Source organism: Micromonospora sp. 050-3 (genome assembly GCF_046549335.1).
Lineage (GTDB): Bacteria > Actinomycetota > Actinomycetes > Mycobacteriales > Micromonosporaceae > Micromonospora > Micromonospora trifolii.
Genome location: NZ_JAJPVX010000003.1, coordinates 509,229 through 564,868, shown reverse-complemented (window position 1 = coordinate 564,868; position 55,640 = coordinate 509,229). Strand labels below are relative to the sequence as shown.

At 71.8% G+C, this 55,640-nt stretch carries 57 protein-coding genes and 1 pseudogene (2 of these 58 cut by a window edge); 29 read left to right on the top strand and 29 right to left on the bottom strand.

Annotation, left to right across the window (positions count from 1 at the left end):
* The 3 genes from ACLJOK_RS30715 to ACLJOK_RS30705 form a co-directional block, all read right to left on the bottom strand.
* A protein-coding gene (locus ACLJOK_RS30715; protein WP_410821991.1) for a DUF4097 family beta strand repeat-containing protein crosses the window boundary here: on the bottom strand, positions 1-762 show its 5' portion. 63 nt of this gene lie to the left of the window's left edge; the window shows 762 of its 825 coding nt (coding positions 1-762); it begins with the start codon at positions 760-762; its stop codon lies beyond the left edge, outside the window.
* Positions 763-886: 124 nt separating this feature from the next.
* On the bottom strand, positions 887-1,825 hold the full coding sequence (locus ACLJOK_RS30710; protein WP_410821990.1) for a lysophospholipid acyltransferase family protein: 939 nt from the start codon (positions 1,823-1,825) through the stop codon (positions 887-889).
* Positions 1,822-2,595: a GNAT family N-acetyltransferase gene (locus ACLJOK_RS30705; protein WP_410821989.1), complete on the bottom strand. Its 774-nt coding sequence runs from the start codon at positions 2,593-2,595 to the stop codon at positions 1,822-1,824. Before ACLJOK_RS30705 ends, ACLJOK_RS30710 begins: the two co-directional genes overlap by 4 nt.
* Positions 2,596-2,754: 159 nt before the next feature.
* On the opposite strand from ACLJOK_RS30705, the gene ACLJOK_RS30700 reads away from it, so the two are divergent.
* The 7 genes from ACLJOK_RS30700 (at position 2,755) to ACLJOK_RS30670 (ending at position 13,048) form a co-directional block, all read left to right on the top strand.
* Entirely contained in the window at positions 2,755-3,402 is a 648-nt protein-coding gene (locus ACLJOK_RS30700; RefSeq protein ID WP_410821988.1) for a hypothetical protein, read from the top strand.
* A gap of 142 nt (positions 3,403-3,544) precedes the next feature.
* Positions 3,545-4,480 carry an ABC transporter ATP-binding protein gene (locus ACLJOK_RS30695; protein ID WP_410821987.1) on the top strand — a complete coding sequence of 312 codons (936 nt, stop codon included), beginning with the start codon at positions 3,545-3,547 and terminating at the stop codon, positions 4,478-4,480.
* On the top strand, positions 4,477-5,289 hold the full coding sequence (locus ACLJOK_RS30690) for an ABC transporter permease (protein ID WP_410821986.1): 813 nt from the start codon (positions 4,477-4,479) through the stop codon (positions 5,287-5,289). Before ACLJOK_RS30695 ends, ACLJOK_RS30690 begins: the two co-directional genes overlap by 4 nt.
* Before the next feature lie 287 nt (positions 5,290-5,576).
* Positions 5,577-9,332: a multifunctional oxoglutarate decarboxylase/oxoglutarate dehydrogenase thiamine pyrophosphate-binding subunit/dihydrolipoyllysine-residue succinyltransferase subunit gene (locus ACLJOK_RS30685; RefSeq protein ID WP_410821985.1), complete on the top strand. Its 3,756-nt coding sequence runs from the start codon at positions 5,577-5,579 to the stop codon at positions 9,330-9,332.
* A 120-nt stretch (positions 9,333-9,452) separates the two neighbouring features.
* Positions 9,453-9,638 carry a DUF6104 family protein gene (locus ACLJOK_RS30680; RefSeq protein WP_334503408.1) on the top strand — a complete coding sequence of 62 codons (186 nt, stop codon included), beginning with the start codon at positions 9,453-9,455 and terminating at the stop codon, positions 9,636-9,638.
* A gap of 219 nt (positions 9,639-9,857) precedes the next feature.
* The gene (pta, locus tag ACLJOK_RS30675; protein WP_410821984.1) at positions 9,858-11,936 is read left to right on the top strand and encodes a phosphate acetyltransferase; all 2,079 of its coding nucleotides are present in this window, start codon (positions 9,858-9,860) and stop codon (positions 11,934-11,936) included.
* The gene (locus ACLJOK_RS30670) at positions 11,933-13,048 is read left to right on the top strand and encodes an acetate/propionate family kinase (protein ID WP_410821983.1); all 1,116 of its coding nucleotides are present in this window, start codon (positions 11,933-11,935) and stop codon (positions 13,046-13,048) included. The genes pta and ACLJOK_RS30670 overlap by 4 nt, the downstream gene beginning before the upstream one ends.
* A gap of 88 nt (positions 13,049-13,136) precedes the next feature.
* Here ACLJOK_RS30670 and ACLJOK_RS30665 read toward each other — a convergent pair whose 3' ends face one another.
* Positions 13,137-13,310, bottom strand: coding sequence for a hypothetical protein (locus ACLJOK_RS30665; RefSeq protein ID WP_238677859.1), 174 nt, complete (start codon positions 13,308-13,310; stop codon positions 13,137-13,139).
* Between the two features lie 157 nt (positions 13,311-13,467).
* Between ACLJOK_RS30665 and ACLJOK_RS30660 the strand changes: the two genes are divergently transcribed.
* Positions 13,468-14,364 carry an alpha/beta hydrolase family protein gene (locus tag ACLJOK_RS30660; protein WP_410821982.1) on the top strand — a complete coding sequence of 299 codons (897 nt, stop codon included), beginning with the start codon at positions 13,468-13,470 and terminating at the stop codon, positions 14,362-14,364.
* Here ACLJOK_RS30660 and ACLJOK_RS30655 read toward each other — a convergent pair.
* Positions 14,340-14,759, bottom strand: coding sequence for a MerR family transcriptional regulator (locus tag ACLJOK_RS30655; protein ID WP_410821981.1), 420 nt, complete (start codon positions 14,757-14,759; stop codon positions 14,340-14,342). The two genes, ACLJOK_RS30660 and ACLJOK_RS30655, sit on opposite strands and share 25 nt — an antisense overlap.
* 91 nt (positions 14,760-14,850) lie before the next feature.
* Between ACLJOK_RS30655 and ACLJOK_RS30650 the strand changes: the two genes are divergently transcribed.
* Positions 14,851-15,900, top strand: coding sequence for an aldo/keto reductase (locus ACLJOK_RS30650; protein ID WP_410821980.1), 1,050 nt, complete (start codon positions 14,851-14,853; stop codon positions 15,898-15,900).
* 88 nt (positions 15,901-15,988) lie between these two features.
* Positions 15,989-16,954: an alpha/beta hydrolase family protein gene (locus ACLJOK_RS30645; protein ID WP_410821979.1), complete on the top strand. Its 966-nt coding sequence runs from the start codon at positions 15,989-15,991 to the stop codon at positions 16,952-16,954.
* A 137-nt stretch (positions 16,955-17,091) separates the two neighbouring features.
* On the opposite strand, the gene ACLJOK_RS30640 is transcribed toward ACLJOK_RS30645, so the two are convergent.
* From ACLJOK_RS30640 to ACLJOK_RS30630, 3 genes are all read right to left on the bottom strand, one after another.
* On the bottom strand, positions 17,092-18,054 hold the full coding sequence (locus ACLJOK_RS30640; protein ID WP_238677856.1) for a zinc-binding dehydrogenase: 963 nt from the start codon (positions 18,052-18,054) through the stop codon (positions 17,092-17,094).
* 43 nt (positions 18,055-18,097) lie between these two features.
* A complete protein-coding gene (locus ACLJOK_RS30635) occupies positions 18,098-19,276 on the bottom strand; it encodes an NADP-dependent malic enzyme (RefSeq protein ID WP_410821978.1) in 1,179 nt (392 codons plus the stop codon).
* 145 nt (positions 19,277-19,421) lie between these two features.
* Entirely contained in the window at positions 19,422-19,772 is a 351-nt protein-coding gene (locus ACLJOK_RS30630) for a S24/S26 family peptidase (RefSeq protein ID WP_410821977.1), read from the bottom strand.
* 84 nt (positions 19,773-19,856) lie between these two features.
* Here ACLJOK_RS30630 and sodN point away from each other — a divergent pair, with 84 nt between their 5' ends.
* The 3 genes from sodN to ACLJOK_RS30615 are packed head-to-tail and all read left to right on the top strand — an operon-like array spanning position 19,857 to position 21,219.
* The gene (gene sodN / locus ACLJOK_RS30625; RefSeq protein WP_030336684.1) at positions 19,857-20,261 is read left to right on the top strand and encodes a superoxide dismutase, Ni; all 405 of its coding nucleotides are present in this window, start codon (positions 19,857-19,859) and stop codon (positions 20,259-20,261) included.
* Positions 20,258-20,779, top strand: a complete 522-nt coding sequence (locus ACLJOK_RS30620; RefSeq protein WP_410821976.1) for a GNAT family N-acetyltransferase — start codon at positions 20,258-20,260, stop codon at positions 20,777-20,779. Before sodN ends, ACLJOK_RS30620 begins: the two co-directional genes overlap by 4 nt.
* 32 nt (positions 20,780-20,811) lie before the next feature.
* Positions 20,812-21,219, top strand: coding sequence for an ATP-binding protein (locus ACLJOK_RS30615; RefSeq protein WP_410821975.1), 408 nt, complete (start codon positions 20,812-20,814; stop codon positions 21,217-21,219).
* Positions 21,220-21,241: 22 nt separating this feature from the next.
* Here ACLJOK_RS30615 and ACLJOK_RS30610 read toward each other — a convergent pair whose 3' ends face one another.
* On the bottom strand, positions 21,242-21,631 hold the full coding sequence (locus tag ACLJOK_RS30610; RefSeq protein WP_410821974.1) for a hypothetical protein: 390 nt from the start codon (positions 21,629-21,631) through the stop codon (positions 21,242-21,244).
* A gap of 43 nt (positions 21,632-21,674) precedes the next feature.
* Here ACLJOK_RS30610 and ACLJOK_RS30605 point away from each other — a divergent pair, with 43 nt between their 5' ends.
* Positions 21,675-22,625: a diacylglycerol/lipid kinase family protein gene (locus tag ACLJOK_RS30605; RefSeq protein ID WP_410821973.1), complete on the top strand. Its 951-nt coding sequence runs from the start codon at positions 21,675-21,677 to the stop codon at positions 22,623-22,625.
* A 448-nt stretch (positions 22,626-23,073) separates the two neighbouring features.
* Positions 23,074-23,331, top strand: coding sequence for a WhiB family transcriptional regulator (locus tag ACLJOK_RS30600; protein ID WP_088950012.1), 258 nt, complete (start codon positions 23,074-23,076; stop codon positions 23,329-23,331).
* 87 nt (positions 23,332-23,418) lie between these two features.
* On the opposite strand, the gene ACLJOK_RS30595 is transcribed toward ACLJOK_RS30600, so the two are convergent.
* From ACLJOK_RS30595 to ACLJOK_RS30575, 5 genes are all read right to left on the bottom strand, one after another.
* Positions 23,419-24,222, bottom strand: coding sequence for a sirohydrochlorin chelatase (locus ACLJOK_RS30595; RefSeq protein WP_410821972.1), 804 nt, complete (start codon positions 24,220-24,222; stop codon positions 23,419-23,421).
* The gene (locus ACLJOK_RS30590; RefSeq protein WP_410821971.1) at positions 24,204-24,965 is read right to left on the bottom strand and encodes a phosphoadenylyl-sulfate reductase; all 762 of its coding nucleotides are present in this window, start codon (positions 24,963-24,965) and stop codon (positions 24,204-24,206) included. Before ACLJOK_RS30590 ends, ACLJOK_RS30595 begins: the two co-directional genes overlap by 19 nt.
* Positions 24,962-25,123 carry a hypothetical protein gene (locus tag ACLJOK_RS30585; RefSeq protein ID WP_165435836.1) on the bottom strand — a complete coding sequence of 54 codons (162 nt, stop codon included), beginning with the start codon at positions 25,121-25,123 and terminating at the stop codon, positions 24,962-24,964. The genes ACLJOK_RS30590 and ACLJOK_RS30585 overlap by 4 nt, the downstream gene beginning before the upstream one ends.
* Positions 25,120-26,832, bottom strand: a complete 1,713-nt coding sequence (locus ACLJOK_RS30580; RefSeq protein ID WP_410821970.1) for a nitrite/sulfite reductase — start codon at positions 26,830-26,832, stop codon at positions 25,120-25,122. The genes ACLJOK_RS30585 and ACLJOK_RS30580 overlap by 4 nt, the downstream gene beginning before the upstream one ends.
* 293 nt (positions 26,833-27,125) lie before the next feature.
* Positions 27,126-28,037 (bottom strand): ArsR/SmtB family transcription factor, encoded by a 912-nt coding sequence (locus tag ACLJOK_RS30575; RefSeq protein ID WP_410821969.1) that lies wholly within the window; start codon positions 28,035-28,037, stop codon positions 27,126-27,128.
* A gap of 62 nt (positions 28,038-28,099) precedes the next feature.
* On the opposite strand from ACLJOK_RS30575, the gene ACLJOK_RS30570 reads away from it, so the two are divergent.
* Positions 28,100-29,125, top strand: coding sequence for an aldo/keto reductase family protein (locus tag ACLJOK_RS30570; RefSeq protein WP_410821968.1), 1,026 nt, complete (start codon positions 28,100-28,102; stop codon positions 29,123-29,125).
* A gap of 81 nt (positions 29,126-29,206) precedes the next feature.
* Positions 29,207-30,670 carry a glycosyltransferase family 39 protein gene (locus ACLJOK_RS30565; RefSeq protein WP_410822221.1) on the top strand — a complete coding sequence of 488 codons (1,464 nt, stop codon included), beginning with the start codon at positions 29,207-29,209 and terminating at the stop codon, positions 30,668-30,670.
* A gap of 28 nt (positions 30,671-30,698) precedes the next feature.
* Here the strand turns inward: ACLJOK_RS30565 and ACLJOK_RS30560 are convergent, their stop codons facing one another.
* Together ACLJOK_RS30560 and ACLJOK_RS30555 are read right to left on the bottom strand one after the other, a co-directional pair.
* Entirely contained in the window at positions 30,699-32,291 is a 1,593-nt protein-coding gene (locus ACLJOK_RS30560) for a histidine kinase N-terminal domain-containing protein (RefSeq protein ID WP_410821967.1), read from the bottom strand.
* Between the two features lie 25 nt (positions 32,292-32,316).
* Entirely contained in the window at positions 32,317-33,348 is a 1,032-nt protein-coding gene (locus ACLJOK_RS30555) for an SIS domain-containing protein (RefSeq protein WP_410821966.1), read from the bottom strand.
* 189 nt (positions 33,349-33,537) lie between these two features.
* Between ACLJOK_RS30555 and ACLJOK_RS30550 the strand changes: the two genes are divergently transcribed.
* A complete protein-coding gene (locus ACLJOK_RS30550; RefSeq protein WP_410821965.1) occupies positions 33,538-35,379 on the top strand; it encodes a tetratricopeptide repeat protein in 1,842 nt (613 codons plus the stop codon).
* Positions 35,380-35,410: 31 nt separating this feature from the next.
* Here ACLJOK_RS30550 and ACLJOK_RS30545 read toward each other — a convergent pair whose 3' ends face one another.
* Positions 35,411-36,997: an MDR family MFS transporter gene (locus ACLJOK_RS30545; protein ID WP_410821964.1), complete on the bottom strand. Its 1,587-nt coding sequence runs from the start codon at positions 36,995-36,997 to the stop codon at positions 35,411-35,413.
* 111 nt (positions 36,998-37,108) lie between these two features.
* Between ACLJOK_RS30545 and ACLJOK_RS30540 the strand changes: the two are divergent.
* Positions 37,109-37,829 (top strand): annotated as a pseudogene (locus ACLJOK_RS30540) (TetR/AcrR family transcriptional regulator).
* Here the strand turns inward: ACLJOK_RS30540 and ACLJOK_RS30535 are convergent.
* On the bottom strand, positions 37,730-38,239 hold the full coding sequence (locus ACLJOK_RS30535; RefSeq protein ID WP_410821963.1) for a GNAT family N-acetyltransferase: 510 nt from the start codon (positions 38,237-38,239) through the stop codon (positions 37,730-37,732). The pseudogene ACLJOK_RS30540 and the gene ACLJOK_RS30535 sit on opposite strands and share 100 nt — an antisense overlap.
* Positions 38,236-38,457, bottom strand: coding sequence for a biotin/lipoyl-binding carrier protein (locus ACLJOK_RS30530; protein ID WP_181518367.1), 222 nt, complete (start codon positions 38,455-38,457; stop codon positions 38,236-38,238). Before ACLJOK_RS30530 ends, ACLJOK_RS30535 begins: the two co-directional genes overlap by 4 nt.
* Positions 38,458-38,537: 80 nt before the next feature.
* On the opposite strand from ACLJOK_RS30530, the gene ACLJOK_RS30525 reads away from it, so the two are divergent.
* Positions 38,538-38,753: a 50S ribosomal protein bL37 gene (locus ACLJOK_RS30525; protein ID WP_410821962.1), complete on the top strand. Its 216-nt coding sequence runs from the start codon at positions 38,538-38,540 to the stop codon at positions 38,751-38,753.
* Positions 38,754-38,886: 133 nt separating this feature from the next.
* Here ACLJOK_RS30525 and rsrA read toward each other — a convergent pair whose 3' ends face one another.
* The 5 genes from rsrA to ACLJOK_RS30500 form a co-directional block, all read right to left on the bottom strand.
* On the bottom strand, positions 38,887-39,174 hold the full coding sequence (gene rsrA / locus ACLJOK_RS30520) for a mycothiol system anti-sigma-R factor (RefSeq protein WP_030490399.1): 288 nt from the start codon (positions 39,172-39,174) through the stop codon (positions 38,887-38,889).
* 1 nt (position 39,175) lies between these two features.
* The gene (locus tag ACLJOK_RS30515) at positions 39,176-40,000 is read right to left on the bottom strand and encodes a sigma-70 family RNA polymerase sigma factor (protein ID WP_410821961.1); all 825 of its coding nucleotides are present in this window, start codon (positions 39,998-40,000) and stop codon (positions 39,176-39,178) included.
* A 236-nt stretch (positions 40,001-40,236) separates the two neighbouring features.
* A complete protein-coding gene (locus ACLJOK_RS30510) occupies positions 40,237-40,854 on the bottom strand; it encodes an alpha/beta family hydrolase (RefSeq protein WP_410821960.1) in 618 nt (205 codons plus the stop codon).
* A gap of 51 nt (positions 40,855-40,905) precedes the next feature.
* Positions 40,906-41,298, bottom strand: coding sequence for a WhiB family transcriptional regulator (locus tag ACLJOK_RS30505; protein ID WP_410821959.1), 393 nt, complete (start codon positions 41,296-41,298; stop codon positions 40,906-40,908).
* A gap of 195 nt (positions 41,299-41,493) precedes the next feature.
* A complete protein-coding gene (locus tag ACLJOK_RS30500) occupies positions 41,494-42,204 on the bottom strand; it encodes an SOS response-associated peptidase (protein ID WP_410821958.1) in 711 nt (236 codons plus the stop codon).
* A 103-nt stretch (positions 42,205-42,307) separates the two neighbouring features.
* Here ACLJOK_RS30500 and aroA point away from each other — a divergent pair, with 103 nt between their 5' ends.
* From aroA to ACLJOK_RS30480, 4 genes are all read left to right on the top strand, one after another.
* Positions 42,308-43,609, top strand: a complete 1,302-nt coding sequence (gene aroA, locus ACLJOK_RS30495; protein WP_410821957.1) for a 3-phosphoshikimate 1-carboxyvinyltransferase — start codon at positions 42,308-42,310, stop codon at positions 43,607-43,609.
* 223 nt (positions 43,610-43,832) lie between these two features.
* Complete coding sequence (rsgA, locus tag ACLJOK_RS30490; RefSeq protein WP_372471421.1) at positions 43,833-44,741, top strand: ribosome small subunit-dependent GTPase A; 909 nt, start codon at positions 43,833-43,835, stop codon at positions 44,739-44,741.
* Positions 44,742-44,769: 28 nt separating this feature from the next.
* Positions 44,770-45,588, top strand: a complete 819-nt coding sequence (gene hisN / locus ACLJOK_RS30485) for a histidinol-phosphatase (protein ID WP_410821956.1) — start codon at positions 44,770-44,772, stop codon at positions 45,586-45,588.
* Positions 45,589-45,614: 26 nt separating this feature from the next.
* The gene (locus ACLJOK_RS30480; protein WP_410821955.1) at positions 45,615-46,502 is read left to right on the top strand and encodes a hypothetical protein; all 888 of its coding nucleotides are present in this window, start codon (positions 45,615-45,617) and stop codon (positions 46,500-46,502) included.
* A gap of 45 nt (positions 46,503-46,547) precedes the next feature.
* Here ACLJOK_RS30480 and ACLJOK_RS30475 read toward each other — a convergent pair whose 3' ends face one another.
* Positions 46,548-47,747 (bottom strand): glycosyltransferase, encoded by a 1,200-nt coding sequence (locus ACLJOK_RS30475; protein WP_410821954.1) that lies wholly within the window; start codon positions 47,745-47,747, stop codon positions 46,548-46,550.
* Between the two features lie 224 nt (positions 47,748-47,971).
* On the opposite strand from ACLJOK_RS30475, the gene ACLJOK_RS30470 reads away from it, so the two are divergent.
* From ACLJOK_RS30470 to ACLJOK_RS30460, 3 genes are all read left to right on the top strand, one after another.
* On the top strand, positions 47,972-48,970 hold the full coding sequence (locus ACLJOK_RS30470; protein ID WP_410821953.1) for an SDR family oxidoreductase: 999 nt from the start codon (positions 47,972-47,974) through the stop codon (positions 48,968-48,970).
* The gene (locus tag ACLJOK_RS30465) at positions 48,970-49,761 is read left to right on the top strand and encodes an ATP-binding protein (protein ID WP_410821952.1); all 792 of its coding nucleotides are present in this window, start codon (positions 48,970-48,972) and stop codon (positions 49,759-49,761) included. The genes ACLJOK_RS30470 and ACLJOK_RS30465 overlap by 1 nt, the downstream gene beginning before the upstream one ends.
* A gap of 88 nt (positions 49,762-49,849) precedes the next feature.
* On the top strand, positions 49,850-50,422 hold the full coding sequence (locus ACLJOK_RS30460) for a DUF5709 domain-containing protein (RefSeq protein ID WP_238677830.1): 573 nt from the start codon (positions 49,850-49,852) through the stop codon (positions 50,420-50,422).
* 7 nt (positions 50,423-50,429) lie between these two features.
* On the opposite strand, the gene ACLJOK_RS30455 is transcribed toward ACLJOK_RS30460, so the two are convergent.
* Positions 50,430-51,083, bottom strand: coding sequence for a response regulator (locus ACLJOK_RS30455; protein WP_196924633.1), 654 nt, complete (start codon positions 51,081-51,083; stop codon positions 50,430-50,432).
* Positions 51,084-51,097: 14 nt separating this feature from the next.
* Positions 51,098-52,231, bottom strand: coding sequence for a MacS family sensor histidine kinase (gene macS / locus ACLJOK_RS30450; protein WP_410821951.1), 1,134 nt, complete (start codon positions 52,229-52,231; stop codon positions 51,098-51,100).
* A 118-nt stretch (positions 52,232-52,349) separates the two neighbouring features.
* Between macS and ACLJOK_RS30445 the strand changes: the two genes are divergently transcribed.
* Positions 52,350-52,805 (top strand): ATP-binding protein, encoded by a 456-nt coding sequence (locus tag ACLJOK_RS30445; RefSeq protein WP_410821950.1) that lies wholly within the window; start codon positions 52,350-52,352, stop codon positions 52,803-52,805.
* A 123-nt stretch (positions 52,806-52,928) separates the two neighbouring features.
* On the opposite strand, the gene ACLJOK_RS30440 is transcribed toward ACLJOK_RS30445, so the two are convergent.
* Positions 52,929-53,867 (bottom strand): ribose-phosphate diphosphokinase, encoded by a 939-nt coding sequence (locus tag ACLJOK_RS30440; protein ID WP_410821949.1) that lies wholly within the window; start codon positions 53,865-53,867, stop codon positions 52,929-52,931.
* A gap of 101 nt (positions 53,868-53,968) precedes the next feature.
* Here ACLJOK_RS30440 and glpK point away from each other — a divergent pair, with 101 nt between their 5' ends.
* Complete coding sequence (glpK, locus tag ACLJOK_RS30435) at positions 53,969-55,453, top strand: glycerol kinase GlpK (RefSeq protein ID WP_410821948.1); 1,485 nt, start codon at positions 53,969-53,971, stop codon at positions 55,451-55,453.
* A 15-nt stretch (positions 55,454-55,468) separates the two neighbouring features.
* Here glpK and ACLJOK_RS30430 read toward each other — a convergent pair whose 3' ends face one another.
* A protein-coding gene (locus ACLJOK_RS30430; protein ID WP_410821947.1) for a phosphoribosylaminoimidazolesuccinocarboxamide synthase crosses the window boundary here: on the bottom strand, positions 55,469-55,640 show its final stretch. Its footprint extends 662 nt past the window's final position; the window shows 172 of its 834 coding nt (coding positions 663-834); its start codon lies off the right edge, out of view — the gene reads right to left on this strand; it ends in the stop codon at positions 55,469-55,471.

The window sequence follows — 55,640 nt, the reverse complement described above, 5'->3', positions numbered from 1 at the left end:
CGCGGAAGCCCAGAGCTTACCTTCGCCATCGCCGAGCACCCCCTCGCTGCTGCGCAGTGGGAACGTCGAGCTGCGAAGCTGCGGAAAGCCGCTGGTGATCCGGCCGGAGGCGGTGTTCAGCTGGACGGAGAGGTCGCTGTCCGCGCGGACCCGGACGGTGATGCTGCCCGAGATGGTGGTCAACCGGATCTCGCTGCGCCGGGGGTTGTCCAGGTCGCAGGTGATGGCGCCCGAGATGGTCTGTGCCCGTACCCGGTCGGCGGCGCTGTCGGCGAGGATCACCTCGCCGGAGACCGTCTCCAGTGTGAGGTCGCCGCGGACGCCGAGCGCCTCCACCGGGCCCGAGGTCAGCTTCGCGAAGGTGCTGCCGCGCAGCCCCATCAGGGTGATCTGGCCGGCGACGACGTTGACTGTGGTCTGCCGGCGCAGGCCGGAGGCGACCAGCGAGCCCGCGACCAGGCCCAGGTCGGCGAGGACGTCGGCGGGCACGGCGATGGAGACGTCCACCCGGGGATAGCGGTGGATCATCCGGAACCAGCGCAGGACGTCCGACCAGCCCCGACCGCGCTCCTGGCGGATGCTGAGCCGACCGTCGGTGTGGTCGATCAGGACCGGCCGACGGCCGACCTGGGTCACGTCGATCCGGGTCGGCCCGTCGGTGGCGACCACGTTGAGCCGCCCACTGATCAGTCGAACGTCCAGCCGGGCGACCGGAGCGTCCACTGTGAGCCGTTGCGGGCTCTCGACCGTCCATCCGGCCATGGCGTCCCCCTCTCGACGACGCGCGGGACGCACGTCGAACAGGAGGAGAATGTAACGCGATACATCGCGACACCACAAGACAGGTCGCGAGTTGGTCGCCGGCTCGGCGTCCGGCGTGCGCCCCTCAGGCCGCCAGGTCCAGCTCCCGATCGACGAGCGGAGCCGGCACGGGAACGGCCGGGGCCACCGTCGGCACCGGCCGCAGCCGGGCCCGCGCCACGGCACCCGCCGTCGGCACCAGGTGTACGGCCGACTCGGCGGCCCGGGCCAGCAACCGCCGATCGGCGTCACGGGCCGGGTGCAGCGCAGCGGCGATCGTCACCGAGACCACCAGTTCCCGCGCCGCGACCACCCGTGCCACCGAGCGCAACAGGGTGTCCGCACCGAGGAAGGCGGCTGCCGTGGTGGTCGACCCGGTGGCCGCACAGCCATAGGTGAGCCGCAGCGGAACCACCGGGCTGCCCGTGTCGATGGCCGCCTGGAACGTCGCGGGCCGGAACCCACCGCCGGGGCGGCAGTCGGTGGCACCGTTCCCGGCACACCACGTCGTACCCTCCGGGAAGACCGCCACCGACCGCCCGGCGCGCAGCGCGTCGGCGACCCGGGCGACGGTCCTCGGCAGCGCCAGCGGCCGGGCGCGGTCCACGAAGACAGTGCCCGCCGCAGCGGCCAGCAGACCGACCACCGGCCAGGAACGGATCTCCCGTTTCGCCACCATCCGGGTGGGGGCGACCGCCAGCACGGCGAGGATGTCCAGCCAGGAGACATGGTTCGCGACCAGCAGCGCGCGCCGCCGGGGCAACCGACCCCGGATCACGAGGCGGACGCCGAAGGCACGTGCGGTGGCCCGCGCCCAGCCGCTGACCAGACCCTGCCGCTCCCGAGTGGGAAGCAGTGGCAGCAGCAGCACCACCGGGATACCGGCGAGCAGCATGCCGAGCGCGGCGACCAGCCGGAGCACCCGGCGGGCCACCGGCACAGTGGGCACCTCGCCGGCCGCCGGCAGGCAGTCGTCGTCGCAGCCCGAGGAGGGCCGCCACAGGTCACGCGGCACGGCGGTCACCGCTGCTCCCCGCCGAGGAAGTGCCGCAGGTAGCGCGGGTTCATCCGATCCAGGGAGAAGAGGACGTAGAAGTCCGCGCACCCGAAGTCGCTGTCGTACGACGGCTCGCCGCAGATCCACGCGCCGAGCCGGAGGTAGCCACGCAGCAGCGGCGGAACCGCTACCCGCCCGGCCGGGGCAGCGGCGAGCGGGCCGGCGGCAGCCCCCTCGGTGAACCAGGGCCGCAACGGGCGGACCCGCAGCGGCGGCGGCGACAGGTGCCGGGCCCGGGCCTGGGTCCACACCTCGGCGACAGTCCGCCCACCGTCAGCCACCGGCACCGACGCGCAGCCGCCGAGCCAGCGGGAGCCGCGCAGGTGCAGGTAACGGATGATGCCGGCCCACATCAGGTTGATCACCGCGCCGGAGCGGTGGTCCGGGTGCACGCAGGACCTACCCGCCTCGACCAGGTCGTCGCGGAGCGGGTCGAGCGGGCTCAGGTCGAACTCGTCCTCGGCGTAGCGCCGGGTGGTGCGCCCCGGCGGCAGCAGCCGGTACGTGCCGACCACCTCGCCGGTGCTGTCCTCGCGGACGATCAGGTGGTCGCAGTACGCGTCGAAGGGGTCCACGTCCAACCCGGCCTCGCCGGGAAGGAGGGTGGCGCCGAGCTCGGTGGCGAACACCTCGTGGCGCAGGCGTTGCGCGGCCGCGACCTGGGTGGGGTCGTCGGCGATCAGCAGGGTGTATCCGCTGGTCTTCAGGGGTGCGCCAGCGGCATGCAGAACGGCCATGGGATCTGTGTAGGTGCCCGGGTTGCCATTCACGGGGCGCACCGGTGTCGATCGGATGAACGCCGGCAGGCGAGACCGCTAGCGGCGCCCGGCGCGGACCGTGCGAGGCTGCCCGGGCAGGCCGGCGAAGGCGCCGACCCGCACCACCGGAGGTCGACGATGCGCATCGAAACCCGCTACAACGGGCCCGCCGGTTCCGGCAACGGCGGCTGGAGCGCGGGGGTCTTCGCCGCCGAGGCGGGCGGCAGCGGACCGGTCGAGGTGACGCTGCGCCGGCCACCACCGCTGGCGACCGAGCTGACACTGGTCGACGGAAAGGTCCGGGACCCGGCCGGCGAGCTGGTGGCCGAGGTGCGTCCGGCCGGGGTGATCGATGCCGTCGTACCCCCGGTGGACCTGGCGACGGCGGTGGCCGCCGCGGCCCGCTACCCCGGCCTGGTCGAGCATCCGTTCCCCAGCTGTTACGTCTGCGGGCCGCAGCGGGCCGACGGGCTGCGGATCTTCCCCGGCCGTCTGCCGGACGGCCGGACCGCGGCGCCGTTCCGCGCGCCAGCTCAGGTCAGTGCGGCCACGGTCTGGGCTGCGCTGGACTGCCCCGGTGGTTGGGCGGTGCTCGCGCCGGGCCGCCCGTACCTGCTGGGCCGGATCGCCGCCGTGGTCGCGGCGCTGCCCGGGCCGGGCGACGAGTGCGTGGTGACCGGGGCGTTGCTGCGCGTCGATGGGCGCAAGGCGCTCGTGCACACCAGCCTGTACGGCCCGGACGGGTCGTTGCTCGGCGCGGCGCGGGCAACCTGGATCGCCCGCTGAGCCCGGGCCGTAGTCCGCAGGGATGAGTCGCGTCCACCCCGCGACGGAGGCAAACGTACCGACCGCGCCTGATTGACCTTGTTGCCACGGGCCGTCACGCTGTGCCACGGCGTACCTCGACGCCACACACGGGAGGAGAACGATGACTGACGGGCAGCGAAGCCCCACCAGCGACGGTCAGATCGTGGTGTCCGGTCTGACGAAGCAGTACAAGAACGTCCGGGCGGTGAACAACCTGTCCTTCACAGTGGCGCCGGGACGGGTGACCGGCTTCCTCGGCCCGAACGGCGCAGGCAAGACCACCACGCTACGCATGCTGCTGAATCTGGTCACGCCGACCGCCGGCACGGCCACCATCAGCGGCCAGCGGTACGCCGACCTCGCCACCCCGCTGCGGCAGGTCGGCGCGGTGCTGGAGGCGTCCAGCGCGCACAAGGGCCGCACCGGCATCAACCACCTGCGGGTCATCTGCGCTGCGGCCGGGCTGCCCAAGCAGCGGGCCGACGAGGCGTTGGCCCTGGTCGGGCTGACCCCGGCGGCGAAGCGCAAGTTCAAGGGTTACTCGCTGGGCATGAAGCAGCGGCTCGGCATCGCCGCCGCGATGCTCGGTGACCCCCGCGTGCTGATCCTCGACGAGCCGGCCAACGGGCTGGACCCGGAGGGCATCCGGTGGATGCGTGGGTTCCTCAAGAACCTCGCCCACGAGGGTCGTACGGTGCTGGTCTCCAGCCACCTGCTGTCGGAGATGCAGCTGCTCGCCGACGACGTGGTGATCATCGCGGCCGGGCAGTTGGTCCGGCAGGGTCCGGTCGACCAGGTGCTCGGGTCGATGGCCCAGAGCGCCCGGGTCCGGGTCCGCACCCCGCAGGCCGAGGTGTTGGCCGCCGCCCTCAAGGCGCAGTCGGCGACCATCGAGACCGATGAGCAGGGTGTGCTGCTGGTCGGCGGGGTGGACGCCCCGACGATCGGCCGGTCCGCCCTCGCGGCAGGCGTCGAGCTGCACGAACTGACCACCGAACGGCCCGATCTGGAACGGGTCTTCCTGGAGCTGACGGCCGGAAAGGCGGGCATCCGATGAACCTGGTCCGATCCGAGCTACTCAAGATCCGTACCACCAGCACCTGGTGGTGGCTGGCCCTCGGCGCGCTCCTCTCGATCGCCCTGGCCTTCGCGATCAACGCGTGGTTGCTCGTCACGACGCTCGGCGGCGACGCCGAGGAGATCGGCGTCAGCGCCGAGCAGGCGACAGCGCCGGCGCAGGCGGCGAACCTCTACACCTCGGGCCAGTACCTCGGTCTGATGTTCGTGATGCTTATCGGCATCCTGATGGTCACCAACGAGTTCTTCCACCAGACCGCGACCACGACGTTCCTGACGACTCCCCGGCGAACGTCGGTCATCGTCAGCAAGCTCGTCGCCGCCAGCCTGCTCGGCTTCATGTTCTGGCTGGCGACCACGCTCATCGACCTGGCCGCCGGCGCGATCTTCCTGTCCGCGAACGACTACGGCACTCAGCTCGGTGAGTGGCCGGTGCAGCGGGCGCTGCTGTTCAACCTGCTGGCCTACGCCATCTGGACGATCCTCGGGGTGGGCATCGGCACGCTGATCACCAACCAGCTCGGCGCGGTGATCACGGCGGCGGTGCTCTATCTGATCGGCACCCAGGTGGTGGGTCTGCTGTTCCTGCTCCTGTCGAACGTGCTCGACAGCCAGGCGGTGCTCAAGTGGCAGGTGGTCTGGCCCGCTGTGGCGTCCCAGGTCATGATCACGGAGGGCACCTCGGAGTTCACCCCGTCCTGGTGGGTCGGAGCCCTGGTGCTGATCGGCTACGCGCTGGTCAGCGGAATCGCCGGAATCCTGCTCACCCGGCGGCGCGACATCGCCTGATGGCGTCTGCGACCCCGGGGCGGCAACGACACGCTGGCCGCTCCGGGGTCGGGCGTCACCCGCGCCGACCGGCCGCGCGAGGGCCGGGTGTTAGCAGTTCGACACGGTGCGCGCAGGCGTTGCTGAACTTCTGGCATCTTCTGTGAAACCGGCCACGGGACCGAGGCGGAAATGCCTGCGGGATCGGTACGGCGTAGCCTGGAACCCGTCCAGTCCGTGCTTCTAATCGGGCGCGACGGACCCACCGCGTGCCACACAAACCCGCGTGAAAGAGGCGATTACCGGCCGTGTCGACCCAGCAGACTTCGCAGGAGAACCCACTGGCGGGTTTCGGCCCGAATGAGTGGATCGTCGAGGAGATGTACCAGCGCTACCTCGCCGACCCATCGAGCGTTGATTCGGCCTGGCACGACTTCTTCGCCGACTACCGACCGGCACCGGGTGCGGGCACCCCGCGCGGCGCCGACTCGTCGAACAAGCCGGCCGCCGCCCCGGAGCCGGACGGCCAGCCGGAGGCAGCCGCCACTGTGGCCCAGCCCAGCGCCCCGGCCAAGCCGGCGACCGCGAGCAAGCCGGCCGCCGCCCAGCCGGCGCCGGCCAAGCCCGCCGCCCCGGCAACGCCGAAGGCCGCGCCGGAGAAGGCCACCCCGGCCAAGCCGGCCGCCAAGGCCGCCGCGCCGAGCGCCGACGGCCCGCAGACCACCCCGTTGCGGGGCGTCGCGGCGAAGATCGTCCAGAACATGGACGCCTCGCTGAGCGTGCCCACAGCGACCAGCGTGCGCGCGGTCCCGGCCAAGCTGCTGGTGGACAACCGCATCGTGATCAACAACCACCTCGCCCGTGGGCGGGGCGGCAAGGTCAGCTTCACCCACCTGGTCGGCTACGCCATGGTGCGCGCGCTGGTCCAGCACCCCGAGATGAACAACTCCTTCGCCGAGGCCAACGGCAAGCCGGCGGTTGTCCGCCCGGCGCACGTCAACCTCGGCATCGCTATCGACCTGGCCAAGCCGGACGGCAGCCGCAACCTTGTGGTCCCCTCCATCAAGGGCTGCGAGCAGATGGACTTCCGGCAGTTCTGGCAGGCGTACGAGGACGTGGTCCGACGGGCGCGGCGCAACGAGCTGACCATGGAGGACTATTCCGGCACCACGATCTCGCTGACCAACCCGGGCGGCATCGGCACCGTGCACTCGATGCCGCGGCTCATGCAGGGGCAGAGCGCGATCATCGGTGTCGGCGCGATGGAGTACCCGGCCCCCTACCAGGGGATGTCCGAGGCCACCCTGGCCGAGCTGGCGGTCAGCAAGATCATCACGCTGACCAGCACGTACGACCACCGGATCATCCAGGGCGCGCAGTCCGGCGAGTTCCTCAAGGTGATGCACGAGCTGATCCTGGGCGAGCACGGCTTCTACGACCAGATCTTCACCGCGCTGCGCATTCCGTACGAGCCGGTGCGCTGGATGCGCGACGTCGCTGTCAACTCCGAGGGTCAGATCAACAAGACCGCCCGGGTGCACGAGCTGATCCACGCGTACCGGGTGCGCGGTCACCTGATGGCCGACACCGACCCGCTGGAATTCAAGATCCGCAAGCACCCCGACCTGGACGTCCTCCAGCACGGGCTCACCCTGTGGGACCTGGACCGCGAGTTCCCGGTCAACGGCTTCGCCGGCCGGCAGCGGATGAAGCTGCGCGAGATCCTCGGCGTGCTGCGCGACTCGTACTGCCGCCGGGTCGGCATCGAGTACATGCACATCCAGGACCCGGAGGAGCGGCGCTGGGTCCAGGAACGGATCGAGCGCAAGTACGAGAAGCCGTCCGCCGACGAGCAGAAGCACGTGCTCAACCGACTGAACGCCGCCGAGGCGTTCGAGACCTTCCTTCAGACCAAGTACGTCGGCCAGAAGCGCTTCTCGCTGGAGGGCGGCGAGTCGCTGATCCCGCTGCTCGGTGAGGTGCTGGAATCCTCCGCCGAGAACGGGCTGGACGAGGTCGTCATCGGCATGGCCCACCGGGGTCGGCTCAACGTGCTGGCCAACATCGTCGGCAAGCCGTACGAGAAAATCTTCTCGGAGTTCGAGGGTCACCTGGACCCGCGCTCGACGCAGGGCTCCGGCGACGTGAAGTACCACCTGGGTCAGAACGGCAAGTTCACCACCCCCGACGGCGAGCACGCGGTCAAGGTGTCGGTGGTGGCCAACCCGTCGCACCTGGAGGCCGTCGACCCGGTGCTGGAGGGGATCGTCCGGGCCAAGCAGGACCGGATCGACCTCAAGCTGGAGGGCTACACAGTGCTGCCGCTGGCGGTGCACGGTGACGCCGCCTTCGCCGGGCAGGGCGTGGTCGCCGAGACGCTCAACCTGTCCCAGCTGCGCGGCTACCGCACCGGCGGCACCGTGCACGTGGTGGTGAACAACCAGGTCGGCTTCACCACCGCCCCGGAATACAGCCGGTCCAGCCTCTACAGCACCGACGTGGCCCGGATGATCCAGGCGCCGATCTTCCACGTCAACGGCGACGACCCGGAGGCAGTGGTCCGGGTGGCCCGGCTGGCGTTCGAATACCGGCAGACGTTCAACAAGGACGTCGTGATCGACATGGTCTGCTACCGCCGGCGCGGGCACAACGAGGGCGACGACCCGTCGATGTCCAACCCTCAGATGTACAAGATCATTGACTCGAAGCGCTCGGTCCGCAAGCTCTACACCGAGGAGCTGATCGGTCGCGGTGACATCACCGTGGAGGACGCGGAGGAGCTGCTTCGCGACTACCAGGCGCAGCTGGAGAAGGTCTTCAAGGCCACCCGGGACGCCGCCTCGGCACCGCGCCAGCTCAACCGGCCGCGCCGCGAGGAGGAGCCGGAGCCCCAGGTCGACACCGCCACCGACGCGTCGGTGGTCAAGGCCGTCGGCGAGGCGCACATCAACCTGCCGGAGGGCTTCACCCCGCACAAGCGGATCCAGCAGCTGCTGGACCGACGCGCCAAGATGTCCGTCGAGGGCAACATCGACTGGGGCTTCGGCGAGATCATCGCGCTCGGGGCGCTGCTGCACGACGGGGTCACCGTCCGGCTCGCCGGGCAGGACTCTCGTCGCGGCACGTTCGTCCAGCGGCACGCCTCGGTGGTCGACTCCCGTACCGGCGACGACTACCTGCCGCTGAAGTCGCTCACCGGCGACGGCGACCGCTCCCGGTTCTTCGTGCACGACTCGCTGCTCAGCGAGTACGCGGCGATGGGCTTCGAGTACGGCTACTCGGTGGAGAACATCAACGCCCTCGTCGCCTGGGAGGCCCAGTTCGGCGACTTCGTCAACGGCGCCCAGTCGGTGATCGACGAGTTCATCTCGTCCGGTGAGGTGAAGTGGGGCCAGCGCTCCGCCATCACCCTGCTGCTGCCGCACGGCCACGAGGGCCAGGGCCCGGACCACACCTCCGGCCGGCCGGAGCGGTTCCTGCAGATGTGCGCCGAGGACAACATGCGGGTGTCCATTCCAACGACCCCGGCGAACTACTTCCACCTGCTGCGCCGCCAGGCCCTGTCGCCCAAGCGCAAGCCGCTGGTGGTGTTCACGCCGAAGTCGCTGCTGCGGCACAAGCTCTGCGTCTCGTCGGTGGAGGACTTCACCACCGGCACCTTCCAGCCGGTGCTGCGCGACACGGCCGCCCCGGCGCCGGAGGCGGTGAAGCGGGTGCTGCTCTGCTCCGGCAAGGTCTACTACGACCTGTTCCAGGCCCGGCAGGAACGCGGCGTCACCGACACCGCGATCCTCCGACTGGAGCAGCTGTACCCGCTGCCGGTGGAGGAGATCCGGGCCGCCCTCGCGCAGTTCCCGAACGCGGAGGACTTCGCCTGGGTGCAGGAGGAGCCGGCCAACCAGGGTGGCTGGTCGTTCGTCGCGCTCAACCTGCTGGAGCACCTCACTGACGTTCGGCTGCGGCGGATCTCCCGCCCGGCCGCGGCCGCCCCGGCGGTCGGCTCGGCCAAGACCCACGAGGTCGAGCAGAACGCGCTGATCGAGGCGGCTCTCCCCCGCCCGTGACCTGATCTGAGCACGGAAGCCGGGGCAGGGCCGTTTCACAGCGGTCCTGCCCCGGCTCTCGTAGGCCCACCCACCCACCACCCGCCCGGCCCGAGCCGGGCCGAGCACAAGGACGTACCCGTGTACTTCACCGACCGTGGCATCGAAGAGCTGGTCGAGCGCCGGGGCGAGGATCAGGTGACCCTGGAGTGGCTCGGCGAGCGCCTGCGCGACTTCGTCGACCTCAACCCCGACTTCGAAACCCCCATCGAGCGCCTGGCAACCTACCTGGCGCGCCTAGACGACCCCGACGACGACGACGCCTAGTCCGTCGGACGGGAGCGACACCCATACCTACCCCTCGCGTCCTTTGCTCTGCTTCAACGGACGCAATGCTGAGCGTCCGATATCCGGACACCTGCTGGTGCGTGGGTTGAAGCAGAGCAAAGGACGACCCAACCACCCCGCCAACCGGCCGACGAGACGCACCACCCCAAGGTTCCCTTTCCAGCCCGCGAGGGGTTGCCACTCCGACGATCTTCTAGGGTGGGGGCTGTGGCTCGCAGCGTGTATCTGACCAGCGTCGGTTCGGGCGGGGGCAAGTCGACGATTGCCCTCGGGTTGGCGGAGTTGCTGTCTCGCCAGGTCGGGCAGATCGGCGTGTTCCGGCCGTTGGTGGCCGACACCGGCCAGGACCCGATCCTCGCCCTGCTGAGCGAGCGGTACCGGGTCGAGGTGCCGCTGACCGAGCTGGCCGGGGCGAGCTACGCCGAGGCTGCGGCGCTGGTCGCCGACGGCCGACGGGAGCAGCTCATCTCCGCCATCGTCGAGCGCTACCGGGCGGTGGAACGGCAGTGCCCGGCGGTGGTCGTGGTGGGCAGTGACTTCGACGAGCCGGGCGACCCGGCCCACCCTCGGGAGCTGGCCTTCAACGCCCGGCTGGCCACCGAGTTCGGCAGCGTGGTGGTGCCGGTGGTGGACGGCTTCGGGCAGGAGCCGGCGGCCGTCGCGTCGGCGATGCGGGGGGCGTACCACGACCTGGCCGACCTGGGCGCGACAGTGCTCGCGGTGATCGCCAACCGGGTGACCGAGCCGATGACGCTGCCCGAGCTGCCGGTCCCCGCGTACGCCATTCCGGAGGTGCCGACAGTGTCGGCACCGACGGTCGCCGAGGTGGCGGCGGCGCTCGGCGCCACCCTGCTGGCCGGGGACGACGCCGCGCTCGGCCGCGACGTGCTGGATTTCGTGGTCGGCGCGGCACATGTGCCGACCCTGCTGGGCCACCTCACCGAGGGCGCCCTGGTGATCACCCCCGGGGATCGGGCCGACCTGCTCGTCGCCGCGAGCGCCGCGCACGTGGCCGGGCAGGTGTCGGTGGCCGGGCTGGTGCTCACCCTCGGCGAGCAGCCCGACCCGCGGGTGATGCGACTGGTGGAGGGGCTCAACACCGGGTTGGCGGTGCTCTCCGTACGCAGCGACAGCTACGACACTGTGGCCGCGTCCAGTCGCATCGAGGGCCGGCCCAGCGCGACCAATCCCCGCAAGGTGGAGGCAGCGCTCGGCGCCTTCGAGCGCTGTGTGGACACCGACGACCTTGCCCGTCGGCTGCGGGTCAGCCGGTCGGCGCGGGTCACCCCACTGATGTTCGAGAACGAGCTGATCGACCGGGCCCGCTCGAAGCCCCGGCACCTGGTGTTGCCGGAGGGCACCGACGAGCGGATCCTGCGCGCGGCGGAGATCCTGCTGCGCCGCGGGGTGGCCGAGCTGACGGTGCTCGGCCGGCCGGACGACATCGCCCGGCGCACCCGGGAGTTGGGCATCGACCTCGGCGACGCGCAGGTGGTCGACCCGGGCACCAGCGGGTGGCGCGACGACTTCGCCGCCGAGTACGCCAAGCTGCGCGCCCACCGAGGCGTCACCGCCGAGTTGGCGCACGACATCGTGGCGCAGCCCAACTACTTCGGCACATTGATGGTGGCCACCGGCCGCGCCGACGGCATGGTCTCCGGCGCCACGCACACCACCGCCGCGACCATCCGGCCGGCATTCGAGATCATCCGTACGCTGCCGGACGTCTCGGTGGCCTCCAGCGTCTTCTTCATGCTGCTCGCCGACCGGGTGCTGGTCTACGGCGACTGCGCGGTCAACCGCGACCCGGACGCGGCCCAGCTCGCCGACATCGCGATCTCGTCGGCCGACACCGCCGCCCGGTTCGGCATCGAACCCCGGGTGGCAATGCTGTCGTACTCCACCGGCAGCTCCGGCGCGGGCGCCGACGTGGAGAAGGTCGCCGCTGCCACCGGGCTGGTCCGGGAACGCCGGCCCGACCTTCTGGTCGAGGGACCCATCCAGTACGACGCGGCGATCGACCCGGCGGTGGCGGCCACGAAGCTGCCCGACAGCCCCGTCGCCGGACACGCAACGGTCTTCATCTTCCCGGACCTGAACACGGGCAACAACACGTACAAGGCGGTGCAGCGCTCGGCCGGGGCGGTCGCCGTCGGCCCGGTCATGCAGGGCCTGCGGCGGCCGGTGAACGACCTGTCGCGGGGCGCCACGGTGCCGGACATCGTCAACACGGTGGCGATCACCGCCATCCAGGCGGCAACCGAGGAGGCGTCGTGAGTCGGGTACTGGTGCTCAACTGCGGGTCGTCGTCGGTGAAGTGGCGCCGCTACGACGACGACCGGGCACTCGACCACGGCACCGTCGAGCGGATCGGTGAGCCCGGCGGCGGCCCGGCGGACCACGCCGAGGCGGTCCGGCAGATCCTGGACGGGCTGGACCTGACCGGGCTGGCGGCGGTCGGACACCGGGTGGTGCACGGTGGCCGGACCTTCAGCGCGCCGGTGCTGGTCGACGACGCGGTGCTGGCCGCGATCAAGGATCTGGTGCCGCTCGCCCCACTGCACAACCCGGCCAACCTTGCCGGCATCGAGGTGGCCCGCGCGGCGCTGCCGGACGTCCCGCAGGTCGCCGTCTTCGACACCGCGTTCCACCACACCCTGCCGGAGGCCGCCGCGACGTACGCGATCGACCGGGAGACCGCCGAGCGGTACGACATCCGCCGGTACGGCTTCCACGGCACCTCACACGCGTACGTGTCCCGGCGCACCGCCGAGCTGCTGGGCCGCCCGTACGAGCAGGTCAACACGATCACCCTGCACCTGGGCAACGGGGCCAGCGCCTGCGCGGTGGCGAACGGTCGCAGCGTCGCCACCTCGATGGGCATGTCCCCGTTGCAGGGGCTGGTGATGGGCACCCGCAGCGGCGACGTGGACCCGACAGTGATCTTCCACCTGCGCAGGGAGGGCGGGCTGTCGGTGGACGACATCGACGACCTGCTCAACCACCGCAGCGGCCTGCTCGGGCTGAGCGGCGTCAACGACATGCGCGAGGTGCTCGAACGCCGGGCCGCCGGTGACCGGGCGGCGGCGCTCGCCTTCGACGTGTACTGCCGGCGCATCACCGAGTACGTCGGGGCGTACTACGCGCTGCTCGGTCGGGTCGACGCGATCGCCTTCACCGCCGGGGTCGGCGAGCACGCCGCGCCGGTGCGGGCTGCCGCGCTGGCCGGCCTGGGCCGGCTCGGCATCACAGTGGACGACGCCCGCAACGACGGCGAGGGCGACCGGTTGATCTCGCCCGACGGCGCCGAGGTGAGCGTCTGCGTCATCCGCACCGACGAGGAGCGGGAAATCGCCCGGCAGACCCGGGACGTGATCGGAGCGGCCTGACGCCACTGAGGCGCGCACCCCCGGGAGGCCCGAGGGTGCGCGCGAGTCGATAGAGCCCGTTCAGCGAGACGCCAGCCAGACGTCTCGGTCAGCCGGTCGCCAGCCAGGCGACGAGTGCCACCAGCACCACGACGACCACCGCCGCACCGATGATGAGCGGCAGTCGGGACGGGGCCTCCGTCGGCGCCGCAGCCTCCGGCGTCTGGTTGAAGGCGCGGAACGCCTCGGTGTTGCCGCTGGGGTCCGTGTAGTTCTCAGGCATGTCGGTGACCCTAGCGAAGCTGGTCACGCGGCACCGTCCCCGGCCCGCGGCGTCCCAGGGGTGGACCCGGCCGGCGGAGGTGACCCGACCGGGTGGCGGGTGCACCCGAGCCGGACGGCGGGGCCGCTACGCCCGCCCGGGCACCTACCGTGGAACGATGGGGGCGGGCCGGCTGATGGCCGCATTGGTGACAGCGCTGCTGGCCGGTTGTGCGCCGGCCACGGCCGTGGCCGGCGGGGCCACCGGGCCGGTGTCGGCGCGTCGGGCGCCCGAGGGGTCGTACGCCGTCGGCGTGCGTACGCTCACCCTCGATCCGCGCTCGGCGCGCCCCCTGCCGGTGACGATCTGGTACCCGGCGTCGACCGATCAGGTGGCGGCCGGGCGGTTCCCGGTGGTGATCTACAGCCACGGGCTGGGCAGCCGACCTGAGCTGCACGCCGGCCTGACAACCCGCTGGGCTGCGGCCGGTTTCGTGGTGGCCGCACCCGCGTACCCGCATACCCGGCAGGGTGCCGCGCACTTCACCCGGGCCGACGTACGCCACCAGCCGGCCGACGCCTGGCGACTGATCCGGTATCTGGGCGATCTCGACCGCAGTCGGGTCGATCCCCTCGCCGGGCACCTCGACCTGACCTCGGTCGCCGCCGCCGGGCACTCGGCGGGCGGCTTCACCACCTCCGGCATGTTCAGCGAGGGCCACCCGGCCCGGCTACGCGCCGGGATCGTGATCGCCGGCGGTGGGCTGCCGGGCAGCTTCGCCGGGCCCACCGCGCCGGTGCTCTTCGTGCACGGCACGGCCGACCCGGTGGTGCCGGTGACTGTCGGCCGGGCCGCGTACGCGCGCACCCCCGGGCCGGCCGCGTTCCTCAGCCTGCTCGGCCAGGACCACGGCGCGTACCTCACGCCGGGCCACCCGGGCTTCGCCCCGGTCCTCGCCACCACCACCGACTTCCTGCGCTGGACCCTCTACGGCGACCGGGCCGCCGGCGACCGCCTCCCCGCCGACGCCCACTCCCCCGCCCTGACCCGTTACGAGTCCCGCCCGGCCCACTGACCCGGCCGGCGTCGGTCCTGGTCGAGCAGATCCTCGTACACCCCGACCTTGAAGGTGATCAGGTCCAGGCTCTGGGTGAGCCTGCCGATCTGGGTGGTGACGCGCCCGTGGTGCTCGCGCAGGAGCGCGAGTCTTTCCTCCTCGTTGCCGGCGCCTTCCCGGACGAGGTCGGTGTACCGGCGGAGCGCGGGCAGCGGCATGCCGGAAGCGCGAAGAATGATGCAGACCGTCAGCCAGTCCACGTCGTCCTGGGTGTAGCTGCGACGCCCGGCAGGCCCACGGCGTACCGGGCTGATGAAGAGGCCCTCCTGCTCGTAGAAGCGGAGGGTGTGCACGCTCAAGCCGGTGCGTTCGGCGACCTGTCCGATGCTCAGACTCGCGGTGACCTCAGCCATGCCGAGCAGGGTAACGAGGAGTTGACCTAGAGCCGACTCGAGCTCCTAGGGTGCGCGGTGATCGCCATTGACCCAGCCAAGGAGCATCGACATGCGCTATCGCACCCTCGGCGGCACCGGCATCGAGGTGAGCACCCACTGCCTCGGGACCATGATGTTCGGTGCCGTCGGCAACCCCGACCACGACGACTGTGTCCGCATCATTCACACCGCCCTCGACCAGGGCATCAACGTCGTCGACACCGCCGACATGTACGGCCGGGGTGAGTCCGAGGAGATCGTGGGCAAGGCCCTGCGCGGGCGCCGGGACGACGTCGTGCTGGCCACCAAGGTGCACTTTCCGATGGGCGAGGGCCCCAACCACTGTGGCAACTCGCGGCGGTGGATCCTCAAGGCCGTCGAGGGGAGCCTCCGGCGGTTGAACACCGACTGGATCGACCTCTACCAGATCCACCGTCCTGACCCCTCGACCGACATCGAGGAGACGCTCTCGGTGCTCACCGACCTCGTCCGCGACGGGAAGATCCGCGCCTTCGGCTGCTCGACGTTCCCGGCCGAGGAGATCGTCGAGGCGCACCAGGTGTCCGAGCGGCGCGGCCTCGGACGCCTGCGCACCGAGCAGCCGCCGTACTCGATCCTGGCCCGCGGGGTCGAGGCGTCAACCCTTCCGGTCTGCCAGCGCTACGGCATGGGGGTGCTGGTCTGGAGCCCGCTCGCCTTCGGGTTCCTCAGCGGCAGATACCGCAGGGACCAGCCCATCGACCTGTCGACCGGGCGTGCCGTACTCCGGCCGGCGCAGTTCGACCCCACGATCGCCGAGAACGCCGCCAAGCTCGACATCGTGGAACAGCTCGTCGACCTCGCGGGGAGCATCGGCTGCACGCTTCCGCAGCTCGCCATCGCCTTCACAGTCGCCCATCCGGCGGTCACCTCGGCAATCATCGGACCGCGAACCATGCCGCAACTGGAGGACCTGCTCAAGGGCGCCACGCTCACCCTGGACGACGCGACCCTCGACCGGATCGACGAGATCGTTCCGCCCGGAACGAACCGGTACAACCCCAACGCCGCCTTCCCTCCGCGCGCACTGACCGACACCGCACGACGGCGACGCCAGCTAGCCGAACGTGCCGCGGCCTGATGCCGGCCGCGCAGCGCTGGGTGAGTCGACGGGCACACCGCGTCGAAGTCCACCGGGCACGTCTGCGGGGCAAGGCACAATCGGATTCATGCCACGTCGCGTCACCCCCGCCCTGCTGGCCAGCGCCGTCCTCATGGCCGGTCTGGTCGGCTGCTCGGCGGACTCCAGGAAGACCGAGGGCCAGCAGCAGGCGGTCGAACCACCGCCCGCCGCCACACCAACACCACAGGTCCCCGCCGGCAAGGCCCCGCAGCGCGCCTTCGCGGTCGGCGTACGCCAGCTCAAGCTGAACCGGGACGGCCGCGCGCTGCCGACGACGCTCTGGTACCCGGCGGCCGGGCAGTCCGGCGGCGCGGCCAAACGGTCGGCGACGGCGGCGGAGGGCCGGTTCCCGGTGGTGATGTTCAGTCACGGCCTGGGTGGGCGACCGGACGACTACGCCACGCTGCTGACCCGCTGGGCGGCGGCGGGTTTCGTGGTTGCCGCACCGACGTTCCCACACACCTCCCGAGGCGCGGACAACAACGTCCTCGACGTGCTCAACCAGCCCGCCGATGTGTCGTACGCGTTGGACCAGGTGCTGGCGATGGACGGCAAGGCCGGCGACGCGTTGCGCGGCCGGTTGGACGGCGAGCGGGTGGCAGCGGCCGGGCACTCGGCGGGCGGCGTGACCACCATCGGCCTCTTCACCGCGAGCCGGGACGAACGGCTGGACGCGGGTGTGGTGTTCGCCGGCACGGCGCTCGGGGTGGGCACCGCGTTCGCCGGTGCGGCCGCACCGCAGTTGTTCGTGCACGGCGAGTTGGACGAGGTGGTCGAGTACGCGGCGGGCAGGGCCGCGTACGACAAGGTGCCCTGGCCGAAGGCGATGCTGAGCCTGCCCAAGGGCGACCACGGCCGGGCGCTGCTCAGTGACGGCGCGACGCTGCGGGTCGTCTCGGACACGTCTGTCGAGTTCCTGCGCTGGTCGCTCTACGGCGACGCCGACGCAAAGAAGCGCATCCCCACCGACGCGACGCGCGGCGACATCGCCACCTTCGACGACCACCTCTGACGCCCGCCCCGGCCGCTCAAGATCGCGCAGTAACCAGGAGATAGTGGCCTCCCACGACGCGGAGGCCACTATTTCCATGATGTTGCGCGATCTTGCGGCGGGGCCGGGCCTGGCGCGGCGGCGCGGTGCGGTGCGCGTCAGGCGGTGTGGTCGATGACGACCTTGCCGAAGGCGTCCCCGGAGTGCAGTCGGGCGAAGGCGTCCTCGACCCGGCTGAACGGGATGACGCTGTCCACCACCGGGCGCACCTCGTTGTCGGAGCAGAACGCCAGCAGCTCGTACAACTCGCCGGGCGTGCCCATCGAGGTGCCCAGGATCTCCAGCTGCATGGCGAAGACCCGGCGCAGGTTGACCGACGGCTCGTGCCCGGCGGTCGCGCCGGAGACCACGATCCGGGCCATCGGCGCGGCCGACTTCAGCGAGTGGTCGAAGGTGGCGGCGCCGACCGTCTCGATCACCACGTCCACCCGTTCCGGCAGCCGGGTGCCGGGCTCCACAGCGATGGCGCCGAGGGCCGAGATCCGGTCCCGCTTGGCGGCGTCGCGGCTGGTCGCGTACACCCGCTTGCCCATCGCGACGGCAAGCGCGACGGCCGCGGTGGCCACGCCACCGCCCGCGCCCTGGACCAGCACACTGTCGGCGTCCGCGACGCGGCCCTTGGTGGTCAGCATCCGCCACGCGGTCAGCCAGGCCGTGGGCAGGCACGCCGCGTCGGTCGCCGCCATGCCGTCGGGCAGCGGGATCAAGTTCGATCGGGGTACGACCACCCGCTCGGCGAGCGTCCCGGCAAAGTGCTCGGAGAGGATGGAAACCCCGCGCGGGTCACCCGGCGTGACGACCACCGGGTACACGACCACCTGGCGCCCCTCCGGGTCCAGCCCGACCGCGTCGCAGCCGAGGATCATCGGCAGCTGGGCCTCGGTGAGACCCACCCCGCGCAGCGACCAGAGGTCGTGGTGGTTGAGCGAGGTGGCCCGCAACTGCACGGTCACCCAGTCGTCGGCCGGAGGGGTCGGCTCGGGCCGCTCGCCGACGGTGAGTGCGGCGAGCGGATCGGCGTCGTCGAAACGGGAGGCAAAGGCAGCACGCATGATCGGCACGGTAACAAGCTGAGCGCTCGTTAAGAAGCCGTGCGCGGGCCCGCTAGCGGCGGGCGACGCCGTCGCGGCGGGCGACTTCGGCGACCGCCTCGGCCACGGCCGGCGCGACGCGCGGGTCGAGCGGGGACGGAACGATCGCGTCGGCGGTCAGGGACTCCGCCACCACACCGGCGATGGCATCCGCGGCGGCGACCTTCATCGCCTCGGTGATCCGGGTGGCGCCGGCATCCAGCGCGCCACGGAACACGCCGGGAAAGGCCAGCACGTTGTTGATCTGGTTGGGGTAGTCGCTGCGCCCGGTGGCGACCACCGCGACGTGCCGGGCGGCCACCTCGGGGTGCACCTCGGGGGTCGGGTTCGCCAGCGCGAACACGATCCCGCCGGGCGCCATCCCGGCCACCGCGGCCTCGGGGATCTGCCCGCCGGAGACCCCGACCAGCACGTCCGCGTCGCGCAGCGCCTCGGTGATGTCGCCCTGGCGGCCGTCGGCGTTGGTGCTCGCCGCCAGCTCGGCCTTGGTGCCGGTCAGCTCGGTGCGGTGCCGGCCGATGATCCCCTTGGAGTCACAGACCACCACCTGGTCGGCGTTGACACCCCCGGCGATCAGCATCTTCGTCACGGCCACACCGGCCGCGCCCGCGCCGCTCACCGCCACCCGCAGGTCACCGAGCTTGCGGTCGAGCAACATCGCGGCGTTGCGCAGCGCGGCCAGCACCACGATGGCAGTGCCGTGCTGGTCGTCGTGGAAGACCGGGATGTCCAGCGCCTCGTCGAGCCGACGCTCGATCTCGAAGCAACGCGGCGCGCTGATGTCCTCCAGATTGATCCCGCCGAAGGAGGGGGCCAGCGCCCGCACCACCGCGACGATCTCGTCCACGTCCTGGGTGTCCAGGCACACCGGCACCGCGTCCACCCCGGCGAACTGCTTGAACAGCACCGCCTTGCCCTCCATCACCGGCATCGCTGCCCGGGGGCCGATGTTGCCCAACCCGAGCACCGCCGAGCCGTCGGTGACCACCGCGACCGTGTGCGACACCCAGGTGTAGTCGTCTACCAGTGCGGGGTCGGCGGCGATCGCCTCACACACCCGGGCCACCCCCGGGGTGTACGCCAGGGAGAGGTCCTCCCGGCTGGTGAGCGGCACGGTCGAGGTGACGGCCATCTTGCCGCCCCGGTGCAGTTGGAAGACGGGATCAGCGGGGTCCACGGTGGACGAAGGCATGGTGGTGACTCCAGGATCTGTCGAGCAGATGTGAGGCGGCCGGCCCCGCCGCGAGGTGGGCGGCGAGCGGTGGCACGCGGTGCGGGGGGTCACCCGGGCACTTTCCGAGCATAGTGTCGGCACCATCCCTCGGATGTGAGCAGGGTCATAACTGACGACGAGGCACCCGTCCGGGGCGGGGCCAGTAGCGGGCCACCACCCGTCCGCGTACGTCGGCGACCCCGTACGCCCGGGAGTCGTCGGTGATCAGGTCGTTGTCGCCGCGTAGCCACCAGCCGCCGTCCTGCGGCCGCACCGCACGCTTCACCACCAGCAGATCGGGCCGGGTCCGGAAGACCGCGACCACCACGTCGCCGGCTCGGGTCGGGCGGCCACCGGGACGAACCAGCACCGCGTCACCGTGCCGCAGGGTCGGGGCCATGGACGGGCCGGTCACCAGAACGGCGGTCAGCGGCCTCCGCAACCGGGGCACCTCAGCCGGGTGATCGGCGACCACTGGTTTCACCTCCACCCCGTTCGGGGAGCATCCCCAGGAGTAATGTCGCCTTTGATCATCGCAAACTTCCCATGGAGGATCCCGATGCGACTTCCGCGCATCCTTGCGCCCCGCGTCACCGCGAGCGCTCACTGCGACCTGCCGTGCGGTGTCTACGACCCGGCTCAGGCCCGGATCGAGGCCGAATCGGTCAAAATGATCTGCGAGAAGTACCAGTCGAACACCGACCCGGAGTTCCGCACCCGCGCCATCATCATCAAGGAGCAGCGCGCCGAGCTGGTCAAGCACCACCTCTGGGTGCTGTGGACCGACTACTTCAAGCCGCCGCACTTCGAGAAGTACCCGAACCTGCACAGCCTGTTCAACGAGGCCACCAAGCTCGCCGGCGCCGGTGGCGTCAAGGGCAGCCTCGACCCGGCCACCGCCGACAAGCTCCTCGCGAAGATCGACGAGATCTCGAAGATCTTCTGGGAGACCAAGAAGGCGTGACCTCCCCGGTCATCCCGACGATCCGGCCGGCACGTCCCGAGGACGTGCCGGCCGTCGTCGCCATGGTGCACGAGTTGGCCGAGTACGAGCGTGCCCCGGAGCAGTGCCACCTCACCACCGAGCAACTGACCTCGGCGCTCTTTACGACTACTCCGGCGCTCTTCGGTCACGTCGCCGTGGACGAGCACGACGAGCCGCTCGGGTTCGCGCTGTGGTTCCTCAACTTCTCCACCTGGGCCGGCGTGCACGGCATCTACCTGGAGGACCTCTACGTCCGGCCGGCCGCCCGGGGCACCGGAGCCGGTCGACTGCTGCTCGCCACGCTGGCCGACATCTGCGTACGACGCGGCTACCAGCGGCTGAACTGGCAAATGATCGACTGGAATCCGGCTGCCGGCTTCTACGCCTCGATCGGCGCCGAGCAGACGAGTGAGTGGGTTCCCTACCGACTCGGCGGCGCCGCGCTCCGCGAGCTGGCCGAGCAGGCCACCACCGCCGGCACGCGTACGGACGACTGACCGGGTAGAGTCCCCGACCGGGGGGATGAGGCGTGACTCAACTGACTGGCCAGCCAGCGACCGACGACGACGTGGTGCACCTCACGGTGCCTGCCGACGGCGGTTATCTCGGCGTGCTCCGCACCGCCACCGCCGGTCTCGCGGCCCGGTTGCAGTTCGCGCTCGACGAGATCGAGGATCTGCGGATCGCTGTCGACGAGGCGTGCGCCATGCTGCTCGCCATCGCCACCCGCGACGCCGAGTTGGAGTGCCGCTTCGCGGTCACCGAGGACGCGCTGACCGTCGAGGTGACAGTGCCGACCGTGCGCGGTGCCACCCTGCCCGCCGAGTCGTCCTTCGCCTGGAAGGTGCTCACCGCGCTGACCACCTCGGCGTCCGCCACGTCCGCCGACGATCGGGCCACTATCGCGCTGCTCACCCGCCGCTCCGGCGGCTACTGACCGGCCCGACGGGCCAGCGCGGTCACTCGAAGCCGAGGGCGCGGGTCGTCGGTGGGCAGATCAGCAACCAGGCCACGCCCAGGCCGAGCGCCATCAGCGGCACGCCCAGCCAGCCAAGACCAGCCTGGATCATGAACCACCCGATCGGCAGCAGCATCAGCTGAAGCACTATCGCGGGGGCTCGTGCGCCCGCCTGCCGGCGCAGCAGCGCGCGGCCCAGGGCCCAGAGCGCGACGGCAGCCCCGATGGCGAACGCTGTCACCAGCAACGCCGTCAGCAGGTCGGTGCGGGTGGCCGTGAGGTCGGCCCAGACCAGCCAGACGGCGATCAGCCCGACGACGGCCGCCTCCGCCCACAGCAGCCGGACCGCCCAGCGGAGCGTGACGGGGGTCGGGTCCGAGTCGATGGTCACGCGCGCCACGATACCCGGGCTTCCGGAAGGTACAGTGCCGCCCATGCGGGCCGTCCTGGTGGTCAATCCGAAGGCCACCACCACCAGCGAACGCAGCCGGGACGTGCTCGTCCGGGCGCTGCGCAGCGAAGTCGATCTCAGCGTGCGCTACACCCGTCGGCGTGGGCACGCCGTGGCGCTGGCCCGGGAGGCAGCGACCGAGGGGGTCGACCTGGTCGTCACCCTGGGTGGCGACGGCACTGTGAACGAGGTGGTGAACGGTCTGATGACGGCCGAACCGCCGACTCGCGCCGGCAACGTGCCGATGGCCGAGCGACTGCCCGCGCTGGCGACCGTCCCCGGTGGCTCGACAAACGTGTTCGCCCGCGCTGTGGGTCTGCCCCGGGAGTGGCCGGAGGCGACCAGCATGATCCTGGAAGGGCTGCGGCTGGGCCGGAGCCGGACGGTGGGGCTGGGCCTCGCCGACGACCGCTACTTCACCTTCTGCGCCGGGTTCGGCCTGGACGCCGCGGTGATCCACCGGGTGGAGCAGGCCCGGCGGAAGGGGCGGGTCTCCACTCCGTCGCTCTATCTGCGTTCGATCATGAATCAGTACTTCTTCGCCTCGGACCGGCGGCACCCGGCGATCGTGCTGGAGCGTCCGGGCGAGCCGGCGGAGGCCGAGCTGGCCACCGTCATCATCCAGAACACGGCGCCCTGGACGTACCTGGGCGACCGGGAGGTCAACCCGAACCCGGCGGCGTCGTTCGATCTCGGGCTGGATGTGCTGGCGTTGCGTCAGCTCCGGGTTGCTAGCACAACACGGACAGTGACGCAGTTCCTGTCCCGGCAACCGGATCCACGCGGTCGGCAGGTGTTACGACTCCATGACACGGCGGAGTTCACGCTGGTCTCCAGCCGCCCACAGGCGTTCCAGTTGGACGGGGACTATCTCGGCGAGCGGGAAAAAGTCAGATTCACCTCCGTTCCCGCCGCACTGAGAGTAATCTGCTAGGTCTCGGGGTACTGCCCTTGGTCGACACGGTGGCCACAACCGATCGACTTGGTCGCCGCCACACCGAGGACAGGTGCCGGAAATGTCAGCAATGTCACGCGGACTGTACTATATTGATCCTCGACTGTGGCACGGCGGGTAACCAGGAAAGCACTGAAACCCGGACAAATGGGTTGTGGGCTTGCTCACCGCCCGGAGTTTTTCCGAGCGTCACCCTTGACATCACGACTGTTCGTGAAAGTATTCACAAGCGAACTTGAGTTACCGGGACATTGCCTGGATATGCTCGTCAAGTTGAGCTGTTCCAGCAGGTCCCCGGCACTAACTGCCTGCTCACGCACTGCCGAATGGACGGACGCTAACTGTCACCATCGGCACGCGGATGCATATAGGAAAAGCACGACCAAGCAATTGTTGCCACCCATCCAGAATGAGGAGTGTTGCCGCCATGGACTGGCGTCACCATAGTGTCTGCCGTGACGAGGACCCGGAGCTGTTCTTCCCGATCGGGACGTCCGGTCCGGCTCTCCTGCAGGTCGAGCAGGCCAAGGCCGTCTGCAGGCGCTGCTCCGTGACCGACCAGTGCCTGCAGTGGGCACTCGAGTCAGGTCAGGACGCTGGCGTCTGGGGCGGAATGAGCGAGGAGGAGCGGCGCGCTGTCAAGCGGCGCGGCGGTCTCCGGGTGTTGCGCGCTCACTCCGCCTGATTCCCAACACACAGCTGCACGCCCCGGTGGGTCCGCCCACCGGGGCGTTCTGCTGTCCAGCACCGGGTCACACAGTGCCGGCACGGGTCAACCCGTAGACGCCAGCACGGGCCGGTCGTCGACCCGACGCAGCACCAACTCGACCAACTCCGGTGCGTCGGTCAGCGGCGCGGCGACCGCCACCGCACCCGCCGCCCCGGCCGCCTCGGTCACCGCGTCGTGGAACAGCCCCGGCGCCAGGAAGTACGCGGACACCGCGACCCGGCGCGCACCGGACGCCCGCAACCGGGACACCGCCACACCGGCCGCCGGTGGAGCAGCCGACGCGTACGCCACCCGGCAGGGCACACCGAACTCCACGCCGAGCGCGTCGGCGACCCGGCCCACCGATCGCCGCGCCCGCGCGTTCCTGGTGCCCGCCGCGGCCAGCACCAACGCGTCGAAGCGGCCCGGACGCGTCTCACCCAGCCGACGGCACAGCCCGGCCAACAACCCAGGATCGGGCGTGTCGTCCGCCGGCCCGAGCACATCGGTGACCCGTACCGACAGCTGTGGCCCGGACCGCGCCGCAGCGGCGACCGCCGCCGGGATGTCCACCCGATGGTGGTACGCGGCGGTCAGCAGCAGCGGCACCAGCACCGCGCGGCGATGGCCGGCCACGGCCAGGTCGCGCAACACCTCGGTCGGCCCCGGCTCGGTGTGGTCCAGCCAGCTCGCCCACACCGGTGTGCCCGGCCGGGCCGCCGACACCGCCCGGGCCAGCGCCCGGGTGGCATCGGCCGCCCGTGGGTCACGGCTGCCGTGCGCGACAAGCACCACCGGGTCCGCCCCGCCGGCCGCACCGACACCGGTCAGGGTCGTCGCCGGGGAGGTCAGACGTGCAGCCCGCACTCGGTCTTCTCGAACATGGCCCACCGGCCGGCCCGCGCGTCCTCGCCGGCCTTGGTACGGCGGGTGCACGGCCAGCAGCCGATCGACCCGTAGCCCTGCTTGAACAGCTCGTTGACAGGCACGTTGAAGCGGGCGATGTAGGAGTCCACATCCTTCTGCGACCAGGCCGCGATCGGGTTGACCTTGACCTTGCCGCGGCGCGCGTCGAAGGTCACCACAGGCGTGTTGGCCCGGCTCGGCGACTCGTCCCGCCGCAGACCGGCGGCCCAGGCGTCGTACCCGGTCAGAGCCCGCTCCAGCGGCTCCACCTTGCGCAGCTGGCAGCAGTCGTCCGGCGACTTGTTGAACAGCCGGGGGCCGTACTGGCCGTCCTGCTGGCCGACAGTGAGCCGGGGCCGGATCGACCGGACGTTCACCGGCAGCGTCCGGGCGACCTCGTCGCGTACCCGCAGCGTCTCGGGGAAGTGCAGGCCGGTGTCGAGGAAGACCACGTCCACCCCGGGGGCCACCCGGGACACCAGGTGCGCCAGCACGGCGTCCGCCATCGAACTGGTCACGCAGAACCGCTCACCGAAGGTCTGCGCCGCCCAGCGGGCGATCTCCAGTGCCGGGGCGCCCTCCAGGTCCCGAGCGGCCTGCTCGGCCAGTGCCCGCAGCTCGTCCGGGCCGCGCCGGGCCGGGTCGACCGGCGTCGAGCCGCCCGGACCCACCAGGCGCAGGCTCGCGGCCGAGACGAGACTCATGAGGTCACCGCCCGACTCAGCAACCCGGTGAACTTCACCGAGAAGACCCGGGTGCAGGCGTGGCACTCCCAGGCGCCGTGACCCGCCTCGTGCGGCCGCAGGTCCTCCTCGCCGCAGTACGGGCAGTACAGAGGTGCCGCTCGGTTCTCGCTGCTCACCGCAGTTCCTCCTCGTCGACTCTGATCACCCAGTTGGCGAACGTCTCGCCCTCGCTCCGACCGGCCAGGTAGCGACGGGCCAGCCGTTCCACGTACTCCGGAAGTTCGTCGGCGGTGGTCTTCAGGCCACGAAGCTTGCGGCCGAAACCGGCGGTCTGCCCCTGGGCCATGCCCAGCCCGCCGCCCAGGTGCACCTGGAAACCCTCGACCTGCCGGCCGTCCGGGCCGACCACCAGTTGACCCTTGAGCCCGATGTCGGCCACCTGGGTGCGTGCGCACGCGTTCGGGCAGCCGTTGATGTGAATCGAGATGTCCGCGTCGAAGTCGCGCAGCCGCTGCTCCAGCCGGGCCACCAACTCCTCGCCGCGGGCCTTCGTCTCGACGATGGCGAGCTTGCAGTACTCGATGCCGGTGCACGCCATCGTGCCGCGCCGCCAGGCCGACGGCCGGGCCTCCAGACCGATCCCGCGCAGCCCGTCGATCAGCGACTCCGTCCGCTCCGACGGCACGTCGAGCACCAGCAGCTTCTGGTACGGGGTGAGCCGCACCCGGTCGCTGCCGTGCGCCTCGACCACGTCGGCGAGCTGGCTGAGCTGCGCGCCGGAGACCCGCCCGACCACCGGAGCGGCGCCCACGTAGTGCCGCCCGTCGGCCTGCTCGTGCACGCCCACGTGGTCGACCGGCTTCGACGGCAGGATCGGCGCCGGGCCGTCGAGCAGAGTGCGACCGAGGTAGTCCTTCTCCAGGACCTCGCGGAAGCGCTCCACGCCCCAGTCGGCCACCAGGAACTTCAACCGGGCCCGGTTGCGCAGTCGGCGGTAGCCGTAGTCGCGGAAGATCCCGACCACCCCGGCCCACACGTCCGGCACCTCGGCCAGCGGCACCCAGACGCCGAGCCGCTTGGCGAGCATCGGGTTGGTGGAGAGGCCCCCGCCGACCCAGACGTCGAAGCCGGGCCCGTGCTCCGGGTGGTCGACACCGAGGAACGCGATGTCGTTCGACTCGTACGGGGTGTCCACCAGCCAGGAGATCGACGTCTTGAACTTGCGGGGCAGGTTGGAGAACTGCTTGTCGCCGACGTAGCGGGAGACGATCTCGTCGATCGCCGGGGTCGGGTCGAGCAGTTCGTCGCGGGCCACCCCGGCGACCGGGCTGCCCAGCACGATCCGCGGGCAGTCGCCGCATGCCTCGGTGGTCTGCAGACCGACCGACTCCAGCCGACGCCAGATCTCCGGCATGTCCTCGACCCGGATCCAGTGGTACTGGATGTTCTGCCGGTCGGTGATGTCGGCGGTGTCCCGTGCGAACTCCCGGGAGATGTCAGCGATCACCCGCAGCTGCGCCAGGCTGAGCTGCCCGCCGTCGATGCGGACCCGGAGCATGAAGAACTCGTCCTCCAGCTCGTGCGGCTCCAGCACTGCTGTGCGCCCGCCGTCGATGCCCGCCTTGCGCTGGGTGTAGAGGCCCCACCAGCGGAACCGGCCCCGCAGGTCCTGCGGGTCGATCGAGGCGAAGCCGCGGTGCGCGTAGATGGTCTCGATGCGGGCCCGGACATTGAGTGGGTCGTCGTCCTTCTTGATCCGCTCGTTGGGGTTGAGCGGCTCGCGGTGGCCAAGCGCCCACTGACCCTCACCCCGTGGCCGGCGCGGCGCTCGGGTCGGGCGAGCCGTCGGGTCCTCGGGACGGGCCGGGATGCTGCTGACCGCCATCGCGGCGTCCTCCGTTGTCTGCTGTGCCTCGGGATACGCGGGGCGCGGCGGCCGGCCCGGCGAAGCGGGCGGGACAACGGTGTCTTCAGACAGCCGGCGCGGAGCGCGCCCGAGACAGATTGGTCGGGCGTCGTCAGTAGGCCGGACAGATCGCGCTGCGCACGCGGCCGTAATCGACGTGGCGACGTGCCACGAAGCGGCGGACGACTGCGGCGGTCATGGGGCCCATGCTGCCACACCCCATGGGGGCCGGCCAATGTCCACGTGCTGGATCCCACATCACGGGCCAGGGCTCAGCCGACCAGCTGGTCACCAAGGACAGTTCGGGCATAACGCACCACCCGCCCCTGTCGTACGCCGACGATCAGGCCGTTGTCCCGCAGCGTGGTGAGGTGGTGCGACGCCGTCGCCGGCGCGAGACCCAGCATCACGGCCAGCTCCCCGGTGCTCAGCGGCGAGTCGAGCAGGGAGAGCGCCGCCGCCCGGGTACCGCCGAGCAGGGCGCCGAGCGCCGCGCTGGGTGCCGGCGAATCCCACAGCCCGCCCAGCCCGGCGGGCGGATAGCAGAGGGCCGGCCCGGCGTCGCCCTCCATGATCGCGTGCACGGTCGGCCCGGAGAACGCGGTGGGCAGCAGCGACCACGGGCGCCCGTTCAGATCGGCCGGCACTGTCGTGCCGACGGCGACCCGCAGTGCCGTGCCGTCCCACCGGATCAGCGGGTGCACCTCGCGCAGCAGGGTGCGCCCGCCCTGCTCGGCGGCGAGCAGCGTCCGCCTCCGGATGTCGGCCAGCGCGAGCGCCCGCAGCCGGGGCCAGTCCGGTGCGATCAGCAGTGTGAAGTACCGGTGGAGCTGCGCGACCAGCTCGTCCGGGGCCAGCCAGGGCGCTCCGGCCCGCTCCAGTTGCCGGCGCACCCGGGACGGGTGGGTGCCGGCGACCGCCCGCAACTCGGCGGCCAGGTTCGGCGCCACCCCGATCGGGGTGAGGAAGTCCGGCACGTAGCCGTTGGACGACCCGAGCACCGCCAACAGCGGTTCCAGGCCGGCATCCGGCAGCAGCCGCTCCGCTCGCTCGCGCCACGGCCGGTGCATCCAGTACTTCGCCGGCTTGCGTAACGCCCAGGAGCTGGCCACCAGTTCGGCCATGGGCGAGTGCACGAACCGGACCCGGCTCAGGTCGTCGGGCGAGAACCGAACCTCGATCACCCACGGATTCGACCACGTTCGAACGGTTCGGCGACAGCGCGGAGCGGCCCGAGGATCCCCGTATGGAGTACAGGCAACTGGGCCGGTCGGGCCTGCGCGTCAGCGCGGTCGCGTACGGCAACTGGGTGACCCACGGCAACCAGCTCGACGACAGTGCGGCGGCCGCGTGCGTGGCCGCCGCCCTGGACGCGGGCATCACCACGTTCGACACCGCCGACCGGTACGCCCAGGGGCGGGCGGAGGAGGCGTTGGGCAAGGCGCTGAGCGGCGTCCGGCGCAGCTCCATCGAGCTGTGCACGAAGGTGTTCCTGCCGGTCGGGTCGGGGGCTAACGACGCCGGGCTGTCCCGCAAGCACATCATCGAGGGCTGTCACGCCTCGCTGAGCCGGCTAAGCACCGACTACGTCGACCTCTATCAGGCGCACCGGTACGACGACAGCGTGCCGCTGGAGGAGACGATGCTCGCCTTCGCCGACCTGGTCCGCCAGGGCAAGGTGCTCTACGTCGGCGCCTCCGAGTGGACCGCCCCGCAGCTGCGCGCCGGCCTGCGGCTCGCCGCCGAGCTGCACATCCCCTTCATCGCCAACCAGCCGCAGTACTCGATGCTGTGGCGGGTGGTGGAGGCCGAGGTGTCGCCCGCCTGCGCCGACCTGGGCCTGGGCCAGCTCGCCTGGTCGCCGCTCGCGATGGGCGTGCTGACCGGTCGGTACGAACCTGGCCGACGTCCGCCCGCCGGCTCCCGGGCCACCGACGGCTTCGGTGGCTCGTTCATCGCCCGCTACTCCTCGGATCTACTGCTCGCCCGGGTACGCCAGCTCCGGCCGATCGCCGAGGCCGCCGGCTGCACGATGGCCCAGTTGGCAGTGGCGTGGGTGCTGCGTCGGCCGACAGTGGCGGCCGCGATCGTCGGCGCGTCACGGCCCGAGCAGCTCGCCGAGACGGCCAGGGCCGCCACGGTACGGCTCGACGACGAGCTGATGGCCCGGATCGACGCCGTTCTCGACGAACTCGTGGAGCGTGATCCGGCGAAGACCGCCCGGCCGAACGACGTGATGCCCGCCTGGCGCCCGCCACCTGCCGCCGGCTGACGCACACGGAGGGGGTGGCCGTGGCAGGCTCGGACCGTGGGGCAATTGTCCGAGAAATCGGCCGGGGCAGCGTGGGAGCACCTGCGCCGCCTGCCGGTCTGGCTCCCCCCGGCACTGTTGACCCTGGCGGTGACACTGACCGGGCTGGGTTCCGCCCAGCTCTGGCGGGACGAGCTGGCGACGTGGAGCGCTGCCACCAGGTCGCCCGGTGACCTGGCCCGACTGGCCGGCACCATCGACGCCGCCACCGGGCCGTACTACCTGCTGATGCACCTCTGGACCAGCGTCTTCGGCGACTCCACGATCGCCCTGCGCGTACCGGCGGTGTTGGCGATGACAGTGGCCGCCGGGCTGCTCGCCGTGCTCGGCGCGCAGCTCGTCGGCCGGCGCGGCGGCCTCTTCGCCGGGCTGCTGTTCGCGGTGCTCCCCGGCACCTCCCGCTACGGGCAGGAGGCTCGCCCGTACGCGCTGGCCACCATGCTCGCCGTGCTCGCCACCCTGCTGCTGGTCACCGCGCTGAGTCGACCGAGCTGGGCCCGTTGGGCCGGTTACGCCGCTGCCGTCGCCGCGCTCGGGCTCATCCATCTGATCGCGCTCACACTGCTCGCCGCCCACGCGCTGGTCGTCCTCATCGCCTGGTGGCGCGGCCCGGCCTCGGCCGGCATCGCCACCCCGGCCCAGCCCGACGTCGAGCGGAACCGGCGGGTGTGGCGGTGGCTGGTCGCCGTGCTGCCGGTCGCGCTGCTTGCCGGCCCACTGCTGGTCAAGGCCCGGACCCAGCAGTCCCGGCAGTTGAACTGGGTCCACCTGGCCCGGCTGGACGACCTGACCGCGCTGCCCGGCGGCGTGGCCCAGAGCAGCGTTGTCGGTGGCCTGCTGGTCGGGGTCGCCGCGCTGGGCGCGGCCCGGCTCGGGCGGCGCGCCCTGCTGCCGGTCAGCGCGGTGCTGCTGCCCGTACTGCTGCTCTTCGCCGCCGGCACTGTCGTACCGCTGTGGGTGCCCCGGTACCTGGTCTTCGTGGTGCCCTTCGCGTGCCTGCTGGCGGGCGCGGCGCTGGCCGCCGTGGCCGCTCCGGCCGCGCTCGTCGTGGTGGTCCTGGCCGGGCTGCTCGGCCTACCCGACCAGGATGCGCTGCGACGGACCCACGAGTGGCCGCGCAGCGCGCCGGTGGACTACGCGGGGGCGGCCCGGGTGATCGCCGACGGTCAGCGCCCGGGGGACGCGGTGGTCTACTCGCCCCGGCACAGCTGGCTCTTCCTCGACCTCGGCATCGAGTACCACCTCAGCGACCCACCCCGCGACGTGCTGGTCACCGAGGACGAGGTCCGCCGCGGCGACCTGTGGGCCGCCGAGTGCCCCCAGCCGGCACAGTGCCTGGCCGGTACGACACGGGTGTGGCTCGTCGTCTCCGGCCGGCACGCCGAGCCGCTGGCCGCCGTGTCCGGCGCCAAGGGCGACGCGCTACGCACGGATTTCACAGTCACCCAGGTCTGGCAGCGCCCCGGCCTGACCGTTGCCCTGCTGACCAGCCGTCCCGGCCGCTGACCGGTCCGTCCATGGGCAGGCCGGCGGCTCAGGCCTGCGAGCGGCCGTCGTGGGTGTTGCGCGCCAGCGGGACTACCAGCATGGCCTCGGTGCCACCGTTGGCGCCGGCACGCAGTTCGATGGTGCCGCGCAACTCGCCGGTGATCAGGGCTCGGACGATCTGGAGGCCGAGCCGGCTGCCGCGTTCGGCGTCGAAGTCCGGGGGCAGGCCGCGTCCGTTGTCGGTCACCGAGACGTGCAGCATCTTGCGGAACCGGTGCGCGGAGACCACCACCTCGGGCCGCAGTGACGGGTCGACCTCGGGAGCGGCGACCGGCACCATGCCGGAGGCGGCGGCCACGGGGGCCTCCTCCGTCTCGTCGGCCGGCGGAAAGCCGTGCTCGACGGCGTTGAGCAGCAACTCGTTGAGGACCATCACCAGCGAGGTGGCGATCTCCGCCGGCAGTACGCCGAAGCTGCCCCGCCGGCGCATGCCGACGCTCACCTCGGTCGCCGCGACCTCGGTCGCCGCGCTGGCCACCCGGTCGACGATGCCGTCGAACTCCACCGCCTCGTCGCTGGACATCGAGAGTGTCTCGTGCACCAGGGCGATCGAGGCGACCCGCCGGACCGATTCCTCCAGCGCGACCCGGGCCTCCGGCATCGCCACCCGGCGGGCCTGCAACCGCAGCAGCGCGGCCACCGTCTGGAGGTTGTTCTTCACCCGGTGGTGGATCTCCCGGATGGTGGCGTCCTTGGTGATCAGTGCCCGGTCCCGGCGGCGGACCTCGGTGATGTCCCGGACTAGCACCAACGCTCCGATCGGCACCCCGGCCGGCATCAGCGGCAGCGCCCGGGTGAGCATCGTGGCACCTCGTGCGTCGATCTCCCGGCGGGGTGGCGCCTCACCGCGCAGCGCGGCCAGAATGCCGTTCGAGGCTTCGGTGCCGTCCAGCGGGTCACCGGCCAACCGGCGGTGCAACGCGGCCAGGTCCTCCCCCACGAGGTGCGAGGCGTAGCCCAGTCGGCGGTACGCGGACTGCGCGTTCGGGCTGGCGTAGGTGACCTTCCCGCCGGCGTCGAGCCGGACCAGGCCGTCGCCGACCCGGGGCGCCGAGGTGGTCTCGCCCGGATGCCGCGGCGGCGGGAAGGTGCCGTCCGCGATCATCTGCGCCAGGTCGTCGGCAGTGGTGAGGTAGTTCAGCTCCAGCTGGCTGGGCGTACGGGCTGTGGAGAGGTTGGTGTCCCGCCCCACCACGGCGATCACCTCGCCGGCCTCCCCCTCGGCGGTACGCAGCCGGACCGGGATCGCCTCGTGCCGGGCCGGTACGTCGCCGTACCAGACCGGGTCGCCCTCGCGCCAGATCCGGCCCTGGGAGTACGCGACGCCCAGGTGGGCCACCTCCGGCCCGCCGACAATACGACCCACCTGGTCGTCCTGGTAGGCGGTCGGCGCGGTGGTCGGGCGCACCTGGGCGACGCAGAGGAAGGTGCCGTCGGCGTCGACGGGCACCCAGAGCAGCAGGTCAGCGAAGGACAGATCGGAGAGCAGTTGCCAGTCGCCGGCGATCCGGTGCAGGTGGTCGATGTCGGCCGGACGGAGATGGGTGTGCTCCTCGGCGAGGTCGCGCAGCGTGGACACGGTGACCAGGGTGCCACGCCGTGCCTCACATCGTCGCGGTGACCTTCTTCAACCCGCGCGGCGCGTCCGGGTCCTCGCCCCGGGTGAGCGCCAGGGCCAGCGCCAACCGCTGCATCGGCAGGATGTCCAGCAGCGGGGCGTACCGCTCGTCGACCTCGGGGACGGCCAGCCGGGTGGCGCCCGGCACGTCGGCGGAGCCGACCACCACGACGTCGGCGCGGCGTTCGCCGAGGCGAGGCAGCACCTCACCCATCGACCGGCCGCCGGGGCCGGAGCCGACCACGGCGAGCACCGGGACCTCCGGGTCGGTCATCGCGAGCGGGCCGTGCAGCAGGTCGGCGCCGGAGAAGGCGAGGGCCGGCAGGTACGAGGTCTCCATCAGCTTCAGCGCGGCCTCCCGGGCCGTCGGGTAGGCGTACCCCCGGCCGGTGGTGACCAGCTGACGAGCGAACCGGTAGCGCGGGGCGAGCTGGGCCGGGGTGCCGTCGGCCAGGGTGCGGGCGGCCAGCTCGGGCAGTGCGTCGAGCGCCTCTCGTTCGGCCTTCGGGAGCACGCCGTCACCGGCCCGGATCCCCTCCACCAGCATCAGCAGGGCGAGCAGCTCGGCGGTGTACGTCTTGGTGGCGGCAACCGCCCGCTCGTGCCCGGCGGCGATGTCGACGCTCAGCTCGGCCACGTCGACCAGCGGCGAGTCGGGGGCGTTGGTCACCGCGAGGGTCAGCGCCCCGGAGGCTCGGGCGGCACGCAGCACCTCGGCCAGGTCGGGTGAGCCGCCGCTCTGGCTGACCCCGACGACCAGCGCGTCGGACAGGTCGGGGCGGGCCCCGAACAGGGTGACGACGCTGGGCGAGGCGAGCCCGGCGGGCAGGCCGAGCCGGATCTCGGTCAGGTAGGCCCCGTAGAGGGCCGCGTGATCGGAGGTGCCCCGCGCGGTGAAGACCACGTGCCGTGGCCGACGTTCCGCGATGATCGCCGCCACCCGGGCGATCTCGGCGGCGTTGGCAGCCGAGAGCAGGCGCGCGTAGCCAGCCGGCTGCTCGTCGATGTCGGCGGACATTCCAGCCCCTGCACGTGTCACGGAAACCCCTCCCCCTGCGCGGTTGCCGCGCGATTCTTGCTCAGTCTTGCACTTTTAAGCGTATCTCAGCAATCGAACGAGCAGGACTGCGCAGCTGATCACCAGTTGATCTCAACATCAACTAAGCTTTACCCACTGCACCCGGTCTAACTGCCACGAGAGGACGACGTGCCCGAGGGAACGGACGATCCCGCGCTCTCCGCGACGGAGGAGCTGGCGCTGGCCCGGCTGGCACTCGACGAGGGCGACCTGCACCACGCCGCCGGCCACCTCGCCGGCGCGTTGGCGCGGGCCCCCACCCTGCCGGAGGTGCACGAGACGCTGGCCCGGCTCGCCGCGACGAGCGGCAGTGGCCTCGACCTCTTCCCGATCAACCACCACACCTTCGTCGGTGCTGTCGTCGCCCGCGCCCACCTCCTCGCCACCGCCGGCCGCCCCGCCGAAGGGCTGGAGCTGCTGGCCGCGGCGACGTCGTACGCGCCCGGCACCGAGTGGGCGGGGGTGCCCTGGGTCACCGCGCCCGAGCTGGCCGAACGACTGGACCCGGCGCACATCGCCCGCGTCCTCATGCAGGTCTGCGCCGCGCTGCCCGACCCGGTGCCGCGGATCGGCCGGGCCCCGCTGACCCCGTACCTCACGCTCGCCCGCAACGCGGCCACAGTGCACCCCGACCACGGCCTGCTGCTGGGCGCGGCGTCCGCGCTGGCCCGGCGCCTCGGCGAGGTCGAGCTGGCGGTCCGCTGGGCCACCCGAGGGGTACGCGCACAGCCCTCGAAGATGGGCGAGGTGTGGCTCGGGTACGCGTACCGCAGCTCGGGCCGGACCCGCGACGGCCTCGCGGCCCTCAGTCGGGCCGTCGAGCTGGACCCCGACGACCTGGCGATCTACGCGGACATCGCCGGCACCCTGGCCGAGATCGGCCGGCTGGACGAGGCGTTGGAGTGGACCGAGCGGGCGCTGGCGCGCGATCCGTCGTTCGACTGCGCGGTGCACACCGCCCACCGCCTGCGGCACCTGCGCGACGGCGACCTCGCCCACCTGGTCGCGCTCGCCGACTTCGTGCGGGACCACCCGGACGACAGCCACGAGCACGGCGACCTGGCCCAGTGCTGCCGGGGTCGGCCCTGGCTCGGCCAGCTCACCCCGGCCGGCGGGCCCCTGGTCGACGCGATGCGCCAGGCGGTGGCCGATGACGACAACGGTCTCGGCGGGGCCGTACGCTTACCCGCCGCCGCCCCGCCGAGCGCGGTCGGGACGGCGATCTCCACCGCCCCCGGGCTCCGGATCGAGGTCGTCGGTACGCCGGAGCCCGACCCGCGCGAGCCCCGACGGGCGTCCGCCCAGCGGTTGTGGCACTACGCGGACGCGGTGCCCACGCCCGCGGTGGCGGCGCCCTCCGCGACGGCGGTCGAACGGATCGGGCAGATCGCTCACCCGGCGTGGGCACACCCACCTGCGGCGTACGACGCGGCGGTGGGTCTGGCCGGCCTCGACCTGGCCGACCTGCTCGGCCTGCTGGTGCACCCACCGGCGGCGCCGGCCAACGCTGTGGGTCGGCTGCTGGCCGCCCACGACCCGTCGGTCTGGGTCCGTGGGGTGCAGGTGTGGGCCTGCCTGGGGCTGCTGCACCATCGCACCGACGAGCCGTGGGAGAGCTCGACCCGACGTCGGGTGCTGCTCGACCTGATCTGGGGCGTCGAGGACTGGGTCACCGAGGCGGCGCTGTTCGCCCTGGTCACCGCCGCCTGGGTGGACCCTTCGGTGCGGCCGGACGTGGCCCGGGTGGTGGCGGAGCGGCTGGCCGACGCGGCTGCCGTGGCGCGGAGCCGACCGGTCCCGATCGCCGCCTCGCTGGCTCATCTGGCTCTCGCCGCCCCGCAGTTGGATCCGGCGACGGCGGCGCTGGCCACCGATCTGCTGGACGCCAACTCCCCCCGGCTTCCCCGCCCCCGCAACCCCCTGCGCCGCCTCTGGCAACGCCTGAGCAGGGGCGCGCCGCGCCGGCCCTGAGGGTCGACGCGGCGCGGGTTTCGCGGTTGGGTCAGGCGACCGGGGCCTTGCCGAGGGCGACCTCGGCGTCCTCCTCCGGGGTGGCCTGCGGCGGCGCCTCGTTCGCGGTGCGCAGCGGGATCTCCTTGATGAACCAGGCGAGCACCGGGATCACGATGGTGAACAGCACCGCCCAGAGGAAGACGTGCGAGATGGCGTCGGAGAGACCACCGAGCACCGCCTCGCGCGCCTGGGCGGGCAGCTCCCTGAGCTTCTCCAGGTCCATCCCGGCGCCGGACTCGCCGCCACCGAACGCGCGACCGCCCTCGGAGTTGGCCAGCCGGTTGGCGAAGATCGCGCCGAACAGCGAGATGCCGAACGAACCGCCGATCGACCGGAAGAAGGTGGCCGCGCCGCTGGCCGCGCCGAGGTCCTTCTGCTCCACGCTGTTCTGCGCGATCAGCATCGACGTCTGCATCAGGAAGCCCATGCCGACGCCGAGGACGATCATGTAGAGCGAGGACATCAGCTTGCTGGTGTCGGTGTCGAGCATGGACAGCAGCGCCATGCCCGCGGTCATCACCACACCACCGATGATCGGGTACGCCCGGTACTTGCCGTTGCGGGTGATCGCCCGGCCGATGACCAGCGAGACGACCAGCATGCCGAACATCAGCGGCAGCAGCAGCAGACCACTGTTGGTGGCCGACGCGCCCTGCACGGTCTGCTGGTAGAGCGGCAGGAAGTTCATCGCGCCGAACATCGCGAAGCCGAGCAGGAAGCCGATCACCGAGATCAGCGCGAAGTTGCGGTTGGCGAAGAGCGCCAGCGGCAGGATCGGCTCCTGGACCCGGCGTTCCACCAGGCCGAACGCCACCAACGCGACGACGGCCAGCACGGCCAGGCCGAGGATCTGCGGCGACGTCCAGTCGTACTCGTTGCCGCCCCAGGTGGTGATGAGCACGATCGCGGTGATGCCGACCGAGAGCAGCCCGGCGCCGAGCCAGTCGATCCGGTGCTCGGTGCGGTACTTCGGGAGGTGCATGGTGGTGATCAGCACGAGCAGCGCGATTCCGCCCAGCGGCAGGTTCACGTAGAACGCCCAGCGCCAGGAGAGGTGGTCGGTGATGAATCCACCGGCCAGCGGGCCAGCGACCATGGCGATGGCCATGATGCCGGCGATCATGCCCTGGTAGCGCCCGCGCTCGCGGGGCGGGACCAGGTCACCGATGATCGCCATCACGCCGACCATGAGGCCGCCGGCGCCGAGGCCCTGCACGGCCCGGAAGGCGATGAGCTGGACCATGCCGTCCTCTGGGCCGCCGAGCATCCCGGAGCCGGCCATGCCACAGAGGGCGGAGCCGACCAGGAAGACGACCACCGAGGTCAGGAAGACCGACTTGCGGCCGTAGAGGTCACCGAGCTTGCCCCAGATCGGGGTGGAGACGGTGGTGCCCAGGACGTACGCGGTAACCACCCAGGTGAAGTGGTTGAGCCCGCCGAACTCGCCGACGATCCGCGGTAACGCGGTGCTGACGATCATATTGTCGAGCATCGCGAGCATCATCGCGATCATCAGCCCGAACAGCACGACCCTGATGTTGTTGGGTCGCGTGCCGGCCTGGGTTGCCTGAGTCATGGGTAAGCTCCCCCCGAAGATTGCCGTACTTACTTGCCGCCCGGCTAGTCACCTTACTAGCCGCACGGTAAGTTGGGTACGAGCAACGGTCAAGCCATTTGGGGGGCGTGGGTGAGCGAGAGCACAGGCGGCGGAACGCGGGAACGGATCAAGGCCGTCGCGCTCGAGCTCTTCACCGAGCAGGGGTACGAGAAGACCTCGCTCCGGGAGATCGCCGAGCGCCTCAACGTCACCAAGGCCGCGCTCTACTACCACTTCAAGAGCAAGGACGACATCGTCGCCAGCTTCGTCGAGGACCGGCTGGAGGGGATGGACGCGTTGATCACCTGGGCCGCCACCCAACCCGCCACCCTGGCCACCCGGCGCGAGCTGATCTCCCGGTACGCCGACACGATGTTCGACGGGACCCAGCCGTCGGTGATGCGCTTCTTCGAGCAGAACCAGACCGCGCTCAAGAGCCTCTCCTCCGGGCAGAAGATGCGCGGTCGGATGTTGGAGCTGGCCGACGCGCTCTGCCGGGGCGACGACTCCCCCGCCGCCCAACTGCGCGCCGCGCTGTCGATCTTCGCGGTGCACACCAGCTGGTTCGCGGTCCGCGCGCCACACATCAGCGACGACGAACGCCGCAAGCTCGCCCTGGAGGTGGCCGACGAACTGCTGGCCGCCATCGGCACAGAGCCCGACGCCTGACCCGGCCGTGATCGTTCCGGCCCGGGCTCGTCGGTCGGCGGCTCAGCCGCGCGTCAGCTCCAGCCGCAGGCCGAGCAGGTCCACGCCCGGCGCCGGTGACCAGTCCTTCTCCGGCGAACGAATGAACCCGCGCCGCGAGTAGAGCCGGTGCGCCGGATCGGCCATCCCGGCCCGGACGCAGATCACCACCGCCGTGCAACCCAACTCGGTCGCCCGGTCGACACACGCCTCGACCAACGCGCCACCGACACCCCGCCCCTGCGCGCCAGGGTCGACAGCGAGCATCCGGAACTCCGCCTCGCCCGGCCCGGACAGCTCGGCGAACCGGGTGCCCGGCAGCACGAACGTCACCGAGCCGAGCACCGCCCCGGTCACCTCGTCGACAGCGACCAGCACCTCGCCGCTGACGGCTCGGGTCGACACGTCGGCCAGCACCTCGCCGTACCCGTGCTCGCCCTTGAGCTGGCCGTCCGCCTCGTACGCGGCCACTGTCAGCCGGGCCACCGCCGGGAAATCGGCCGACTCGGCCGGACGGACCCGCAACCCGGTCAAGCGATCACCGCGATCAGGTCACCGTCCTGCACGACGTCGCCCTCGTTGACGACGAGCTGCTGGAGCACACCATCGGACTCGGCGACGACCGGGATCTCCATCTTCATCGACTCGAGGATCACCAGGGTGTCACCCTCGGTCACCGTGTCACCCGCCGTGGCGACGACCTTCCAGACGTTGGCCACCATCTCGGCGCGGATCTCCTCGGCCATGTCCAGGCCCTCCCTCTTCGCGACGTGCCTGCCGATGTATCCAATCATGCGCCGACCGGCGATGGGCGGGCAGCGGCACAGCCGGGATGACAGGCCCGCCCTGGGGAAGGCGGCGGGTGTCGACCGCACTACCATCAGCGGGTCGGACCCGACGCCGGACCGCCGGTGGCCGCATCCGCGCCGAGGTCGTGCGCAGGACGGTTCCGACCCATCACGAGGAGGTCAGCATGGCGAAGAAGTCCCGGAAGAAGAAGGCTCGTAAGAAGAACGCCGCGAACCACGGCAAGCGTCCCAACTCCTGAACGGGTCGACGGGCCGACTGCCCGTCGCCGCTCAACCGGCCGAGGCCGGGTACACCGGTGGCCCGGGTCGACATCGACCCGGGCCACCGGTCTTGCCAGCTGGTGCCGACGCTCGGTCGGCCAGCTCAAACGCTCAGTCGGCCAGCTCACGGGAGTCGCTGGTCTCGAAGACCACCAACTCGGTGAGCTTGACCCGCAGCCGCTCACGCAGCTGATCCGGCGCGGTCTCGTTGCCACAGCAACGCGCCACCAGCGCCCGCACCTCCTGCTCCAGCCCGTACTCGCGCAGGCAGGGCCCGCACTCGTCCAGGTGGTGCCGGATCAGCGAGCGGCGCTCGTCGGCGCACTCCAGATCCAGGTAGAGATACACCTCCGCGAGCACTTCGCGGCAGTCCGTCTCGTGCGGCTCCCCACAGCTCACGTCACACCTCCCGGCCGGCAGCGGCGGTCGAGCCCTTCGCTGAGCGGGCCGCACTGAAGCCCCGCTCCCCCGCGTAACGCTCGAGCAGCTTGCGCAGATTACGACGGCCCCGGTGCAGACGCGACATCACGGTGCCGATCGGCGTGCCCATGATGTCCGCGACCTCCTTGTAGGAGAAGCCCTCGACATCGGTGAGGTAGACGGCCAGGCGGAACTCCTCCGGCAACTGCTGGAGGGCCTCCTTGACGTCGCTGTCCGGCAGCCGGTCCAGTGCCTCGGTCTCGGCCGAGCGCAACCCGCTGGAGGTGTGCGACTCGGCCTCGGCGAGCTGCCAGTCGGTGATCTCCTCGGTGGGCGCCTGGATCGGCTGGCGCTGCCGCTTGCGGTAGGAGTTGATGTAGGTGTTGGTCAGGATCCGGTAGAGCCAGGCCTTGAGGTTCGTGCCCTGCTCGAACTGGTGGAAGGCCGCGTACGCCTTCAGGTACGTCTCCTGGACCAGGTCCTCGGCATCCGCCGGGTTGCGTGTCATCCGCAGCCCAGCAGCGTAGAGCTGATCGACGAATGGCATCGCGTCCCGCTCGAATCGGGCCCTGCGCTCGTCCGTCTTCTCGGTGGTCAACCGCACATCCCCTCGCGTCGGATGCTTTCCCGCCGAGGATACGCGCACGGACCTGCCCGCAGATTCACTTCCGGCTGGTGTGCCTGTGCTCACCGCACCCACCCCGCCCGGTCCCGCCGTCGCGGGCCATTCCGGACCATCCAACAGCTGCTTCAGCTGCCGAGCGTCCCGTTCGTCCCGTTCCAGGCTTCGTGTCTCGGTTGGCACCGGTCACCCCCCTCGCAGAAAAGTCGTCCGGGGGTAGTAACGCGAGATGACCACTGGGGCATTCCGGCCGGCCCTCCCCGTTCCTGGTCCCGGCCCCGACGGCGGCCGGCGCTGGGACCAGGAAGGGCCTGGGAGGACTGGTGTCACCAGCCCCTGTTCGGGCCGGCGGCACCATCGGATGCAACGACCCGTGCCCGCGCCGGAAACGGTCGCCCCGGCGAGCCGGCCGCGACGGGTCAGTTGGCCGCCCAGCCCTGGGCGGACAGCCAGTCGCGCACGGCGGCGGCGGTGCCGGGCGGATCCCGGCGCAGATCGTGCGTCTCACCGGGACGGCTCACCACCTGCACGGCCGGCCCCGGCTCCGGCGTCCCGAACGGATCCCGGTCGCCGTTGACGACCAACGTCGGCAGACCGGTGTCTAGTTCGGCGGCGCGCGAGCGTTCCGGCCGGCCGGGCGGGTGCAGTGGAAAGGCCAACGCGACCACGCCCACAGCGCCCACCGCACGGGCCGTCCGACAGGCCACCCGTGCGCCGCTGGAACGCCCACCGACCACCACCGTCGGCACGTCGGCGTGCCGGTCACGCAGTTCGGCGAGCACCGCCGCCCAGGCCTCGTCGAGGTGACCTGCCGGCGCGGGCGCACGTCGACCGGCGACCCGGTAGGGCTGGGTCACGCGGACCACCGCCAGGCCGGCCGCCACCGACGCGTCCCGGACCGCGAGCAGGTCGGGCACGTCGACGCTGCCGCCCGCGCCGTGCCCGAGCACGAGCAGGGCGGTGGCCGGGCGGACCGGCAGGTCGGTGTCGATCCACGCCGGACCGCGCGGGGTGTCGATCTCGTTGCTGGCTGGCACCGGCCTATTCTGCGCCGCCGGGCGGGCGTCGGGTGCGAACCCGGCCGCCGATCAGCTCAGCGGGACCAGGGCGAGCAGACGATCGCGCACCGGCGGGCCGGCGTCGTCGATGGCGTCCGGGTCGGGTTCGACCTCGCCGCGCCAGGCGACCAGCATCGCCCGTCGTTCCCGCGGCGTGGTGCCACCCCACACGCCGTGGCAGTCACCGACGTCGAGGGCCCAGGCCAGGCAGGACCCCTGCACGTCACAACTGCGACACAGCGCGACGGCGGCGTCCGCCGGCTCGTTCGGTGCCGGAAAGAATGTCTCCGGATCGACGCTCTGGCAGGTTCCCCTGGTGCGCCACGCGTCGTCCTGTTGCCGTTCTCGCACGGCCCGCAGCAGTCGCGGATCTCGCCGCGCCGCCGCCACCTCGTGCGGGCGCGGCATACGTGCCCGTGTCATCCACCCACCTCCCCCGTGGGACCGGCAAAATCTGTGGACGTCGTCCGCCCCGTGCGGATCGACAGCCACTACCGGCGCTGTGTTCTATCGCACTTCACAACACCGGGACAAGGGTCTGCCGGGAACATGACTGAACAGTCAGGAGACGAATCGCGCGGAACCCTGGCAAATCGGCAGCCGACGATGCACAGCGCGTTAGAACAGGGTCAACTCCTGCGGTGTCACCGTCGGCGCCACCGCCACCCGGGCGGTCAGCTGCGGCCCGTCGTTACGAACGCCTCCCACCGCCGCACCCACCGGGCGGATCTCCAACCCCGCCAACTGCTCCGCCGACGCCGGCGTGAGCAGCCGCCCCGGCTCGTCGATCGGCGCGAGCCACGACGACCAACGCTCGGGTGGCAGCAGCACCGGCATCCGGTCGTGCACTTCGGTCAGGTCGCCGAGCGCCGCGGTGGTCAGCACGCTGAAGGTGAGCCGGCTCTCGGCATCGGACTCCCAGACCGACCAGATGCCGGCCAGCGCGAGCACCGAACCGTCCCGGGGGGTCATGAAGTACGCCTGTCGCCCGCCGTCGGGCAGCCGGACCCACTCGTACCAGCCGTCGGCCGGGACCAGGCAACGGCGCCGGGAGAAGGAGCCGGCGTACGCCCTGCTGGTGGCCACCGTCTCCGCCCGCGCGTTGATCATGCGGGCGGCTCCCGAAGCGGACCGGGACCAGTGCGGCAGCAGGCCCCAGCGGCCGACACAGAGGCTGCGGTGCCCCTCCGGGCTGACCCGGACCAGTGGCACCGGGTCGGTCGGCGCGACGTTGTGATCCGCTCGGACCAGGCCGTCGGAGTCGTCGGACGACTCGAACAGCGCGCTCAGCTCGCCGGAGCTCCGAGTGGTCGCGTACCTGCCGCACATGGGGCACACGCTAACGCGTCGGAGGCCCCGTCGGCTGTCCCGCCAACCGGGAGTACGAGCGCCGGGCGCCGCCGTCCACCCGCCGACACGGCAGAATGTAACCGTGGGGAACCTGACAGCGACCCGGCCGCCGCAGCCGTGGACCGCACCGACCGCATCCGACCCGGTGGCGGCGACGCTGCGCCTGCCCGGTTCCAAATCGATGACCGCCCGGGCCCTGGTGCTCAGCGCGCTGGCCGCCGGCCCGTCGACGCTGGCCCGGCCACTGCGCGCCCGCGACACCGAGTTGATGGCCGCCGGCCTGCGCGCGATGGGCGCGCACGTGTCGATCAGCGACGACGAGCGCTGGTTGGTCCGGCCGCACCCGCTGGTCGGTCCCGCCCACGTCGACGTGGGCCTGGCCGGCACCGTCATGCGGTTCGTGCCACCGGTGGCAGGCCTGGCCGACGGGCAGGTCACCTTCGACGGTGACCCGTACGTGCGCACCCGGCCACTCGGCCCGCTGGTCGGCGCGCTGCGCTCGCTGGGCGTTCGGATCGACGTCACCGGCACCGGCAGCCTGCCGCTGACAGTGCTCGGCACCGGCCGGGTCACCGGCGGTCAGGTCGTGATCGACGCGTCCGCCTCCAGCCAACTCGTCTCCGGGCTGTTGCTGGCCGCCCCGCGCTTCGACCGGGGCGTCGTGGTCCGCCACGTCGGCCCGCCGGTGCCCTCCGCGCCGCACCTTCGGATGACTGTGCAGATGCTGCGGGCCGCCGGCGCGGCGGTCGACGACGGCACCCCCGACGTCTGGGCCGTCGAGCCCGGCCCGCTCACCGGGCGCGGCTGGGACATCGAACCGGACCTCTCCGGCGCTGTGCCGTTCTTCGCCGCCGCCCTGGTCACCGGCGGCGAGGTCACCTTGCAGGGTTGGCCGCACAGCAGCGCGCAGCCGGTCGAGAAACTCCGCTCGCTGCTACAGCGGATGGGCGGCGAGGTCACCCTCTCCACCAACGGGCTCACCGTCCGTGGCACCGGCGTGGTGCACGGTCTGACCGCCGACCTCTCCGACGTCGGCGAGTTGACCCTCGTGCTGACCGCGCTGGCCATGCTGGCCGACTCGCCGTCGGTCTTCACCGGCGTCGGGCACATCCGTGGCCACGAGACCGACCGGCTCGCCGCGCTCGCGCGCGAGTTCGGCGGGCTCGGAGCGGACATCACCGAGACACCGGACGGGTTGGAGATCCGGCCCCGGCCGCTGCGTGGCGGGGTCTTCCGCACGTACCACGACCACCGGATGGCGCACGCCGCCGCGGTGGCCGGGCTCGCCGTTCCGGGCATCGAGGTGGACGACGTGGGGTGTACCTCCAAGACCATGCCCGAGTTCCCGGCACTATGGTCAGCGATGGTGACCGGCAAGAGCTGACGCGAGAAGAGGACAGGTCCTGGCGACCAAACGGCGGGAGTACGACGAGGACGACGTACGGGTCCGGCCCGGAAAGTCGTCGCGCCCGCGTACGCGCACCCGCCCACAGCACGCCGACGCGGTCGACGGGTTCGTCATCGCCGTCGACCGGGGGCGCTACCAGTGTGTGCTGGCCGGGGCCGAGCGCGGCGTGGTCGGCGCGGAGCTGCCCACGGTGACGGCCATGCGGGCCCGCGAGCTGGGCCGCAAGTCGGTGGTGGTCGGTGACCGGGTCAGCCTGGTCGGCGACACGTCCGGCGCGGAGGGCGCGCTCGCCCGCATCGTCCGGATCGCCGAGCGCCGTTCGGTGCTGCGCCGCACCGCCGACGACGACGAGACCACCGCCGAGGGTCGGCTGGAACGGGTAGTGGTGGCCAACGCGGACCAGTTGGTGATCGTCAGCGCGTTGGCCGACCCACCGCCGCGCACCGGGTTCATCGACCGCTGCCTGGTGGCCGCGTACGACGCGGACGTCGAGCCGCTGCTCTGCCTCACGAAGGCCGACCTGGCCGGGCCGGAGGAGGTGCTCGGCTACTACACCGAGCTGGAGCTGCCGTACGTGCTCAACCGCCCTGACTCCGACCTCGACGCGCTCCGTGCGCTGCTCAGCGGCAAGGTGTCGGTGCTGGTCGGGCACTCCGGCGTGGGCAAGTCGACGCTGGTCAACCGCCTCGTTCCGGACGCGCTGCGTGCGGTCGGCGTGGTCAGCGCGATCGGCCGGGGCCGGCACACCTCGACCAGCGCTGTGGCGCTGCGGTTGCCACCGGCGCCCGGGATCGACACCGACCCGGGCTGGATCATCGACACCCCCGGGATCCGCAGCTTCGGGTTGGCGCACGTCTCGGCCGACAGCCTGCTGCACGGCTTTCCGGACCTGGTGGAGGGCACCGTCGACTGCCCACCGAACTGCCCCCACACGGCCGACGAGGCCGACTGTGGGCTGGACGCCTGGGTGGCCGCCGGTAAGGCCGACCCGCGCCGGCTGGCCTCGTACCGTCGGTTGCTCGCCTCCCGGGCCGGCGAGGGCGACTCGCGCGGCGACAGCGACCAGCGCGGCCCCGGCGAGGGTGACCGGCGCGGGCCCGACGAGTGACCCGACGGGCGTGGGCTAGGTTGCCGGCATGACCGGGTACGCCGACGACCTCGCCCTCGCCCACCTGCTCGCCGACCGGGCCGATGCCATTGCCACGGCCCGGTTCCGCGCGCTCGACCTGCGGGTCGAGGCGAAGCCCGACCTGACCCCGGTCTCCGACGCGGACACCGCTGTGGAGCGGGAGATCCGCGCACTGCTGGCCGAGCGCCGACCGGCCGACGGCCTGCTCGGTGAGGAGTACGGCGCGCAGCCGTCCGCCGACCCGAACGGCCGCCGGTGGATCATCGACCCGATCGACGGCACCAAGAACTTCGTCCGTGGCGTACCGATCTGGGCCACCCTGATCGCGCTCTACGACGGCGACCGGCCGGCGGTCGGCGTGGTGTCCGCACCAGCGCTCGGACGACGCTGGTGGGCCAGCGCGGGCGCGGGCGCGTTCGCGGGGCCGGGCCCCGACGCCGGCGAACGGATCGGCGTGTCCGCGGTGCGTGGTGTCGCGGACGCCAGCTTCTGCTACTCGTCACTGAACGGGTGGGAGGACGCCGGGCGGCTCGACGCGGTGCTCGACCTGATGCGGGACACCTGGCGTAACCGGGCGTACGGCGACTTCTACGGCTACATGTTGTTGGCCGAGGGCGCACTGGACGTGATGGCCGAGCCGGAGTTGTCACTGTGGGACGTGGCGGCGCTGGTGCCGATCGTCACGGAGGCGGGTGGCACGGTCACAGATCTGACCGGACAACCGGCCCCCGCCGGTGTTCCGGGCACCGACAGCAGCGTGGTGGCCACCAACGGTGTGCTGCACGCCGACATCCTCGCCCGCCTCAATCGACCAGCCGAGCGCTGACCCCCGGCAACCTCTATCCTCGCCAGGTGGTCTCCTCCGGTTGGTGCTTTCTCGCGGCGATGATCGTCGCGTACGGCTTCGCCAACCTGCTCCAGTCGGTGGCGGCAGCCCGCACCACTGTCCACCACACCTTCGATCCGGGCCTGCTGCTGCGCCTCGCCGGGCACCGGACGTACCTGATCGGTCTCGGCTGTCAGATCGGCGGCTTCGTGCTCGCCTTCCTGGCCCGACGGGACCTGCCGCTGTTCCTCGTGCAGGCCAGCGTGGCCGCCGGGCTCGGGGTGACCGCCATCCTCGGGGTGCTGGTGCTCAAGTGGCGGCTGCCGGCGGCGGAGGTGGTGCTGCTGGCGCTGCTCTTCGCGGGGATCACCGCGCTGGTGCTCTCCGCCCGGCCGGCGCCGTCGAAGCAGCTCGGCACCGCCGGTTCGATCGCCCTGCTGGTGGCGCTGGGCGTGATCGCGGTGCTCGGTGTCTTCGCCGTCCGGCTGCACGGGGCACCGGGCTCGGTGGCCCTCGGCGCACTCGCCGGGCTGGCGTTCAGCTCGGCCGCGGTCGCCGCCCGGCCACTGGCATCCGCGCCGTCCGCTGAGGCGTTCCTCGCCGACCCGCTGTTCTATCTGCTGATCGTCCACTCGATCGTCGGTCAGCTGCTGCTCGGTCTGGCGATGCAGCGCGGCTCGACGACTGCCGCTGTCGCCGCGATGGACGCGGCCGGTGCGGTGCCGGCCGCGATCGTCGGCCTGCTGCTGCTCAACGACAAGATCTGGCCGGGGCGGGAGTGGCTGGCCGCGGCCGGCTTCCTGGTCACCCTGGCCGCGGTAATCGGCCTGACCCGGTACGCCGAACCGCAGCAGCACCGCTCGGTGGCGCGCCGTCGGGACCGTGCCATGGTCGGTGCCGGTCGGCCGGGCTGACCATCCGGCACCGCACCACGGCAGAGCTGCCACAGCACCGCCAGCTCAGGCCTCGACCGGCTTGCGGCGACTCACCACCCGTTCGTAGAGACGCTCCAACGCACCGGCGGTCCGCTCCCAGGTGTAGCTGCTGCGCACCCGGTCCACAGCGGCGTGCCCGTACGCGAACCGGCCGGCGTTGTCGGCGAGCAGCCGGCGCATCGACACTCCGAGTGCGCGGACGTCGCCGGGGGGCACCAGGCGGCCGGTGACCTCGTCGACGACGGCGTCCGCCAGGCCGCCCATCGCGTAGCCGATCACCGGCACCCCGCAGGCCATCGCCTCCAGCGAGACCCGCCCGGCCGAGGAGTAGTGCGGCGTGCAGGCGACCACGTCCGCCGACCGGTACCAGGTGGCCAGCTGGTCGTGCGGCACCGCCCCGACGAGCCGTACCTGGTCGACGACGCCGAGCTGTTCGGCAAGCTCGCGCAGCCGTCGCGCCTCCGCGTGGTTGGCCAACTGGTCGGCCGGCGGCCCACCGGCGATCACCAACTCGGCGTCACCGACCAGCCGCATCGCCCGGATCAGGTCCTCCTGGCCGTGCCCGGCCGCCAGCGAGCCCACCGAGAGGATCCGGGAACGCTGCTCGCGCGGTGCGGCCTCACCGTCGGGATGGAAGAGGTCGATGTCGACGCCGGCCGGCACCAACGCGACAGAGCTGCGTTGCAGACCCATCCGGGTCAGCTCGTCGACCTCGTCGTTGGACTGGGCCACCGCGATGTCGACAGCCCGGGTCAACGCGCGCTCCAGCGTGATCCGCTGGCCCGGCCCGTCGTAGTGGCCGCCCAGGTGACGCAGCTGCTCGATGCCGAGCGAGTGGAACGTCTGCACCACCGGAATGTCGGTCTCCCGAACGGCGTGCGCGGCGGCCAGGCCACCGACCCAGTAGTGCCCGTGCACCACCTCGGGCCGCCAGGCACCCGACCAGTCGTCGGCCAGCCAGCGACCGACCTCCGTCACGTACGGGATCAGCTCGGCGGTGGGCAGAGGGTTGGGCGGGCCGACGGGCACCTGGTGCACCTGATAGCCGTCGACTGTCGTCGTCGCCGGCAGCGTCTGGTCGTCGCGGCGCACGTAGAGCCGGACGTCATGGCCTCGCTCGGCCAGCTCGGCGGCGACCCGCGCGGTGTGCTGTCGAGTGCCGACCGGCGGGCCGTCGGCGTGGCGGTAGGAACTGGCGTGCGCGCAGACGAGGCCGACGCGCATGGGTCACCTCCCTGCGATCTTTCCTCGGCGGTGGTCCTCCCGGTTCGAGCGTCCCATTAACCCCGCGACGCTGAGCCGAAACCTGGCAGATCGGGAAGAGTCCGCGCGAGTGCCACCGACACTTGCGCCACGGCAAGCACACGCGACACGCGACAGCACGGTTCGACGATGATCGACAAGCCGCCGTCGGTGTGACCAGGCCCGACCGGGGGTACCGCTCAGGAATGCCGCTGACCCGCAGTCTCGACGATTCGACCGTGGTGATTACCGGCGCGTCCAGCGGGATCGGCACGGCCACCGCCTACGCACTTGCCCGCCGGGGTGCCGCCGTCGTGCTGGCCGCCCGCAGCGAGCCCGCCCTGCTACAGGTCGCGCAGCGCTGCCGGGAGTTGGGCGGCCAAGCGCTGGCCGTGCCGACCGACGTCACCGATTTGGAGTCGGTGCGGCGGCTGGCCGAGCAGGCGGCGGCCGAGTTCGGCCGGATCGACGCCTGGGTGAACAACGCCGCGGTGAGCGCCGTGGGGCTGTTCGACGAGATCCCGGTCGCCGAGTTCCGCAGGGTGCTGGAGGTCAACCTGCTCGGGGCGGTGCACGGCATCAAGGCGGCCCTGCCCTACCTGGGCGCCGCCGGTGGCGGTGTGCTGGTCAACAACGCCTCGGTGCTGGCCGAGGTGGCCATGCCGTACCAGTCGGCGTACAACGCCACCAAGCACGGCATCCGCGGGCTGGCCGACACCGTCCGACAGGAGCTGCGGGTGACCGGTCGCGGTCACATCTCCGTCTGCACGGTGCTGCCGGCCACGATCGACACCCCGTTCTTCCGGCACAGCGGCAACCACAGCGGCCGGGAGCTGGTGCCGCCGCCTCCGGTCTACCCGCCGGAGGTGGTCGCCGAGACCATCGTCCGGCTGCTGCGCCGACCCCGCCGCGAGGCGTACGCCGGTGGCGCGGCCCGGCTGATCGGCCTCCAGTGGCGGCTGGCGCCCGCGCTGGTGGAGCGCACCCTCGGCTGGTACGCCCACCGCACCCAGTTCGGCCCGGGCGCCCGGGTGGACAGCAGCGGCAACGTGTTCCACGCCGATGCTCAGGCGCGCCAGGACGGCGGCTGGCACGGTCGGCGGCGACAGTTGGTGCGGATGACCGCCGCGTTCGGTCTGGCCGCCGCCGGCACCGCTGTCGGCACCCTGGCGGCCATCAACCGCCGCTCCCGGTCGGACCACTGATGGCCGATGTCGAGCGCCCGAATGCGCTGACCGTCACTGGCGCGCACAATGGGGCGATCATGTCGAGCTGTCTCGTGGAAATCGACGAGTCGTCAGCTGTGGTCCGGCTGACGGGTGTGCTCGATGCCGCCGGCGCCGAGGCGTTACGCGGCGCGCTGCTCGCCCGTCTGCTGGCCCGGCCCGGGCCGGTGGTGGCCGACGTGACCGGCCTGCGGGTCGTCGACCCGGCCGGCCGGGGTGTCTTCGCCGACGTGCGCCGAGAGGTCGCCGACTGGCCCGCCGCGGACCTGCTGCTGTGTGACCCGGCGGTCGACGGGCCCGCCCACCCGGACGCCGCGCTCGCCGGGGTGCCGGCCTGGCCGACGCTCGACGGGGCGCTGGCCGCTGTCGCGGCGACATCACTGGCGGCGGTGCTCACCGCCGAACTGGCCCCGGTGGTGGGAGCCGCCCGGCAGGCGCGCGAGTTGGTCACCACCGGTTGCGAGCGCTGGGGCATGCCGACGCTCACCGACCCGGCGTGCATCGCGATCACCGAGATGGTCAACAACGTGGTGGCGCACGCCCGGACCCCGATGACGGTTCGGCTGGCGCCCCAGGAGACCACCCTGCACCTGGCGGTTCGCGACCACTCCCCGCGTCAGCCGACGTTCGCCGGGATATCGCCGCCGACCCGGGCCGGCGGGCGGGGGCTGCTGCTGATCGACACGGTGACCCGCCGCTGGGGCAGCAGTGCCGTACCGGACGGCAAGGTCGTCTGGTGTGTGCTGCACCCCGACGACGAGGCCGCCTGACGGGGCTTTCGCCATCGGCGCCCGGTTCGGCGACGTATCGCCGGAGGCCGCCCGGTTATGGCGGCAGGGCAGCGGGTAGTGATCAGACATGCGCGACAACGAGTACCCGACCCCCCTGTCCGACACCGAGGCGCAAGGGTTGCCCGACACCGCCGATGACGACTCGACCGCCAACGACGACGTCCTCACCGGGCGCGAGGCGGACGGCCCGGACCCGGCCCAACTGCCTGGCGATCGGACGCCGGTGGCGGTGGACCGGTTCGGAACGACCGCCGAGGAGCAGCTCGACGGTGAGTCGTTGGACTACAAGCTCGACCGCGAGGTCTACGAGCGCCCGGCGGACGACCCGCTGGCCGGCACCATCGACCCGAAGATCGCCTTCGAGGCGGACAACCTGGAAGCCGCGGCGGAGGCTCAACTGGACGCCGACGTGATGGATCCCGGGCCGACCTCGGACCCGAACTCGCCGGTTTCCCTCTATGACCACGGTCAGCTCGGCACGGTGGCCGACGCCACAGTGGGCCGGCTGGTGGAACCGGACGAGGGGTCGCACACCGACCAGGAGACCGACTCGGTGGCGTACGACGCCGGATCGGCCGGGGGCGGAGCGAGCGCCGAGGAGCTGGCCATCCACGAGACGGAGCCGCCGCGCTCGGTCTGACGCCCGCTCAGTCGTCCAGGCCGCGTTCGATGGCGTACCGGGTCAGCTCGACCCGGTTGTGCAGTTGCAGCTTGCCCAGGGTGTTCTGCACGTGGTTCTGCACAGTGCGGTGCGACAGGCCGAGCCGCTGGGCGATCTGCTTGTACGACATCCCCTTCGCCACCAGCCGCAGCACCTCCGTCTCCCGTTCGGTGAGCTGGGGCGTCGCGGGTTCGGCAGCGCCGGCCGGTCCGGTCCCCCGCCCCGGTCCGGCGGCCAGCCGGCGGTACTCGCCGAGCACCAGCCCGGCCAGGCCGGGGGTGAAGACCGCGTCGCCGGCCGCGGTGCGGTGCACCGCCTCCAGGAACTCGGCGGGCGCTGTGGACTTCACCAGGTAGCCGGTGGCCCCGGCCTTGACCGCGTCCAGCACGCTCTGCTGTTCGCCGCTGGCGCTGAGCATCAGCACCCGTACGGCGGGCAGCGCCGCGCGCAACCCCAGGATCACCTCGACGCCGGAGATGTCGGGTAGTTGCAGGTCGAGGACGACGACATCGGGCCGGGCGGCGGCGGCCACCCGGATGGCCTGTCGCCCCTCGCCGCTGGTCGCCACCACCAGGAAACCGGCCTCGGTCAGGTCGCGGGCCACGCCCTCCCGCCACATCGGATGGTCGTCCACCACCATCACCCGGATCGGGTTCACCGTGCTGACCTCGGAACGCTCAGCTCGATCTCGGTGCCCGCCTCGGGGGCGGACATGATCCGCACCGTCCCGCCCACGTCGGCCACCCGGCCCCGGATCGACTGGGTCACGCCGAGCCGACCCTGGGCGGCGGCCTCGTCCAACCGACCGTCCGGGATGCCCGGCCCCTCGTCGCGGATCGACACGGTCACCGTCGCCCCCTCGTCCTCGATCAGCACCCAGGCCCGCCCACCGGCGTGCCGCCCCACGTTGTCCAGCGCCGCGCCGGTCGCGGCGGCCAACTCTCCGGCCACCCGTCGGGGCAGTGGCACCGGGGTGGCCGGGGCGGAGAGCGCCACCGCCGCCGAGGCGTACCGGCCGAGCAGGGTCCGCAGGTCCACCGCCTCGCCGCCGTCCGGGAGGCTCGCGGCGGCCGGGCCGGCGCCGGCGATCAGCGCCCGCAGGGCAACCTCCTGCTCGCCGGCCAGCCGGGCCAGCTCGCCGGCCTCGCCGGGCAGGTCGGCGCCGCGTCGCTGCACCAGCGCCAGCACCTGGAGCACGGAGTCGTGAATGTCCCGGGCCAGCCGCTCCCGCTCCCGGGTGGCGGCCTCCAGCTCCACAGCGCGCTGCAACCGCTCCTCGGCGCTCGCCGCCAGCCGGGCCATGTGCCCGACCACCACCCCGGCGAGCAGCATCAGGATCACCCCGGTGAACGAGGACTGGCCGATCCGCTCCCGAGTGGCCAGGTCCGCGCCGGCGACCAGCAGCGCGGCGACAGTGCCCCGCCGCCGGCCGCCGGAGACGGCCCAGGCCAGCACCGGGCCGGCCATCCAGGCCACCCCCAGGGTGGGTACGCCGTGGGTGAGCGCCGTCCGGCCGACCACCCACGGGGTGGCCAGCACGATGGCCATGACCACTCCGAGGTCGGCCAGCAGCAGCGGCCAGCGCCGCCAGGCCGGTCGGGCGTACCCGATCGCTGTCGCGCCGGTCCAGGCGATCATCAGCAGGATCAGGGCGCCGACGGCGTACGGGTGGGCGTACCGGTCGGCGTCGCGCACCGCGAGCGCGCAGACGTACGCCAGGGAGGCCAGCCTGAACACTGTGAGCGCACGCCACAGTGGCACCTCGAACCCACCCGGCGGCGACGGCATGGCGGTCAGGATGCCATAACCGGGCCGGCGCACGGCGAGCAGCGAGTGCGGTTCGGGAAACCCTGACGTACGGTGGAAAAGCCGCGAATAATCCGAGATGCGCCGCCGGGACGGGCCCATGACGAACGCAGATCCGCACGCACCGCGTACGGTTGTGCCCATCGAACCTGCCCTCCTGAGCGCCGAAGCCTTTGACCAGGCCCAGGTGACCGAGATTCGACACTCGGTCACCTCCTGCGCTCATGCCTCGGGTCTCAGTGGCCAGCGGCTGGACGACTTCGTGCTCGCGATCAACGAACTGATCACCAACGCGGTGCGACACGGCGGCGGGCGCGGGTGGCTGCGGCTCTGGCACGAGTCGGGTGTGCTGGTCTGCGAGGTCGCCGATCACGGGCACGGGATCAGCCCGCAACGACTGGGCGACCGCAGTCGACCCACCCCGGACACCGCTGGCGGCTGGGGCCTCTGGCTGGCCCGCGAGCTGACCGACGCGATGGAGGTCGTGACCGGCACCGCCGGCACCACAGTCCGCATCACCACCGGCCTAACGACCCACAACCACACCCCGCGCTAACCTCCGCCCCCTCTCGGCGCGATCTTGCACTTTCTGTCCCGACGAATCACCCGAAACCGCTCATCCCGGCGACACGAACTGCAAGATCACGCGGGTAAGGGGGAAGGGCGGGGCGGGGGCGGATTAGGCGAAGAGGGCGGAGACGGATTCTCCGTTGTGGATTCGACGCGTCGCCTCGGCCAGGGCGGGGGCCACCGAGAGGACCTGCAACTTGGGAACCCGCTTGGCGGCCGGGATGGGCACCGTGTTGGTGCAGACGATCTCCAGGACGCCGTCCTGGTCGCTGAGCCGCTGCAACGCGTCGCCGGAGAAGAGGCCGTGCGTGCAGGCCAGCCGGATCGACCGGACCTTCAGGCCGCGCAGATGCTCCATCAGCTCGACCACAGTGCTGCCCTTGGCGATCTCGTCGTCCAGGACGATGACGTCCCGCTCGGCCACGTCGCCGATCACCGCGCTGATCTTGACCAGGTCGTCGCTGAACCGCTGCTTCGCCCCGGCCGCGACCGGCGTGCCGAGCAGCCGGGCGAACGCCGCGGCCTCCTTGGCGTTGCCCAGGTCGGGCGAGACCACCACCGTGTTGCTGAGGTCGTAGCGCCGGAAGTGGGTGGCCAGCTCCCGCAGCGCGTGCAGGTGATCCACCGGGACGCTGAAGAAGCCGTGCACCTGCGGCGAGTGCAGTGTCATCGCGAGCACCCGGTCCGCTCCGGCCGAGGTGAGCAGGTCAGCGACGAGCCGCGCGCCGATCGAGATCCGTGGCGCGTCCTTCTTGTCCGAACGGGCGTACGCGTAGTGCGGCAGCACCACGGTGATCCGACCGGCGGAGGCGCCCCGGGCGGCGTCGATCATCAGCAGCAGCTCGACCAGGTGCTCCTGCACCGGCGGCACCAACGGCTGGATCAGGAAGACGTCCCGCTCCCGGCAGTTGGCCTGCAACTGGACTTCCAGACAGTCGTTCGCGAACCGGGAGACCCGCACCGGGTGCAGCGGCACCCCCAGGTGAGCGCATATCTCGGCAGCCAGGTCGGGATGGGCGGTTCCACTGAAAACTGCGATGTCGCGCACGTTCGCACATCGTAGGGGAAGCCGACGGCCGACGGCGGCGGCGGGCCCGAACCCGCCGTGACGCCTGTCGCGCAGCGCCGACGTCCGGGTACGGTGCTGCGGTGACCCCCCAGTACGTCGCCGCCATCGACCAGGGCACCACCTCCTCGCGGTGCATCGTCTTCGACAGGGCCGGGGACATCGTCGCCGTGGCCCAGCGCGAGCACCGGCAGATCTTTCCCCGACCGGGTTGGGTGGAGCACGACGCCGAGGAGATCTGGGACAACGTCCAGCAGGTGGTCGCCGAGGCGCTGCGGGCCGCCGGCACCGACACGTCCGGGCTGGCCGCCGTGGGCATCACCAACCAGCGGGAGACCACAGTCGTCTGGGACCGGGCCACCGGCCGCCCGGTGGCCAACGCCATCGTCTGGCAGGACACCCGGACCGGGCCGCTGCTGCGCGAGCTCGCCTCGGCGTACGGCGAGGAGCGGTTCCGGGCCCGCACGGGCCTGCCGCTGGCCACCTACTTCGCCGGGCCGAAGCTGCGCTGGCTGCTCGACGAGGTGAACGGCCTGCGCGAGCGTGCCGAGCGCGGCGAGGTGCTCTTCGGCACCATTGACAGCTGGCTGATCTGGAAGCTGACCGGCGAGCACGTCACCGACGTGACAAACGCCAGCCGGACCATGCTGATGGACCTCACGACCCTGGACTGGGCCCCGGAGCTGCTGGACGCGATGGGCGTTCCGGCGGCGATGCTGCCGGAGATCCGCTGCTCCGCCGAGGTGTACGGCACGGCCAGCGGGGTGCTCGCCGGGGTGCCGGTGGCCAGTGCGCTCGGCGACCAGCAGGCTGCCCTGTTCGGGCAGACCTGCTTCCAGCCGGGTGAGGCGAAGTGCACCTACGGCACCGGCAGTTTCCTGCTGCTCAACACCGGCGCCAGCCCGGTCCCGTCGACGCACGGCCTGCTCACCACGGTCGCCTACCGGATCAAGGACCAACCACCGGCGTACGCCCTCGAAGGCGCCATCGCGGTCACCGGCTCGCTGGTGCAGTGGCTGCGGGACAACCTCGGGCTGATCTCCACCGCCGCTGAGGTGGAGGAGTTGGCCCGCAGCGTCGACGACAACGGCGGCTGTTACGTGGTGCCGGCGTTCTCGGGGCTGTTCGCTCCGCATTGGCGCAGCGACGCCCGCGGGGTGATCGCCGGCCTGACCGGCTACATCACCAAGGGGCACCTGGCGCGTGCGGTGCTGGAGGCGTCGGCGTGGCAGACCCGCGAGGTGGTCGACGCGATGAACGCCGACTCGGATGTGGCGCTGCGCCGTCTCCGGGTGGACGGCGGGATGACCGCCAACGGCCTGCTCATGCAGTTCCTCGCCGATGTGCTCGACGTGCCGGTGGTCCGTTCCCGGATCACCGAGACCACCTGCCTGGGCGCCGCGTACGCGGCCGGTCTGGCTGTCGGCTTCTGGCCGGACCTGGCCACCCTGCGGGCGCAGTGGCGCTCCGACGCGCAATGGGAGCCGGCCATGGCCCCGGACCTGCGCGAGAAGGAGCTACGCCAGTGGCGCAAGGCCGTGCAGCGCACCCTCGACTGGGTGGATTGACCGCCGCTGCGACGGTCACTCCCAGCGGTTGCCGGTGAGCTTCTCGTAGACGTCGACGTAGCGAGCCCGGGTCGCCTCGACCACCTCGGCCGGCATGTCCGGGGCGGGGGCCTGCTTGTTCCAGCCGCTGCCGGTGGCCCAGTCCCGCACGTACTGCTTGTCGTAGGAGAACTGCACCCGGCCCGGC

Coding starts and splice junctions, on each gene's coding strand:
- ACLJOK_RS30500 (WP_410821958.1), bottom strand. CDS start 42,204: ATGTGCGGCAGGTACGCGACCACTCGGAGCTCCGGCGAGCTGAGCGCG.
- hisN (WP_410821956.1), top strand. CDS start 44,770: ATGACCGGGTACGCCGACGACCTCGCCCTCGCCCACCTGCTCGCCGAC.
- ACLJOK_RS30665 (WP_238677859.1), bottom strand. CDS start 13,310: ATGCCTGAGAACTACACGGACCCCAGCGGCAACACCGAGGCGTTCCGC.
- ACLJOK_RS30475 (WP_410821954.1), bottom strand. CDS start 47,747: ATGCGCGTCGGCCTCGTCTGCGCGCACGCCAGTTCCTACCGCCACGCC.
- ACLJOK_RS30650 (WP_410821980.1), top strand. CDS start 14,851: ATGCGCTATCGCACCCTCGGCGGCACCGGCATCGAGGTGAGCACCCAC.
- ACLJOK_RS30690 (WP_410821986.1), top strand. CDS start 4,477: ATGAACCTGGTCCGATCCGAGCTACTCAAGATCCGTACCACCAGCACC.
- rsgA (WP_372471421.1), top strand. CDS start 43,833: ATGCGGGCCCGCGAGCTGGGCCGCAAGTCGGTGGTGGTCGGTGACCGG.
- ACLJOK_RS30705 (WP_410821989.1), bottom strand. CDS start 2,595: ATGGCCGTTCTGCATGCCGCTGGCGCACCCCTGAAGACCAGCGGATAC.
- ACLJOK_RS30555 (WP_410821966.1), bottom strand. CDS start 33,348: ATGTCCGCCGACATCGACGAGCAGCCGGCTGGCTACGCGCGCCTGCTC.
- ACLJOK_RS30700 (WP_410821988.1), top strand. CDS start 2,755: ATGCGCATCGAAACCCGCTACAACGGGCCCGCCGGTTCCGGCAACGGC.
- ACLJOK_RS30590 (WP_410821971.1), bottom strand. CDS start 24,965: ATGAGTCTCGTCTCGGCCGCGAGCCTGCGCCTGGTGGGTCCGGGCGGC.
- ACLJOK_RS30605 (WP_410821973.1), top strand. CDS start 21,675: ATGCGGGCCGTCCTGGTGGTCAATCCGAAGGCCACCACCACCAGCGAA.
- ACLJOK_RS30445 (WP_410821950.1), top strand. CDS start 52,350: ATGACGAACGCAGATCCGCACGCACCGCGTACGGTTGTGCCCATCGAA.
- ACLJOK_RS30580 (WP_410821970.1), bottom strand. CDS start 26,832: ATGGCGGTCAGCAGCATCCCGGCCCGTCCCGAGGACCCGACGGCTCGC.
- ACLJOK_RS30465 (WP_410821952.1), top strand. CDS start 48,970: ATGGCCGATGTCGAGCGCCCGAATGCGCTGACCGTCACTGGCGCGCAC.
- ACLJOK_RS30525 (WP_410821962.1), top strand. CDS start 38,538: ATGACAGGCCCGCCCTGGGGAAGGCGGCGGGTGTCGACCGCACTACCA.
- ACLJOK_RS30505 (WP_410821959.1), bottom strand. CDS start 41,298: ATGACACGGGCACGTATGCCGCGCCCGCACGAGGTGGCGGCGGCGCGG.
- ACLJOK_RS30570 (WP_410821968.1), top strand. CDS start 28,100: ATGGAGTACAGGCAACTGGGCCGGTCGGGCCTGCGCGTCAGCGCGGTC.
- ACLJOK_RS30655 (WP_410821981.1), bottom strand. CDS start 14,759: ATGGCTGAGGTCACCGCGAGTCTGAGCATCGGACAGGTCGCCGAACGC.
- ACLJOK_RS30660 (WP_410821982.1), top strand. CDS start 13,468: ATGGGGGCGGGCCGGCTGATGGCCGCATTGGTGACAGCGCTGCTGGCC.
- ACLJOK_RS30635 (WP_410821978.1), bottom strand. CDS start 19,276: ATGCCTTCGTCCACCGTGGACCCCGCTGATCCCGTCTTCCAACTGCAC.
- ACLJOK_RS30455 (WP_196924633.1), bottom strand. CDS start 51,083: ATGGTGGTGGACGACCATCCGATGTGGCGGGAGGGCGTGGCCCGCGAC.
- ACLJOK_RS30460 (WP_238677830.1), top strand. CDS start 49,850: ATGCGCGACAACGAGTACCCGACCCCCCTGTCCGACACCGAGGCGCAA.
- macS (WP_410821951.1), bottom strand. CDS start 52,231: ATGCCGTCGCCGCCGGGTGGGTTCGAGGTGCCACTGTGGCGTGCGCTC.
- ACLJOK_RS30600 (WP_088950012.1), top strand. CDS start 23,074: ATGGACTGGCGTCACCATAGTGTCTGCCGTGACGAGGACCCGGAGCTG.
- ACLJOK_RS30645 (WP_410821979.1), top strand. CDS start 15,989: ATGCCACGTCGCGTCACCCCCGCCCTGCTGGCCAGCGCCGTCCTCATG.
- sodN (WP_030336684.1), top strand. CDS start 19,857: ATGCGACTTCCGCGCATCCTTGCGCCCCGCGTCACCGCGAGCGCTCAC.
- ACLJOK_RS30470 (WP_410821953.1), top strand. CDS start 47,972: ATGCCGCTGACCCGCAGTCTCGACGATTCGACCGTGGTGATTACCGGC.
- ACLJOK_RS30695 (WP_410821987.1), top strand. CDS start 3,545: ATGACTGACGGGCAGCGAAGCCCCACCAGCGACGGTCAGATCGTGGTG.
- ACLJOK_RS30545 (WP_410821964.1), bottom strand. CDS start 36,997: ATGACTCAGGCAACCCAGGCCGGCACGCGACCCAACAACATCAGGGTC.